The sequence below is a fragment of the Gammaproteobacteria bacterium genome (assembly GCA_009845905.1).
In the GTDB taxonomy this organism is placed as follows: Bacteria; Pseudomonadota; Gammaproteobacteria; order Steroidobacterales; family Foliamicaceae; genus Foliamicus.
In genome coordinates this window covers 84,668-142,338 of sequence record VXYS01000010.1, presented here as the reverse complement: position 1 = coordinate 142,338, position 57,671 = coordinate 84,668, and the positions used below count along the sequence as shown (strand labels likewise).

Genomic DNA, 57,671 nt, shown 5'->3' with positions numbered 1-57,671 from the left:
GGAATGGCGAAGTCGCACATCGGACAGGCGAAGCGGCTGGAGAACAGGACGTCCGCCCGCGCGCCATCGTCGATGAAGCCGACCAGGGCGACCCCGCCGGTCAGGGTCAGGGCGGTCTCGAAGGACTCGGCCAGCCGCTGGCGCAATTCCTCGCGCACCCGCAGCCGGTCCACGACCACCTCGATCGTGTGGTTGCGCCTGAGATCGAGCTCCGGCGGATCGTCCATCTCGCACACGGCTCCGTCGACGCGGGCGCGAACGAAGCCGCGCGCCACGAGATCGGCAAACAGCTTGCGGTGTTCGCCCTTGCGGTTGCGCACCACCGGCGCCATCAGGTTGATGGCCGTGCCCTCCGGGAGCCGCAGCACTTCATCGACCATTTCGCTGATGGTTTGCGCGGCCAGTTCGCGCTTGTGCACCGGACAGCGCGGCACGCCGGCGCGCGCGAACAACAGGCGCATGTAGTCGTAGATCTCCGTGACCGTCGCCACGGTCGAGCGCGGGTTGTGGGAGGCCGAGCGCTGTTCGATCGCTATAGCCGGCGAAAGTCCCTCGATGTGGTCCACGTCGGGCTTGCTCATGACGCTCAGGAACTGCCGGGCGTAGGCCGACAGGGATTCCACGTAGCGCCGCTGGCCCTCGGCGTAAATCGTGTCGAATGCGAGCGAGGACTTGCCGGATCCGGACAGCCCGGTAATCACGATCAGTCGATCGCGCGGCAGCGACAGGTCGATCCCCTTGAGGTTGTGCGTGCGCGCCGAACGGATGCGGATGTCACTCATGGCAGCCCACCAATATAACCCTGTCCGGCCGCGCGGCGAAACCCGCGGGTTGAATGGCAAAACTTGAGGCAAAGGCGACGCGTTTGACGCATTCGCGTCCGCGGCGGCATTTTTCTTCAAATGCGCGGTAAATTTCGGGCGCGTTCGCCGTTGGGTATCCGGCGAGTAATGGCACAATAGTTCAATTCCGCGCAGAGAAGTGCGGAACCATTTGGGAGAGTGAGAAATGCGCGGCGTAAACAAGGTAATACTGGTCGGCAACCTGGGGCACGATGTGGAAGTCCGCCAGATGACGAACGGAAACCCGGTGGCGAACATCCGGATCGCCACGAACGAGCGATGGACCCGGCGGGACACCGGCCAGGTCCAGGAGCATACGGAGTGGCACAACGTGGTGCTTTTCGGCCGCCGCGCCGAACTGGCGCAACAGTACCTGCAGAAGGGTTCGCGGATCTACGTGGAGGGGCGTTTGCGCACGCGCTCCTGGCAGGACCGCGAGGGACAGGAACGGCGCAGCACCGAAGTGGTGGCCGATGACATGCAGTTCCTCGACCGGCGCGGCGGCGACGGCGACTACGACCAGCGGCGCTCCCCGCAGCCGTCCGGCAACGCCCAGCGAAGCAGTATGGGAAGCACGGACGCCGGCGTGATGGACGACGAGGTCCCCTTCTGAAGGCCCACCTGCTTTTGGGATTGGGCACAACATGAGCCCTTTCATTGCTCCCTTCTTCCGGGAGTTTGTGAGCCAGGGATGGCGGAACAAAGCCCCATGGAGGGGTTCATGCGTCTCCCGGAAGAAGGGAGCAATGAAAGGGCGTGATCAATGAGCGGCAAACTCTTCATACGCACCTTCGGGTGCCAGATGAACGAGTACGACTCCGCGCGGATGGCGGACGTGCTGCGCGAGAGCCGCGGCTACACGCTCACGGATAAACCCGAGGAAGCCGACCTCGTGCTGATCAACACCTGCTCGGTCCGCGAGAAGCCCCAGGAAAAACTGTTCTCCGAGCTTGGCCGCTACAAGGCCCTCAAACGCAAGCGGCCCGAAATGAAGATCGGCGTGGGCGGCTGCGTCGCAAGCCAGGAAGGCGAGGCCATAGGCAAGCGCGCGCCCTACGTGGACATCATCTTCGGCCCGCAAACGCTGCACCGGCTTCCCGGCCTGCTTCGGCAGTCGGCCGCCGCTTCCGGGCCGGTCGTGGATATCGCTTTCCCTGCCGAGGAAAAATTCGAAGAGTTGCCGGCGCCGAAGACCGCGTCGCCCGTGGCCCATTTGTCGATCATGGAGGGCTGCAGCAAGTACTGCTCGTTTTGCGTGGTGCCGTACACGCGCGGCGAGGAGATCTCCAGGCCGGTGGCCGACGTACTGGCCGAGGCGATCCAGCTGGAGCGCCAGGGCGTGCGCGAAATCAACCTGCTGGGCCAGAACGTCAACGGCTATCGCGGAGTCGCGCCGTCGGGCGGACTCGAGGACCTCGCCGGGCTGATCCGTTACGTGTCGAAACTGAAGGGCATCGGCAGGATCCGCTTCACGACCTCCCACCCCATGGAATTCGACGGCAGGCTGATCGACGCCTACGCCCGCTTCGACAAGCTGCCTTCCTACCTGCACCTGCCGGTGCAGAGCGGCTCGGACAGCGTGCTGGCCCGCATGAAGCGCGGCTATACGGCGGACGAGTATCGGAACAAGATCGCCCGCCTGCGGCGCGCCCGGCCCGGCATCAGCGTGGCTTCCGATTTCATCGTGGGCTTCCCCGGCGAGACCGATGCGGAATTCGCGGAAACGCTGGCGCTGGTCGAGGACGTCGGGTTCGACCAGTCCTTCAGCTTCATGTACAGCCCACGCCCGGGCACGCCCGCCGAACGCATGGAAGAACAGGTGCCGCACGACGTCAAGCTCGGGCGGCTTCAGCGGCTGCAGGCATTGATCACCGGCCGGGCGCGCCGGATTTCCGCGCAAATGGTCAACACTTCACAGCGGATTCTCGTCGAGCGTCCGGCCCGCCGCGGCGAAGGACTGCTGGCGGGTCGCACAGGCAACAATCGCTGGGTAAACTTTGACGGACCGCCCTCGCTGATCGGGCGATTTGTTGACGTTGCGATTACCGAAGCATTGCCGAATTCACTGCGCGGCCGGCTGCTGCCGGAATCCCTTGCGGCCTGAGGCTTACACGCGCCCTGAATAGCCAGGCCCACACCAGGGAGGTCGTCCTCCGACCCGCGGACAATGGCGCGCTGGCGAACCTGTGCGGGGAATTCGACAGGCACCTGCGCCAGATCGAACAGGGCCTGGACGTGCGGATATCAAGCCGGGGCAACCGGTTCCGCGTGCGCGGCTCGAAGGAAGCCATCAGCGCCGGCGCCCTGGCGCTGACCGAGCTGTATCGCATGGCCGCGGAGGAATCGCTGGACGCGGCCCGCATCCAGGCTTGCCTGGCGGAATGCGCCGAAGGCGCCGGCCGCGATCCGGCGGCCAACGGCAGCGGCGCGGAAGGAGATTCGTCCGGCGGCCGGGACGGCGGCGAAGACGCGCAGCCGGTGGTGGTCACGCCCCGGATCCGCGTGCGTCCCCGCGGCGCCAATCAGCGCCGCTACGTGAAGGAGATTCGTTCGCGCGATCTGACTTTCGGTATCGGGCCCGCCGGGACCGGCAAGACCTGGCTGGCGGTGGCTTGCGCACTCGAAGCGCATAGCGCCGGACACGTGCAGCGCATCGTTCTGGTGCGACCGGCCGTGGAGGCCGGCGAGCGGCTGGGCTTCCTGCCCGGCGACCTGGCCAGCAAGGTCGATCCCTACCTGCGGCCGGTTTACGACGCGCTCTACGCGATGCTGGGGCCGGAACGGGTGGCCCGCTGGCTGGAACGCGGCGTGATCGAAGTGGCGCCGCTGGCCTATATGCGCGGCCGATCGCTCAACAGCAGCTTCGTCATACTGGATGAAGGCCAGAACACCACGCCCGAGCAAATGAAGATGTTCCTGACCCGGTTCGGCGCCGACTCGCGCGCGGTTGTCACCGGAGACATCACGCAGGTGGATCTTCCCTCCGATCGCGAGAGCGGCATGCGCCACGCGCTCAGGATACTCAAGTCCGTCCCCGGTATCGCGACCGTCTATTTCACGTCGCGCGACGTGGTCCGTCACGCCCTGGTGAAGAAGATACTCGAGGCCTACGGCGCCACGGAAAAGTCGTGATTCAGGTTGCGATCCAGGACGCCTCGGACCTTGTTCCGGAAGCGGAGTTGTCCGGCGCGGGGATACGGGAGCTGGTGCGGAGCAGCCTGACGCGCTTCACGCGCGAGGGCGCGGTGACCGTTCGGCTGGTCGAGGAAGCCGAGAGCCGCGAACTGAACCGGAGGTGGCGCGGCGTCGACCGGCCCACCAACGTGCTGGCCTTTCCGTCGGACCGCGAACTGGGAGAAATCGGCGACATCGTGATCTGCATGCCGCTTGTGCGCTCGGAATCCGGCGGTCGCGGCTCCACGCCGGCCGCGCACCTGGCCCACCTCGTTGTGCACGGATCGCTGCACCTGGCGGGGCTTGACCACCACGATCCGAAGCAGGCCCGTGCGATGGAGTCGCTCGAATCGGAACTGCTGACGCAGGCCGGATGGCCGGATCCGTGGGCGGAGGAGCGCGAGTGAGCGGCGCCCGGGAATTCCTGGGGCGGCTTGCGGGACGCGGGCGGCTCACCCGCGACGGCTTGCTGGAACTGCTGGCCGATCTGGCAGGCGTGAAAGAGATCACGCCGGGCGAGAAGGCGATGATTGAAGGCGTGCTGGAGGTCTCCCGGCGCGAAGTCCACGAAGTGATGGTGCAGCGCTCCAGTATGGTGGTCCTGCGCCTGGACGACAGCCGCGAGAAGCTCCTGTCCACGATCATCAGTTCCGGCCACTCGCGTTTCCCGGTCATCGGTGAGAACCGCGACGAGGTCGTCGGAAGTCTGCTGGCCAAGGACGTGCTGCGGGCCCTCACGGATTCGCCGGACGACAAGCTGGAGATCAGGCCATTGCTAAGGCCCGTCACGCTGATTCCCGAAACCAAGCGTCTCGACGCCCTGCTCGACGAATTTCTCCGCGGCCGCAATCATCTCGCCGTGGTCGTGGACGAGTACGGTGGCACCGCCGGGCTGTTGACGATTGAAGACGTCCTGGAGCAGATCGTGGGCGAAATCGGCGACGAGCATGATCCCGAGCAGGCGCCGGAACTGGTGCGGCAGGACGACGGCAGGATCCTGGTCAGCGCCAAGATGCGCATCGAGGACTTCGACGAGGAAATTGGTTCAGAGCTGGATACCGGCGAATTCGACACGGTGGGCGGGCTGGTCATTCATCGCCTGGGCCGATTGCCCAGGCGTGGCGACTCCGTGGAAGCCGGAGGATGGCGGTTCGAGGTCGTTTCGGCCGACCGGCGGCGAGTAAAACGGCTCCGCGTCAGCAGCACCTAGCCTGGGAGCGAGAGCATGTCCCTCGCGCCGTCCCGCCCTCGGGAGGCGGGGACGGCCTCCTTCCCGGATTCTCTTTCTAGAGCGTGTTCAGGTAGGCGATCAGGGCCCGGCGGAGTTCTTCTCCGGGAAGACCCACAAAGCTCATGCTCGTGCCGGGAACCATTTCCGCCGGCCGCTGCAGCCACAGGTCCAGGTTTTCCTCGCTCCAGACAAAATCCTGAGACCGCAATGCGTCGGAATAGACGGTACCCTCCGCGCTTGCCACCGGCCGATTGACGATGCCGGCAAGGTGCGGCCCGATCTTGTCGCCCGGATCGGCCTCCGTCGCGTGGCAGGCCTGGCAGAGAATGTAAAGCCGTTTCCCCTGCGCCAGCATTCGGGGGTCGGGAGTTGCGTCGGCCGCGGCGTCCTGTCCCGGCGGGGCATCCTGGTCGGCAAGCGACAGGGTGGCGGTTCCGCTGAGCAGGACCGCGCACAGCGCGCCTGCCGCGATAAGCCTCGTATTTCCCGGAATCTTCATGCGCGCTGAAGGATTTCGAATGCGGCCCGCTCGCCGCTTTCCAGCGCCGCCTCCATCCCGAAGTCCATTCGCCGGGTGTGTTCTCCCGCGAAGTGCAGGCGGTGGTGCGGCACGATCATTTCTATGGCGAACCTGGAAATCTGGCCCGGACCGAACAGGTGGCGGCACCCCTGAATCAGGGGGTTCTTGCGCCAGCCGTACAGGTCCACGAAGCGCATCTTGCCCTTCGTCGAAGGACGGATCCGGGCGATTTCCGATTCGATCAGGGCGAGGGCCTGGTCGTCGGGCATCTGGTCGATCCGCGCCGCGGACGGGCCGGTGAAAATCACCGAACACCGGTGCGTGTCCTCTCCGGGCAGCTTGTCCAGCACCACCACCGTCTGAATGGTTTCGTCGGTGAAGAACGACGGTTCCAGCCCGTCGTCTTCCCAGTACGGTTCCTCTATGACCCCCCAGGCGCGCGTTGTGCCGCGGTAGCCCAGCGTCAGCACCGCCTCGGCCTGGCGACCCGAAAATCCCGGCGAAATCGAAATATTGCGCAAGGTCGTGAACGGCATGGCGGAAACCACGAAATCGGCCCGGTAGCGGCTGCCGTCCAGGCAGCGGATTTCAGCGTCCGACCCGGACATGTCGATTCCCGCGACCACCTTGCCCAGCCGGACCCGGTCGCCCAGCGCGGCGGCCATCGCTTCCGGCAGTCTCGACGTGCCGCCCGCGATCGTCCGCACCGGGAAGGTTTCCTCTCCTTCCTCGCGCGTGGCCGCCAGCCCGAACGGCGTGTCCGCGGCCTGGGTCTGCGTCCTGCCGAAATTCGCGTCGAACAGGGTCCGCGTTCGCTCCTGCATCATGCCGAGGCTGGAGGTCATGCGCAGGTCCATGGGGACTGCCGCCAGCCGCAGGGCCGCCTCCGAGACGCCGTTGTTCAGGAACAGTTCGCGCATCGAGATGTCGTAGGCGGCGAATTCCGGAGATAGCCAGTCGTCGAGGTTTTGCAGTGGATTCAACCTCGACAACAGGCCCATGCCCACCATGAGCGGCGGCAGTTCGCGCTCGTAGTCGGCCATTCTGTTGACCGGCGAATCGGCCCACTCCCCGGACTTCACCCAGGTTCCCTCCACGTAATTGGACATGGGCAGCAGGCTGCGGATGTCCGGGAGAAGCTCGACGTCCAGCCGGGAGCACAGGTCGATGGCCCGCGCATACGAACGGCCCACCTCGCTGGCCCCGTATTCCGGGCGCGTCTCCACGCCGTCGGCCGTATGGGCCCGTCCGCCGATGCGGTCCGACCCTTCCAGCAGGATCACGTCGATGCCGAAATCCGAAAGCAGCAGCGCGCAGTTGAGTCCCGACAGGCCGCCTCCGATCACGACGGCCGTGGTCTTTTCGGCGGCGAATCCTGCCGCGGGCTTCAGGAACGGGTAGGAAAGAGAAAGGGCCGACAGAGAGAGCGCTCCCTTGAGGACCTGTCTTCTTCTCACACTCATTTCCGCTCCTCCAGAGGTGTCAAGCCCGGCCGGCCCTGCGGATTCTAACTGCTGCCGGAAGCGCGATTCCGAGCAAGATGCACAGGACGACCACGGGCCATTCTCCGTAACGCACGTAGGGCGTAGCGCCCTCCAGCCGCGCCACCTTCACGTCCAGGAAACCGGGTTCGTACTTGGGCAGCCGGTCGATGATTCGGCCGCGGGGGTCCACCGCCGCGGTAATGCCGGTGCCGGTCACGCGCAGCAGGTAGCGGCCGGTTTCCATCGCGCGCACGCGCGCCATGTCCAGATGCTGCTCCAGCGCTACGGTGTCGCCGAACCAGCCGTCATTGCTGACGTTGATGAGAACTTCCGCCGCCGGCGTCCATCTTCGCTGCTCCGAACCGAACGCCGCCTCGTAGCAGATGCTCACGCCGCAGACTGCCTCACCGGCCGTGAGCGGCGCCTGTCCGGCCGGCCCGGGAACGAGGTCGCTGGCGGGAAGGTTCATGCTCAGCAGCCAGTCCCTTATCGCATCGGGCACGGGGAAGAACTCCCCGAAGGGCACCAGGTGGTGCTTGTGATAGGTCCCCTGGCCGTTGCCCAGCACGATCAGCGAATTGAATCGGCCGGCGTCGGTTTCGGTGAGAATTCCAAGCGCCAGGGCGATCCGTCGGGCGCGCAACAGGCGGTCCATTTCGTCGAGATAATCGCGGACGAAATCCTGCGTCTGGGGGACCGCGACCTCCGGCCAGACGATCAGCGCGGGCTCCGGAGTGGCGCTCGGCATCGGCTGCCCGAAGCTCAGCAGTTCGTAGCGGGTAAGCGTCGGCAGGAACTCCTCTTCCAGCCACTTCCGCTCCTGGGGAATGCCGCCCTGCACGAGCCTTGCGTGCAGTTGGCCGCGCGACGGGCCATCGCTTTCCGGAAGCGAAATCTGCCCCAGCCCCGCGGCGCCGCCAAGCAGCAGGACCAGGCCCAATCCCCGGAGCATGAGGCCGGGAGCGCTGCGCCAGACAAGCAGGCATGCGCCGGCCAGCAACGCCGTCGTCAGTCCCACCAGGTACATGCCGCCCAGGGACGCCGGCATTGACGGAATCCGGCCGGCAAACACGGGGGCGGTGAGGTATCCGGCGCTCAGCCAGGGGAATCCGGTAAAAACCCAGCCCCTGAGCCATTCGGTCAGTACCAGGACGCAGGGCAGCACGACAAGCAGCGCCACCCAGGACTTTTTCGGTTGCATGCGCGCCGCCCAGTAGCCGCCCAGCGCGTACCAGCAGCCCATCACGGCCGCCAGCAGGACGACCAGCGCGACGGCCAGCGCCACCGGCCCCCCGCTGACGATGCGCACGCTGTGATAGATCCAGTAGCAGGCGGCCGAGAAGGCGCACAGGCCGAAGGCAAAGCTTCCGGCCGCGGCCGCCCTCGGACTGCCGGCGGCCCGCTCGCCCGACCACAGCGAAAGGAGCAGGGTCAGTCCCGCCATGCCGATGAACCAGCGGACCAGCGTCCACTCCGGGTAGAAACAGAACGCCGCGGCCCACAACAGTCCGGCCAGCGCGCCCGTGGGGATCGTCCTGTTCATGGCCGGCCGCGTGCTATGCTCGAAGCGCGGAGCGGGATTTCTTCCCGGGAATAAGGGGGCTTTCGCACATGTTGAAGAAAATCTGCGGCTTGTATCTCTTTGCGGTTGCCGTGCTGGTGGCCGTCCATACGGTCGTCGAGCCCTTGTACCACGCATCGGGACCCGGCCAGCCCTACAGCCCATTCTGGACCATAGTGAACCCGTTGACCGCGCTGGCCATTGTATTGGGCGCGGTGTTCAGCTACCTGCGCAAGACGGGCGTGGGGGGCGATTCGGTCACTCGTGAGTTCCTGGTGGCCAACACGCTGTTCTACGGATTCCTGTTCGTGGGAATCATGTTCTTCTGGAACTGGTTCAATCTGATGAACCCCGCCTTCACTGCCATAGGAGACGACACGGTTTCGCTGGTATGGATCGTCGTCGACGCCGGCGTGCCGTTGCTGGCGGGCGCCACCGGGATTCACTTGCTGCGGAGCGGCTCCCAGGGCGGATAGCCATGCGGGCGCCTGCGAGCGCAACGGCAATTGCGCTGCTGGTTGCATGCGCTCCTTCAAGTCAGGGGTTCGAATGGAGCGATACCGAACTGCACCTGCAGTACGGGCAGCTCGACGTTCCCTCGTTCGCCGGCGGCGGCAGGGCGAAACACCTGATCACCACCGGCCAGCACGCGCACGGCTGGAAATACGGCGACAACTTCGTCTTCATGGACATGCTGGATTCGCGGGAGTCCGGCTTCCAGGATTTCGACTTGTACGGCGAGTGGTACTCCAATTTCAGCCTGTCGAAGATTGCCGGCAGGAAAATCGGCGCAGGGCCGGTCGCGGACATCGGGCTGGTCCTCGGAATCAACTGGGCCGATGACGCCAACGTCGTCAAGTACCTTCCGGGAATCCGTTTGTCGCTGGACCTGCACGGATTCGCTTTCGCCAACCTGGATATCACCGGGTACATAGACGACAGCAGGGGCGTCGCATCGGGCGGAGCGCCGAAGGAAAGCGATTCGTTCATGGTGGACCTGAGTTTCGCGCGTCCTTTCACTCTGGGCGGGCAGAATTTCAGTCTGGAAGGCCATATCGAATACATTGGCGGCCGCAGGAACCGGTTCGGCGACAATGTCGACGGCTGGCTGCTTGCGCAGCCTCAACTACGCTGGAGGGTGACTGAACGATTATGGATGGGAATCGAATATCAATACTGGATGAACAAGCTCGGCGACGGGGAGACCGACGAGAACACGGTCCTGGCCTTGCTGGTATGGCAGTTTTAGCCGCGGCGCCGGTCCTGCTGGCGGCGCTGGCCGGTCTTTCGGCGCAGGCCGCGGAGTCCGAAGCGCCGAGGATTTTTCAGGAATGCGACGTCTGTCCCGTGATGGTCGAAGTGCCGCCGGGGGACTTCGTCATGGGTGCGGAGGGCGGCGAGGAAGGACGCCCGGACGGTCCGCCTCACCAGGTCAGCATCCCAAGAGCCTTCGCGATCGGACGGTTTGAAGTCACCAACCGGGAATTCGCCGCGTTCGTGGCCGACACCGGCTACGAAACCGAACCGCCCTGCGCGGTGCGGGTCGGCGACGAGTGGCTGCTGCATCAAGAAGCCGTCTGGACCGATCTCAAGACCGGCCAGGCATGGGAACCGGATCACCCGGTGGCCTGCGTCAACTGGCTGGACGCACGCGCCTATGTCGCGTGGCTGGCGGAGACGAGCGGCCAGTCGTACCGGCTGCCCAGCGAGGCGGAGTGGGAATATGCCGCGCGCGGCGGCGCGAGCGGCGATTTTCCCTGGGGGTCGGAGCCGGACGAGGCCTGCGGCCAGGCCAATGTGTACGACTCGAGCGCGCAAGCCATGCACGGCTACAGTTGGCAGCCCGCGCTTTGCGATGACGGTTTTCCGATGCTGGCTCCAGTCGGACGCCTGCAACCGAACGGGTTCGGCCTGCACGACGTGGCCGGCAATCTCTGGGAATGGGTGGAGGACTGCTACGTGGCGCCGTATCCGGCCGACATTCCCACGGACGGAAGCGCATACGGCCCGCCGCCCGGCCAGTGCGATCGGCGCAGCGTTCGCGGCGGCAGCTGGACTTCGCGGATCAGCCGCCAGCGGCTTGCGTTCCGCGGCCGCGATCCCGAGGACCTGCGCTACTCGATCTTCGGCTTCCGCGTCGCTCGCTCCCTCGACTGACCCTTGGGGGCGCCTTTCCGCTACCCCTTCGTGCCGGGAGACGCATAAATCCATCCATGGAGCTTGGCGGCGACTCCTGTCGCCGACACTCCCGGCACGAAGGGGTAGCGGAAAGGCGGATCGAGTAGTGAGGCGGGCGCGCTAGAATGCGCGGCATGAATCGATATACGACAGCAATGGCCGTGCTGATCGGCCTCACGTTCGCAGCGTCGCCCGCGGCCGCCCAGGATGCGCAACCCGAATCATTCCGCGATTGCGAGCAATGTCCGGACATGGTCGTGGTCCCGGGCGGCAGCTTTGTCATGGGAAGCGAGGAAGCCGTGAGCGAGCGCCCGATGGGCCCGCCGCACGAAGTGACCATTCCCCGGCCGTTCGCACTGGGCAAGTTCGAAATCACCAACCGGCAATACCGCGAGTTCGTGGAGGCGACCGGCTACGAGATGTCGATAGGTTGCCGCGGCAACATCGACAACGAGTGGAAGGACGACCCCGAAGCGCATTGGACCAATTTGCGGCTGGGGCAGGAGTCCGACCCCGAGCATCCGGTGGCCTGCGTGAGCTGGCTGGATGCCCGCGCCTATCTCGAATGGTTGTCGGAAATCAGCGGGCAGGACTATCGGTTGCCCAGCGAAGCGGAGTGGGAGTACGCGGCGCGCGCCGGCGCCGGTGACTGGTACTACTGGGGCGAAGATCCCGACCAGGGCTGCAATCACGCCAACATGTATGACACGAGCGCGCACGCCGTTCATAGCTTCATCTGGCCCTGGATCGACTGCGACGACGGCCATACGACCCTGGCGCCGGTCGGCAGCTTCCAGCCGAACCCATTCGGTCTGCATGACATGGTCGGCAATCTCTGGGAATGGGTAGAGGACTGTTATGAAGTGCTGTATCCGGAGGACACGCCCACGGACGGCTCGGCCTATACACTCCCGCCGGGCCAGTGCGACAACCGCAGCGTTCGCGGCGGCAGCTGGCTCACCAACCCCGACTGGCAGCGCACCACGTTTCGCGGTCGCGATCCCGAAGAGGTGCGCTACAGTTTCTTCGGCTTCCGCGTCGCCCGCTCCCTGACGGAATAGCGCTTTGCGCCTTTTGTTCGCTGTGTTCGGCCTGGCGGCCGGGGCGATTGCTGCGGACGGCGTTCCGGAGGCGCCTTTTCGCGATTGCGACGGATGTCCGGAGATGATCGTGGTGCCGGGCGGCGGTTTCGTGATGGGAGCGCCCGGCGGCGAGGAGGGCCGTCCGGAGGGACCGCCGCGCGAGGTGCGCGTGGAACGCGATTTTGCGCTGGGCAGGTACGAAGTAACGAATGCCCAGTTCGAAGCCTTCGTCTCCGCGACCGGATACCAGGTCGAGAAAGGCTGTCGCGGCAAATTCGACGGCGAGTGGGAGAACCATCCGGAGTCGAACTGGACCGACCTGATGCTGGGACAGGAATCCCGGCCGGATCATCCCGTGACCTGCGTCAGTTGGCTGGATGCGCGCGCCTACGTGGATTGGCTTGCGGAGAAGAGCGGCCAGCCGTACCGCCTGCCCACCGAAGCGGAGTGGGAATACGCGGCAAGGGCGGGCGCCGTGGGCGACTTCACATGGGGCGAGGACACCGAAGCGGCCTGCGCTTATGCCAATGTGTATGACTCAAGCGCGGATCCCGTACACGATTTCGGCTGGCGGGCGGCCGAATGCGACGACGGATTCCCAACGCTTGCTCCAGTCGGCATGTTCAAGCCGAACGCTTTTGGCCTGTACGACGTCGCCGGCAACGTCTGGGAGTGGGTGGAGGACTGCTACGTCGAGCCCTATACGGCGGAGTTGCCGACCGACGGCTCGGCCCTTGAAGTTCCGCCGGGTCAGTGCGAACGGCGAAGCGTGCGCGGCGGCAGCTGGATTACGCGCCCGGACCGCCAGCGCCTCACCTTCCGGGGCCGCGACCCGGAGGACATCCACTACACCTTCTTCGGCCTGCGCGTCGCCCGCTCCCTGCCCGATTAGTGGCGAGATTTCCTTTACCGTCCCTTGCCCTTCCTGGAGACGCATGACTGCTTGCAGCTTGACCCGTCAGTGCAAGCATCCATCCATGGAGCTTGGTTCCGCCATCCCTGGCTCACACACTCCCGGAAGGGCAAGGGACGGTAAAGGAAATCGTCTGGACGAATTCAGGCGGCTTCGGAGTAGCCGAGGACGGCTTTGGTTTCGAGGAATTCCTCCAGGCCTTCGGGGCCGGACTCGCGGCCGTTGCCGGACTGCTTGTAGCCTCCGAACGGCGCGCTGGCGTCGCCCGACTGGCCGTTGAGACAGACCTGGCCGGCGCGCAGTTGCGCGGCGACGCCCCTGGCCTGTTCGAGGTCGTCCCCCCACACGTAAGCGGCCAGCCCGTATTCAGTGTCGTTGGCGATCGCAATCGCCTCGTCCAGGTTGTCGTAGGGAATAACGCACAAAACCGGCCCGAAAATCTCCTTGCGCGCGATCGTCATGTCGTTGCTCACGTTGCCGAACACCGTCGGCTTGACGAAATAGCCCTTTTCGAGGCCATCGGGCCTGCCCGGACCGCCGGTCGCCAGCGTGGCGCCTTCCTCGATGCCCCTGCGGATGAGTCCCTGCACCTTTTCGAACTGCGCCTCGCTGACCAGGGGCCCCATCGTCGTGTTCTCCGACCCGGGGTCGCCGATTCGCGCCCGGGCGGCGGAGGCCACCGAGATTTCCACGGCCTTGTCGTGCAGCTCGGCCGGGACCAGTAAACGCGTCGGCGCATTGCACGACTGTCCGGTGTTCATGCAGACGTTGCGCATGCCGTTGATCACGCCCTGTTCCAGCGAGGCCTCGTCCAGGATGAGGTTGGGCGACTTGCCGCCCAGTTCCTGGCTGACCCGCTTGACCGTTCCGGCGGCGGTGGCGGCCACCGCGATCCCTCCCCGGGTGGAACCGGTGAACGAGACCATGTCGATACCGGGATGCCCGGCGATGGCCTGACCGACACCGGGGCCGTCGCCGTTGACCAGGTTGAAGACGCCGGCGGGCACGCCCGCGGCTTCGATGACTTCGGCGAATACCATGCCGCTGAACGGTGCGATTTCGCTGGGCTTCAGCACCATCGTGCAGCCGGCCGCCAGCGCCGGCAGGACCTTCAGTCCGATCTGGTTGATCGGCCAGTTCCAGGGCGTAATGAATCCGCACACGCCGATCGGCTCGCGCCGGATCAGGGTGCCGCCGCGCTGTTCCTCGAACTCGAAGTTCTCCAGCAACCGCCGCACGGTCTTGGCGATGACCACACCCATGGCGGCCTGCGCCCGGGTGGACAGGCGTTTCGGCGCGCCCATCTCAGCCGTGATCGCGTCCGCCATGTCGTTGTAGCGGGCCTTGTAGGCGGCGATGAACGCGTCGATCAGGTCAAGGCGTTCCTGCCTGCCGGTGCGCGAGTAGCCGCCGAAAGCCTCGCGCGCCGCCGCCACGGCCCGGTCGACGTCCGCGGCGCCGCCCAGCGAAATAATCCCGGCGGGTTTCTCGGTGGCCGGATTGATCACGTCCAGTTCCCGCGGCTCGGCCGGATCGACCCACTCGCCGCCGATGAAAAACTTGCGGTACTCGTATTCGGCCATTGCTGCCGCTCTCCTTCGTTGATGGGAACAGGTTGGCGAGGATACACCCTCCCGGCGTCGCGTGACACGACAATCGGCGCCCCGTGCTATCCTGCCGCGCTACGCTCTGACTCGAGGCGCCCAAATAATGCAAACCAGGCTTGGCCGATTGACCCGGGTCGAGGGCACCGTTCCGCTTTCGCTGCGCGCGGGCTGGGGCATCGGCGCCCTGGGCGTGGCGCTGCTCTTCAATACCTACGCCACGATCCTCCTCTTTTACCTGACGCGGGTTGCCGGGGTCGCGGTCCTTACGGCCGGGACGCTCCTGATGATCGCCAAGGCGTACGATTTCGTGACCGACCTGCCGATGGGCATCATCAGCGACCGGACCAGGAGCCGCTTCGGTCGCCGCCGGCCCTGGCTGCTGGTGGGCGCCTTCGTGTGCGGCGGGGCATTCGTGATGCTGTTCAGCACCCCCGCCGAGTGGGCGGATTTCGAGAAGGCGGCTTATGTGCTGGCGGGACTGATCGTGTTCAACACCGGCTATACGCTGTTCAACGTTCCGCATATCGCGATGCCGGCGGAAATGTCCACCAACTACGATGAACGTACGGCCATCATGTCATTTCGCGCCGTGGCCATCATGATAGGAACCTTCACCGTGATCGGAGTCGGGCCTGCGCTGGCTGCGCAGTTCGGAGGCGGCAACGAAGGCTACGAACTGGTGGGCTGGCTGTTCGGCGTCCTGGCGCTGGTGGCGATGATTGCCTGTTTCTTCGGAACGGCCGGTGCGCGCGCAACCGAGCACGTACAGCCCCGGGAGAGCCCATGGGGGCAGATCCGCACGGCCGCGTCCAACGTGCACTTCCTGAAACTGGCGGCCTTCAAGCTGCTGACCCTGCTGGCCACCGGCGTGGCGGCGGGGAGCGTCCTGTTCTTTATCGTGGACATCCTGGGGCATTCCCAGGACGTCATGCTCTGGTACGCGCTCGGCGGCAACCTGATCATGCCGCTATTGGCGGCTCCGCTGTTCTGGGTGCCGTTCTCGCGCAAGGTGGGCAAACACCGCGCCCTGATGCTTGCTACGTTCGGCTTCATGGTGGGAGCGCTCTGGTGGTGGTTCGTCCCCACGGACGAACCCGTATGGCTGCTGTTCGTGAGGGCCCTGATTCTTTCGTTCTTCGGTATGGGCAAGTTGCTGCTGGGCATGTCGCTGCTGCCCGACGTGCAGGAATACGATTACCTGAAGACCGGCCTGCGGCGCGAGGGCGTGTTCGCCGGCGCATACAACATGGTGGAGAAGTTCGCGTTCATGGGGGCCCCCGTGGTCATCGGCGTAATTCTCGGGATGCTGGGTTACCAGTCCACCGTTGACGCCGAAGCGATTCAGCAGGATCCGGGTGCGCTCACCGGAATCCGTATCTCCATTGCCCTGGTTCCGTCGGTCTGCAACCTGATTGCCGGCATCATCCTGTTGCGCTGGACCCTGACCCGGGAATACCTGGACGAACTGCGCGCCGGGCACGAATCCGCGTAGCCCGGGAGCGAGGGCGTCCCGCCCTCGAAATAGCTGTCACGAACGAGGGCGAGACGCCCTCGCCCCCAGGCTACGCGGCCTGGTCGCTCTTTGCTGCGTCCGCGGATGTCGCGGGCACCAGCGGGATGGGGTCGACCACCCAGCCCTTTTTCACGCGGCGGCCGGGGCTGGGGATGGCGAAAGCGGTATGCCGGTCGGCCTTGCGGACCTTTTCCGTGTCGATGAGCCAGCCGCGCGCTTCCCATTCCGCGAGCCATTGGCGGTAGCGGCCTACCGCGTAGTCCGACGGCATGAGCATGTCTTTGGCGCTGGTTCGCGGCGCCAACTTCGGATGCAGGAGAAGAAGGATGTCCCGATCCTGGAACGCGACGTACTCATTGCGCTTCATGATGGTTTCGTCGTGCGCTTCGTCCTGCATGAAGTTGCGCATCGTGACCATGTACAAGCCCGTAAGAACCTCGTCGATGGGCACGCGGTACAGGTACTGATAGATCTTCATGACCGGCGAGGGATTGATATGCGTCCACACGGAAGCGGGCCCGTGATGGCCCGTGCCTACGGTGATGGTGCTGTTCCCGGTCACTCTTGAGGATTCGCGCATCCGCTTCTCCGGCAGCGGCGGCGCGTACACCTCGTTGTAGAAACCCGTGCCCCAGTCCGTTTCCCGAATGTCCAGATCGCTGACCTTGTAGTTCTCGTCCTCTCCCTTCATGCCGTGGGTGTCGTGGACGAATTCGTTGTGCGCCGGGTCGATGCCGTTTTCCACGGCGCGCCTGTATTCGACTTCCCATTCGAAGTACTGAAGCGTGGGCTGCCAGCCTTCCTGGCCCCACTCGGGGATTTCAAGGAGCGGCGGCCGTTCGGATTCGTCGAGGTCCCCCAGGAAACAGAAGACCAGGCCGTAGCGTTCCATGACCGGATACGAGTCCACCCGCGCACGTCCGGGCGGCTTGGCCTTCATGCCGATGGACGGCACGCGCACGCATTGCCCCTCGCCATTGAAGCGCCAGCCGTGGTACGGACATTGCACGCAACTGTCGGCCACCAGGCCTTCGGCGAGCGAGCCGCCCCGGTGGCAGCAGGTATTGCTGAGGCAGTGGGCCTGTCCGTCGTCGTCGCGCCACAGCACGAAGTCCTGGCCGAGCATCCGCCTCTTCAGCGGCGCTCCTTCCAGCTTCCCGGACTCGACCGCGGGATACCAGAAGTTGATGAACATGGGTCAGGCGGCCTGGTCGGTCTCCACGGCCCGCGCCGGCGTGGCCGGCATCAGCGGGATGGGATCGATCACCCAGCCTTTCTTCCTGCGCCGTTCCGGGCTTGGTATTGCGAACGCCGTATGGCGTTCCTGCTCGCGAACCTTGTCCAGATCGATGCGCCAGCCGCGGGCTTCCCATTCCTTCAGCCATTCCCGGTAGCGCCCGATGGGGTAGTCCGAGGGAGTGAAAAGTTCCTTGGTATTCACCCGCGGCGTGATCTTCGGGTGGAGTTCATACAGCACGTCCCGGTCCTGTGTTGCCACGTACTGGTTCCGCTCCATCATGGTTTCGTCGTAGATGTCTTCCAGCATGAAGTTGCGCATGTTGATCAGGAACAGCCGCGTGTTGTCCTCGTCGACCGGCGCTTCGTACAGGTACTGGTAAATGTGCATGACCGGAGTGGGATTGATGAAGGTCCACACGGAGGCCGGTCCGTGGTGGCCGGTGCCCGCTCTTATGATGCGGTTCTTGGTCTCCCCGGAAGCCTCGCGCATTTTCTTTTCGGCCAGGGGCGGCGCGAAGACCTCGTTGAAGAACCCCGTGCCCCAGTCGGTTTCGCGCATGTCCAGCTCGTGGACCTTGTAGTTCTCGTCCATGCCCTTCATGCCATGGGTGGGGTGCACGAACTCGTTGTGGGCCGGGTCGATGCCGTTTTCGATTGATCGCTTGTAGTTGAAGTTCCATTCGAATGACTGGATGGTGGACGACCAGCCTTCCTGGCCCCACTCCTTGATCTCGAGCAGCGGCGGCCGTTCCGATTCGTCGAGGTCGCCGAGGAAACAGAAAACCAGGCCGTAGCGTTCCATGACCGGGTAGGAGTCCACCCGCGCCCGCCCGGGCGGCTTGGCCTTCATGCCGATGGACGGCACGCGCACGCACTGCCCGTCCCCGTTGAATCGCCAGCCGTGGTACGGACATTGCACGCAACTGTCTTCCACCACGCCGTCGCCAAGCGAACCGCCGCGGTGGCAGCAGGTGTTGCTGAGGCAATGGGCCTGACCTTCCTCGTCGCGCCACAGCACGAAGTCCTGACCCAGCATGCGTTGCTTGAGCGGCTTGTCCTTGAGTTTCTCCGACTCGACCGCCGGATACCAGAAGTTGATGAACATGATTGTGCTCCTGGATTACAGAGCAATTAGTTTATACCGGAACCTGCCACGCGTCGTAGCGGAAAAGGCCCAGCGATTCCTCGTTCCGGTTATTGCGTTCGGCGAAGCGTTCCGTGTCCGGGGCAAAGAACCGGTGAATGATTTCCCCGGACTCCAGCATCACCAGCGTGGTGCGCTCCACGCGGGCGGCCTCGTAGCGTCGGAACGCTTCGGAAACACTGCCGGAATCCGCCATGCACCGCGCCAGCACGACCCCGTCCTCGATCGCCATGACTGCGCCCATCCCCATGAAGGGCAGGGTGGGATGGGCGGCGTCTCCAAGCAGTGAAACACGCCCTGAGCTCCAGGACTTCAGGGGACGCCGCGAAAACAGGCCCCACTTGTAGCAGAGTTCCGGCGGTGTGGCTCCGATGATCGACTGCACCAGGCCGTGAAATTCCGAAAACTCCTCCAGCACTTCCTTCACGGTCGATCGTTGCGACCAGCTCTCCACCTGCCAGTCGTCCCTTTCCACGAATGCGACGTAGTTGACCGTCTCGCCTCCGCGGATCAGGTAGCGCACGAAGAGGTGGCCCGGTCCGATGTATGTGCCGGAGGGTGGATCCACCGCATCGGCCGGCACCTTGGCGGCGGGGGCCAGGCCGCGCCAGGCGACGTAACCGGTGAAATTCGGCGATTCCTGCCCGCGCATCTGCGAACGCACCGGCGACTTCACGCCGTCGCAGCCCACCAGGACCCGTCCGGAGGCGCTGTTGCCGTTGGCGAACCAGGCGGTGACCCCGTTCTCGTCCTGGGTATAGCGCTGGAATTCGTGGCCGAGGACAATGCACTCGGGATCGTTCGCCCGCACGGCGTCACCCAGCATGTCGTGCAGGTCGGCCCTGTGGATCTGGTAATAGGGTGCGCCGTACTGCCGGGTCGTCAGGTCACCGCGTTCGCGGCGAACCAGCACCTGACCCGTCTGATAGTGATGCACGGCCTGGTATGAGGGCGGGTCGGCCAGCTCCGCCAGCTCGCTCTCCAGACCCAGGCCCATCAGCGCTTTCGAACCGTTCGGGCTGAGCGTAAGTCCGGCCCCCACCTCGCCCAGTTCCGGCGCCTGCTCGTACACCCTCACGGCAATGCCGGCGCGCTGCAGGGCGAGCGCGCAGGTAAGGCCGCCGATGCCGGCCCCGATCAACATGACGGGCTGATTGCTCATCCGCCGGAATTGTATGCGCGCGCCGATGCGTTTCGGAGCGCATCGGTCGCTTTCCCGAGGGATACAATGCGCGCTCTGATGTACTGCGGGAACTATCCATGCGCAACGCCACAATCGCCGCGGGCCTGCTGGCCTCTTTTGTACTGATGTCCGCCGTACAGGCGCAGACAGTGCTCGTTACCGGTTCCAACCGCGGTATTGGACTGGAATTCGCCAAGCAGTACGCGGATCGGGGATGGACCGTCATCGCCACCCACCGCCGCGACACGACCCCCGATACCCTGGCGGCGCTCGAGGAGCAGTACCCCGCCGTTCGCGCGGAAAAGCTGGACGTGACCGACCACTCCAGCATCGACGCGCTGGCGGAGAAGCTGGCCGGCATGCCGATCGACGTGCTCATCAATAACGCCGGCATAACGGGCGATTTCACCAAGCCGCGGCCCCAGACGCTGGGGACGCTGGACTATGACATGGCGGTCCACTTCTTCCGCACCAATGCGCTGGGCGCGCTCAAGGTCAGCGAGGCTTTCATGGACAACGTGGAGGCCAGCGACCAGAAGAAGATCGTTGCCGTCAGTTCGCTGGCCGGTTCCTTTGAGGGCGATTCCGGCGGAAAAGGCGGAATCTACTGGTATCGCTCGAGCAAGGCCGCGCTGAACATGATGATGGTGGGGGTCGCCGCCGACTCGAAACGCAAGGGCGTAACCGTCGCGTTGCTGTCGCCCGGCACCGTCAAGGTGGAAAAAGTGGCCGAGATGGTCGATCGGATGGGACTCAAGGGTTTTCTCGAGCCGCCCGAGAGCATTGCCGGCATGATCGACGTGATCGAGAACCTGACGCCGGAGGATTCCGGCACGTTCATCCGCTACAACGGCGAACCGCAGCCCTTCTGATTTTCTGTCGGCGGCTAGAGGAAGGTTACGCCGCCGTCCACCATCAGGGTCTGGCCGGTTGTCATGCGGCTTAAGTCGCTGGCCAGCCACAAAACGGCGCCGACCACGTCCGAACTGTCCAGCGGCCGTCGGATCGCCTGCTGCGAGGTCGTTGCGCCGATGGCCTTGTCATACTTGTCGCCGAAGAATTCCGCGGACGCCTGGGTTGAAACGATATTGGGCGCGACTGCATTGACGCGCACGTTGTAGCGTCCCATTTCCCGCGCCAGGCCGCGCGTCAGGCCAATCACCGCGGCCTTCGAAGTGGTGTAGTGAATGACGTTGGCCATTCCGTAGGTCGCGGCCAGCGAGGCGATGTTGATGATGGATCCACCATCCCCGGATCTCATGTGTTGGGCCGCCGCCCGACTGGCCAGCCACACGCCCTTCACGTTCACCGCCATCGTCGCGTCCCACAGCTCTTCCTCCACTTCGTCGAATCGCGTGAGTTCCAGGTTGCCCCACCAGCCGGCGTTGTTCACCAGCACGTCGATCCGGCCGTAGGCCTCGGCGGTGCGGGCGGCCATGGCCTCCAGATCGGAAAGCGAGGTCACGTCCACTTTCGCGGTCAGGACCTCCGCGCCCTGTTCGCGCGCCAGCGCCTCGCTTTCGTCGCAGTCCTTCAGATCGCACAGCATCAGGCGTGCGCCCAGGCGGGCGAACTCCACCGCGTAGGCCTGTCCCAGCCCGCCGGCCGCGCCCGTAATGACTACCGACCGATCGTCAAATCGCATCCGGTTACCCTCAATTTGCGCAAGGAGGCGTGATGCTACCGTAACCAGGCATTGGTGTCACAATATCCGCTCATGTATTCCCTGATCATTGCGTTTTTTCTGCTGGCGCTGACTTTTTCCTTCTTCTGCTCGTTGTGGGAGGCGGTGCTGCTCAGCGTTACGCCGAGTCATGCGCGCCTGCAGTCTCAGCAGGGTACGCGCGTCGGGCGGTATCTTGAAGATTTCAAGGCCAATATCGACCGTCCCCTGGCGGCGATACTGACGCTGAACACCATTGCCCACACGGTCGGCGCCATCGGTGTGGGCGCACAGGCAGCGGTAATCTGGGAGCAGGCGAATCCGTGGATAACGAGGGTTGCGGTGCCTGCGATCATGACGATCGCGATACTGATCCTCTCGGAGATCGTGCCCAAGACGATCGGCGCGCTGTACTGGCAGCGGCTCGTGGCTTTCACCGTGCACTCGCTGCGCCTGTTGACGACGGTGCTGGCTCCGTTCGTGTGGTTGAGCCAGTACATCACCCGGGGTTTGAGGCGCGACACGACCCAGCCGATACTGACGCGGACCGACTTTCTCGCGATGGCGGAACTGGGCACGCAGGAGGGCGTGCTCGAAGCCGGGGAAAGCGAAATGATCGGCCACCTGATCCGCTTTCAGGCGATTCAGTCGCGGGACGTGATGACTCCGCGCACGGTCGTTACCGTGGCATCGCAAAACGAGCCCATCGCCGACTACTACACGAAGGCCAGAAGCCATTCCTTTTCCCGGATTCCCGTGCACGACGAATCCAAGGACCACATCACCGGCTACGTGATGAAAGACGACCTGTTCGCCGCAATGGTGGAGGGGCGAGGACACCAGCCCATGGCCGCCTTGCGTCGCGAAATTGTCGCGGTGGACGAGTCGTTCGCCATTACCGACCTGTTCGAAGAACTGCGAAAGCGCCAGGAGCACCTGGCCGTGGTGCTGGACGAATTCGGAGGCATGGCGGGAATCGTGACCATGGAAGACGTTATTGAAACGCTGCTCGGTCTGGAAATCGTCGATGAGACCGACTCGGCGGTGGATATGCGCGAACTGGCGCGGCGTCACCGGGTCCGGCGCGCGAATGCCCTGGGCTTGCTGGATGCGCCCGCGGCCTCTTCCGATGGTGCGTCCGTGAACGAATCGGGCTTGAGGGGCTAAGCCATGTCCGGGCCGACCCGGGGAATGCCCTGGCATTTTCCCCGGGCCTTGCCTTCCGCCACGCTGATGCTGCTTCGGCAGTCTCGCGCCGGCCTGGAGGTTCTGCTGCTCCGCCGAATCACTCGCGCTGCTTTCGGCGGGGCGTGGGTGTTCCCCGGCGGCGTGCTCGACGAGCAGGACGGGGATGTGCAACTGCACCGCCGCTGCCTGGGCCTCGACGACAGTCGTGCCAGTCGTATGCTTGGCCTTCCCCGAAATGGTCTGGACTACTGGGTGGCGGCCATTCGCGAAACTTTTGAGGAGACGGGCGTGCTTGCCGCGGTGAACGGCTGCGGGCAAGGTCCTCGCGGCACGCTTGCGGACCGTCGAGCGCTTCTGGAGGGCAGGATCAGGTTTGCGGAACTCTGCCGCCGCCGGAACTGGAGACTCCCGGTCAGGCGCTTGCACTACGTGTCGCATTGGATAACCCCAAGCGCCGCGCCGAGGCGCTTCTCGACGCGGTTTTTCCTGGCGGAATCATCGCCCGGTATTCGAGTGCACGCGGACGGCAGGGAGATACTGCAAGCTCGCTGGTTTGAGCCGGGTCAGGCGCTGGAGCGGAAAATTCCATTGGCTCATCCGACCCGGCATTGCCTGCGAATCCTGAGCGAGATGGGAAGCGTGTCCAGGGCGAAGAAATGGGCTGCCTCGATGGCTCGCAAGCCGGTGCCCGTCACCCGGCCCGAGGTGCGGCGAATTGATGGAGAACTGATGTCCTGTCTGCCGACCGGCGAAGTGCTGGGGCCGTTCAGGATGAAGGATTACCCGGCGCCCTGATGCCGGCCGATGCCATCAAGCCCGGGGAACTGGTGGACCTTGCGCCCTCGATCCGCCGCCTGACCGCGTTCAATGCCGGAACCATGACCGGACCCGGCACCAACACCTGGGTACTCGGGGAAAAAGAGATTGCGGTGCTGGATCCGGGACCCGCCTCACCCCGGCACGTCGAGAACATCGTGGACCAGGCCCCGGGAGCGGTGCGCTGGATTCTGGTCACGCATACCCACCCTGACCATTCGCCGGGCGCCACGCTCCTGGCCAAGCTCACCGGCGCGTCGCTGATTGGTCCGCCGCCGCCGCCGGGCGACCGTCAGGATTCGAGCTTTCGTCCCGAAGCGGAGCCGAAAGACGGTCAGGAATTCGATTTCGCCGGATTTGTTCTTCGGGCCGTACACACGCCCGGCCATGCATCCAACCACTTCTGCTGGTGGCACGCGCCGCTGGGCGTATTGTTCACCGGTGATCACATCATGCAGGGCTCGACCGTGGTCATTGCGCCTCCCGACGGCGACATGAGCGCCTACATGGCCTCGCTCGGCCGTCTGCTCGACCTGCCCATCCGCGCCATTGCACCCGGCCATGGCCACTGGATCGATCGTCCCGGTCGGGAAATCAGGGGCCTGATGGCGCATCGCGAAAGGCGCGAGGAAAAGGTGGTCTCGGCAATGGCTGCGTTGGGTCCCGCTGCGCTTGAGGCTATCCTTCCCCGGGTGTACGACGACGTGCCCGACCGCCTGCATCCGGTGGCGGCCTTGTCTCTCGAGGCCCACCTTCTGAAGCTTGAACGGGAAGACCGTGCCATGCGCGACGGAAACTCCTGGCGGCTTGCGGACGGCGCGGCGCGATGAGCGGGACCATCATCCGGCCGGCCCACCCCGCGGACACTCCGACGATCGTCCGGTTCAACATCGCGCTGGCCGAGGAATCCGAGGGCTTGCGCCTCGATCCGCAGACGGTCGAGGCCGGCGTGCGCCGGATGTTCTCCGACCCTGCGCTGGGGCGCTACTTCATGGCCGTTTCCTCCACCGGGGAACGGCTGGGACAGCTGATGCTCACGACCGAATGGAGCGATTGGCGGAACTGCATGATCTGGTGGCTGCAAAGCGTGTATACGGCGCCGGAACACCGGGGCAGCGGCGTGTTCCGAGCGCTCTGCGAACACGTCCTCGGAGAAGCCGGCGAGGCGGAGTGCCGGGTGCGCCTGTACGTGGAGCGCGACAACAGCCGCGCGATCGCGGCCTACCGGGCCCTGGGGTTCGACCACTGCGGGTACGACGTCATGGAACACGGCGCATGACGCTGCGCCTTCCCGAATGGCGCCGCCTCGTGACCGTGGTCAGAGGCGTGGCCGGGTTCAAGGCCGTTTGGCTGTGCACCGTGCTGGGCGCCGCGGCCGGCAACGTCTGGCTCGGGCCGCTGGCGCTGCTGGCCTTTGCCGGAATGCAGGTGCTTTTTTCGCGGAACCGGCGAAGGGAGCTGCTGGTGCTGGCAAGCGGACTCGCAATGGGCCTGGTCATGGAGACCGTCGTCGTGCGGGCGGGCTGGGTCAGCTATGCGCCCGGCTGGCCTGATTCGGTCCTTGCGCCGGCCTGGATACTGGCCTTGTGGGGCGCGTTTTCGCTGATGAGTATCGACGGCCTGGCGTGGCTGCGCGGCAGACGCGTGCTGGCTGCCGTCCTGGGCGCCACCGGGGCGCCATTTGCGTATTTCTCGGGAATCGTCCTCGGCGCCGGATCGGCAGCCGGGGTGGCCTTCTATCTGACCGTGGGTTTGTTCTATGCGGCGGCCACGCCGCTGCTGGTGGAATTGGGAGGTGTTCTGGAGGGCGGCGGGGCCGCCCCCGGGGGGAGGAAGATTCCGGGGGCGACCTGACCCTGTTCCTGGGATTGGGGGGAGGTCTCTTGGGAGGGGAGAACCAGGAACAGGGCGCCGCTGTTTGTGAAAGGTGGTCTAGCTGCCCAGGATGGACGAGAAAGCGGCCAAGGGGGCTACGAACGCGACCGCAAACAATACGGCCTCACCGATGACGCCAAGACTGCCGACGCCATTTCTTGAAATCAGTGTCATATCTCTTGCTCCTTTGCATCTCTTCTTGATGCACTGCACAAGATAAGGGTCAGGGAGCTTTTTTCTTCTCGCCACGGTAACGATTCGTAACATTTTGTAACGCGGATTGAATTTCCCCCGAAATCGCCGAATCCGCCCATAAAATCTGCACGCAATGCCATCCCGCATCTTCCTGATCGACGACGACGCAAAGCTCGCCATGCTTCTGCGGGCCTATTTCAGTCGTTTCGATCTCGAGCTCGAGTCCGCGCTGGAAGGCGATACCGGGCTCAGGAAGATGGCTGCCTTCGAACCGGACCTGGTGATTCTCGACGTCATGCTGCCGGGGCGCGACGGCTTCGAGTTGTGCCGCGAGATCCGCAAGACCAGCAGCGTGCCGATCATCATGCTCACCGCGCGCGGCGACGTGACCGACCGTGTGGTGGGTCTGGAGGTCGGGGCCGACGATTACGTGCCCAAGCCGTTCGAGCCGCGCGAACTGGTCGCCCGGATCCAGACCATCCTGCGGCGCGTCCAGCGTTCGTCCACCATTTCGGGGGTGGTGGAACACGGTCCCCTGCGGCTTGACTTCGATCGCCGCGAGGCGCACCTGAACGACGACCTGCTCGATCTCACGGCGATGGAGTTCAACCTGCTGCAACTGCTTGCCGGCGAGCCCGGACGCGTCTACACCCGCGACGAAATACTCTCGGAACTGCGCGGCATCGAACCGAACATATTTTCGCGCTCGGTGGACATCAATATCAGCCGGCTGCGCCAGAAACTGGACGATGATCCATCCAATCCCCGCTTCATCCGCACGATACGCGGCGCGGGCTACGTCTTCCTGAAAGGACAGGGCGAAAGCAGTCGCGATCCCGGGAGCGATGACGTCCCGCCCTCAAACACCACGATCGTTCTATGAATAACCGATTCCTCCGCGCCCTGAAATGGCTGGCGCGCAAGCCGGTGAACGCCTGGCGCTCACTTCCCGTTCGCCTGGTCCTGATCTTCTTCGCAAGTTTTTTCGTCATTACGGCGGCCACGGCGGCCCTCTTCTCGATTTTCCCGCCCCAGGGGAATCCGGAGAATATGACCGTCGTGCGTGTCCTTGGTTACCCCACGATAGCGGTGGTTTTCGTCGGCTGCTACCTGGCTGTGCGGCGGCTTTTCTATCCATTGGAAGACATCCGGCAGGGCACGCGCCGGATCGGAGAAGGGCAACTCGAATACCGGATCCCGATCCGCCGTCAGGACGAGCTCGGCAGGCTGACGCAACGCATCAACCGCATGGCGGACCAGGTGAAGGGGATGCTCGACGGCCAGCGCGAGTTGCTGCTGGCCATGAGCCACGAGTTGCGCACGCCGCTGACCCGCGCCCGGCTGGCGCTGGAGTTCATCCACGACAAGGACGTGCGCTCGCACCTGGAGTACGACCTGTCCAGCATGGAACGCATGATCACGGAATTGCTGGAGGGCGAACGCCTGAACACGCAGGGCGGGCGGATGTCACGCTCGCGGGTCAATCTGAACAAGTTGATGGCCGAAGTCCTGCGCGGCGATTTCCCCAACGACCGCCACCGCGTGTCGCTGAGCGTGCCGCCGTCTCCGGCACACCTGAGCGTGAACGCCGCCCGCCTGAGAATGCTGGTCCGCAACCTGGTGGAGAATGCCTTGCGCTACAACCCCCGGGACGGGATGCCGGTTGAGCTCAGCCTGCGCATGGAGGACGGCGCGGCAGTCATTCGCGTGCAGGACCACGGTCCCGGAATCGAACCCGAGCACCTGGAGCGGGTTACCGGCGCCTTCTACAGGGCGGACCCGTCCCGCGGCGCGGGAACCGGGCGCCATGGCCTTGGCCTCTACCTGTGCCGCCTGATCGCCGAGGCGCACGGCGGCGAGGTGGAAGTGGCCAGCCCTCCCGGAAGCGGCGCCTGCATCACCGCCCGCATTCCCGGCGAACCCCCGGACTGACCCTGGGAGAGAGGGCGTCCCGCCCTCCGGGAAGACGGGACGTCTTCCCTCCCGGCAATGGCGCCCGTCCTCCGCGAAGGCGAGACGCCTTCGCCTCCAGGAAGGGAATACCGATTTTGCATTGCCGAATGCCGGTTTTGCATCGCCGCCCACTTGTGCATAATTGACCAGCTGTCGGCCGGGTTGACCGACAGGGAGGACATCCAATGAGATTCAGACTTGCCGTAATTTGCGTCCTGGCTGCGGGCGTGATCGTCGCCCCGCGTCCTGCGGTTACGCAGGAAGCCATGCTCGAGGAAATCATCGTGACCGCCCGCAAGCGCGAGGAGTCCGTGCAGGACATCCCGATCGCGGTCAGCGCCTTCACCGCAAACGACATCCGCGAACTGGGCATCAGATCCGTTAACGAAATCGCGCTCTACACCCCGGGCTTCTCGTTCCAGTCCGGTTTCGGGCGCAGCTCCAACCAGGACCGGCCGGCCATGCGCGGACAAACCACGATCATCAATGGCATTGCCAACGTGAAGGCGGTGTCCACCTTTGTGGACGGCATCTATGTGGGCGGCAAGGTTTCGTCCGTCGATTTCGCCAACATCGAGCGCGTCGAAATCATCAAGGGCCCGCAATCCGCGCAATACGGGCGGGGCACCTACGCCGGCGCCATCAACTACGTCACCCGGCGGCCTTCGGAAGAGCTGGAAGGCGAAATCACGGTGGGCGGCGGCGAACACGAGTCCTATGAGGTGCAGGGCTGGATCAGCGGCCCTCTGGTTGAGGATACCGCCTGGTTCCGGATTGGGGCGGGCTACGACCAGTACGGCGGCGAGCACGTCAACACGCTCACCGGGGATGAAGTCAACGAGCAAAAGACCACCAACATATCCGGCAAGCTGTACTTCACGCCCAACGAGCGGTTCGAGGCCACGTTGGCGCTGTCCTACCAGAAGGTGGACGACAGCCACCCGGCCCTTGCCCTGCAAGCCCGCGAGCACAATAACTGCTGCTTTCGCGGCGAGTCTTCCGGAAGCGCGAACATTACCGGCGTGACCGGCCCGAGGGCGCGCGAGTACTACATTGGCGAAGCCCTGCGCAATCTGCCGGTGGCCCTGAATACCGCGGAGCTTGATTCCGACAGCGGCGCGGGCAACCGCATGGATCGGATTACCGCTTCGCTGACCATGCACTACGACCTGGCCAACGATTGGCGAGTGTCCAGCCTCACCGGCCTGATCGACGACGAGTCCGAAACGGGCCTTGACGGAACCTACGGCGGCTACGATTTCGGAGTTGCCTTCGTGAACGGCCTGCCGCCTTTCCTGCGTCCTATCCTGGGCAGAGGGTTCGCTTGCGCCGCGGGGTTCTGCGGCCAGTTCAATCGCATACTTGGCAACGACCAGTCCGACTTCTCCCAGGAGCTCCGGCTTTCGTCTCCGTCGGACCGCGAATTCCGGGCCACCATCGGCCTGTACTACTATCGTGGCGAGCAACACGAAAGCCGCGACGACAAGGTGATGACCGACGTGGCCGCGGCGCTGAGCGACCGGTACGGCTGGGGCCTGGTGGCCAGGGCAGTGTCGCCCAACTCCACCATCGACTATGACGACGTCACCAACACGGCCGTTTTCGCTGCCCTCGAATGGGATCTGAGCGACAAGTGGACCGCCACGGCGGAGGCGCGCGCCGCCACCGATGAAATAACGCTTTCCGTTTATGAACCCGGCGGGACGCCGCTTCGCGGCCGGTTCGAATCCGAGTTCGATTCCGTCAATCCAAGATTCACGCTGAGCTACAAGGCGAACGAGAACGCGAATCTGTATCTGAATATCGCCAAGGGTTCCAAGCCCGGCGACTTCAACACCCAGGTACCGATCGGCGTGGACGGCAACCCCGATGAATCCTTCCGCGCGGTGGAGGAAGAAGTGGCCTGGAACTACGAAGCGGGCTACAAGACGGTGCTGATGGACGGCAGGACGGCGCTCAATGTGGCCGCCTATCTGACTGAAGTGACCGACCAGCAGTTCACGACCGTGATCGAGACGCCCACCGGGGGCAGCGCGTCGCTGCTCGACAATGTGGGCGAGACCCGCGTTGCCGGCCTGGAGGTCGATCTTCAGACGGCGCTGACCGACAAACTGGTCGTGAATGTCGGCTATGCCTGGACCAACGCGGAGATTCAGGAATACGTCAATATCGATCAGGCGGACCTTAACGGCGCCAACGGCTCGCGCAGCGACCTGAACCGCCTTGGCTCGGTGGCCGGCAAGAGAGTGCCGCGGATACCCGAGCACATGGCCTCCCTGGTGGCGCGCTACAGCGGCGACGTCATGGCGAGTGGCTTTGCCTGGTTTTTCACCGGTGACGTTGTTTACGAAGGCTCGCGCTTTTCGCAAATCCACAATCTGATCGAAACCGGTGCGCTCACCCGGGTTGGCTTGCGATTGGGTGTTCGCCGCGACAACCTGGAAATCGCCCTGTGGGGCAAGAACCTGTTCGATGACGACACTCCGCTCGACATCCTGCGCTACATCGACCGGCGCTCCGGCGGTTTGCGCCCCCACGCCAGCATCCCCGGCTATGTCCCCGGCGAACTGGGCAATCCGTCCAGCACACCGCGCGGCTTCGCCATCACGCTGCCCCGCGGTCGCCAGGTCGGCGTAACGCTTACCTACGGCTTCTGATCCTGCTCCCGAGGGAGGGCGTGTCCCTCGCGGCGTCCCGCCGCCCTCCCTCGCAGTACCGGGAAGCGGGCGCATGTCCTGCGCGGCATGTCCGCCAACGGCATGCAGTTAAGGCGTCTTGCCCTCCTTCCCGCTCATGTTCCTGTATGCTTGGCCAAACAAGCTGAAATATACGGTGAGCTGGTCAACAAGCGGGGGCTTTGAATGAAACTGGCGAACAAGCGGTATTACCCGCCGGGCAGGTACCCGGAAGGCTGGTATCTCGTGGAGATCGCCAGGAACCTGCCCAAAGGCGGTCTTCTCCAGAAAGAATGGATGGGCCGGCAGATCGTGACCTGGCGCGACAACGACGGAGAGATTTGCGTGTCCGAGGCCTACTGCCCGCATCTGGGCGGGCACCTGGGGCCGGACGGCGGCGGCTGCGTCAGAAACGGGCGGCTGGTCTGCCCCTTCCACGGCTTCGAATATGATGCCACCGGCAGGTGCGTGGCCACGCCGGATGCCCCGCCGCCCAGAACCGCGCGGCTCAATGTTTACGAGACACGCGAGCTCAACGGCCTCATTCTCGCCTGGTGGAGCCCGGTGGGGCGCGGTCCGCAGTGGGAGCTCCCCGAGTGGCCGGACAGGGAATGGCACCGCCTCCATTACGGAAGCGTGCAGTTGCGCGGCCACCCGCAGGAAACCTCGGAGAACTCCGTGGACATCGCCCATTTCCGCTACGTGCATGGCTACGCGGCGGTCAAGCAGGTCGGAGACGTGCAGGTGGACGGCGCCTGCCTGCGCAACAGCTTCGTTTTCCGGCGCAACGTGAAGCTGCTTGGCGTGCCGGTTCTGACCGACGTTGTTGCAACGACTCACGTCTGGGGTTTCGGCTATTCGTTCGTCGAGTTTCATGAGCGCGTCAGCGGATTGAAACTGCGCCAGTGGATCCTGTCCACGCCCATTGACGACACCTACATCAAGCTCGTGGTCGCCCTGCAGATCCGGCGCTGGGAATCCGGGCAGAAATGGCTGGCGACATTACTGCTTCGCTGTCTTCCCGCGAACTGGCTGACCCGGTTCTTCGTATCTCGGGTCAAGCACGATGTGCGCCAGGACGTCGCCATCTGGGAAAACAAGCGCTACCAGCCGCTGCCGATCCTGAGCCGCTCGGACGGCGAGATCATGACCTACCGGAAATACTGCGAGCAGTTCTATCCGGATGCCGAAGAGAGCCGCGCGCGTGTGCGCAGCCTCAAGCCTGCCCCGATTCATGCCGCGCGCGGCGCCAAGTTCGGCGCCTGATCCCTCTCGGCGGCATAACACCACCCCCAGGGAATCCCGCACGCCATGCTGGCGAAATTGTCCACGTCGCTGAAGAGCGCCTACCGCGGCTGGTCCGTTGCCAATCGCGTCGAATCGTTTGAAGGCTGGCTCGACCGGCGGGAAGAAGGGGGCTCCAACGACCGCAAATATGACCACGCCGAGACGGTCAACGACTACTACTCGCTGTGCAGCGAGTTCATGCAGTTCGGGTGGAACGAATCGCTGCACTTCGCCCCCTTGAGGCCGGGCGAAAGCCTTGACGACTCGATCCTTCGGCATCAGCGGCTGATGATCGGCAAGCTCCGGCTGACGGAGGGAATGACGGTCATCGACGTGGGCTGCGGGGTCGGGGGGCCAATGCGCCGGGTCGCGCGCGAGTCCGGCGCCCGCGTGGTCTGCCTCAACAACAACGAGCAGCAACTGGAAAAGGCGAAGCGAAGGAACGTTGAGGCAGGTCTTGATCACATGGCCGACTACGCCCACTGCAGCTTCATGGACATGAGCAGGTTCGAGCCCGACTCATTCGACGCGGGCTACGCGATCGAGTCCACCTGCCACGCGCCGGACAAGAAGGGCGCTTTTGCCGAGATCTTCCGCGTGTTGAAGCCCGGGGCGTTTTTCTGGGGGCAGGAAATGTGCATGACGAAAGAGTTCGACTCGAACAGCTCCCGCCACCGGGCCATCAGGCGCGAACTGATGCACGGGATCGCATTGAATGAGATCGCAACCTTCGCGGAGGTCGATCAGGCACTGGAGGCGGTCGGGTTCGAAGTGATCGAGGGGATGGACAGGGCGATGCAGGAAGATCCATACACCCCCTGGTATCAGCCGATGGAGGGAAACACCGGCACATTCCGGAATCTCCTGCGCAGGACGCCTGCGGGTCGAAAGGCAATGATCGGCATGGTGAAGCTCACGGAGGGTTTCGGACTCTTCCCGAAGGGTTCCAACACCGTGATCCGGCTCATGGACCGGACCGCGGACGCTTATGTTGCAGGCGGCAAGACCGGGATATTCACGCCGCTTTACTGTTTTCTGGCGCGCAAACCGGCGTGAAGCCGCGCGGCGGCGGGAGGGCTATGTTGCGGTGTCGCGCTGGACTCTGACCTGCTGGCCGGGACTGACGAATTCCTGGCCCACCGTGATCAACGTGACTTCGGCCGGCAATCCGGAGACCCACAGCCCGTCCGGGTCTTCCCGGACCACGTCGATCGGGTAGAAGAGAACCCGCTGATCGTCGTCAACCGCCCGCACGCCCATTTCTCCGTTGGCGTCCAGAACCACGTAGGACATTCCCACCTTGTGCGCCGGCTGGGCATGCAGCGAGACTTCGACCTCCGCGCTCAACCCCGAGGAAATCGAAAAGTCCGGGTTTGGGACCGTCACTTCGATGGGATAGGTGCGTGACTGGTCCGCCGACTGCTTGCCGATAAAGGTAAGCGATCCGCGGGCCGTATTGCCGGTGGCCATCGTGATCCGCACCTCGGCGCCCAGGTCCAGTTGCGGATACTGCTGTTCCGTGACGGCGGCCTCCACGTAGATCGGATCGAGATCGAGAATGGTGGCGCAGGGGCTGCCCATCTGCAGGTAGTCGCCCACCTCCGCATGAGTTTCTTCCACGAACCCGGCGAACGGAGCAACCACGGCGGTATTGTCAAGTTCCAGTTCGCTGGCCAGGAGCTGGCGGCGCGCGGAACTCAACTGGGCCTTGGCACGGGCCACCGCGATCTCCTGCTGAAGGCCCCGTTCGCGCAGGGTCTTCATGCCTTCGTACTCCAGCGTCGCCAGCTCGACCGCGTCGCCGGCCTCGCGAACGCGCAGTTCGCGATCATTGACCTCCACCTGGCAAAGCACATCGCCTGCCGACACCTGCGCGCCGATATCGATCGGCCGGTCGTCCACGCGGCCGGACGTTTCGGCGCGCACCGTCACCGCGTGCCGGGTTCGCGTGCGGCCGCGCAACGTGAGCGTCCTGGATTGCTCCGACGCACGGCTGGTTCGTACCCGCACGACGATTTCGTCCCGCGCTTCCGCGCGCGAAGCGACCGACGCCTGCCCATCGTCGTCGTCGCCTCCCAGGATTCCGGACAGCAGCCATACGGCGCAAACTGCAAGGACCAGCCCGGCCCACAATGGTTTGCGCAGGGATTCCCTGATTTTCATTTATGCAGATTCCGTGTAAACCGTGGCCCGCGGGTCAGAAGTCGTGACGCCTCTTGTCAATGGTAAATCGAAACTTGCTGTTCGGGGCGCTGGTGGGAAACGGATTGAATCTCATCTCGTAGTCCGACGGAACGACGCTGATGTCGAAATAGTAGGCGATGAGGAGCAGGTTGATCGTCATTTGCAGTTCCACCCATTTCGACCCCAGGCAATGATGCGTCCCCAGCCCGAACGGCACGTAGGCTCCCGCGCGCTTGTGCTCATCCCGGGGCGGCGCGTACCGGTCGATATCGAATCTGGTGGGATCGGGAAAAGTCTCTTCCAGGTGGTGCGCGGCGGTGTGCGCGAACACCACGCGCGTGTCCTTCGGTATGTTGTAGCCCTGCACCACGCAGTGATTCATCGTGGTGCGAAGCTGCATCGGAATGACCGGGTACAGTCGCTGGGACTCCAGGAACACCCGGTGGGCGACGTCGATTGTGGATCTCGTGAAATCGTCCTTGCCCGGGTCGCCGTTGGCGAACAGCGCCTCGGCTTCCTTCTGAACCCGGCGGTAGATTTCGGGATGGCTGGCCATGCCGTACACGGCAAAGCTCAGCCCGCTGCCGAGGTAAATGCTGGCGATGAAACCCGCGACCAGCATGAAGCTCAGATCGGTCTCCGGGAAATACTGCGGATCGCTGGCGTGCAGGCTCAGAATATGATCGACCAGGTCCTTGGGTTTGCCTTTGCGCTGCGCCGGCGTGTGCGCATTCAATACCCGGTTGAGCATCTCGAAAATGCGCTTCCTCTTCCTGGCCATGCCTGGCGTCTGCATCATGAATTTCGGCAAGGCTTTCTGCACATGCGTGACCAGCGAGCGGTGTTCGTAGCTGAGGAGATCGTCGATATGGTCCGACGCGTCCACGCCCACCATGAGCTGCGACACCTGAACGCTCATCAACTCCTGGCATGCGGCGGCGCCTGGCATCGGTTTGCCCGGGACCCATTTCTCCAGTGACGCACGGCAGAATTTATATACTTCGTCCAGCCTGGCCTCCAGCGTCGCGCGGGAATAACCGGCTCGCAGGGACTTCCTCATGCGGTAATGCTCTGTGCCGTCCATGCCGGGCAAGGTCCGCGACGCACCGTACAGTTGCTCGAAGTCGGCCATGTGGTCTCGCGTGCGGAAATAGGTCCGGCCGTTGCGGTTGATCCATGCGTTGGTGTCCGGTCCGGCAAGCACGACAACGCCCTTTTCCGAGAAGGGCTTCTTGATCCTGAAGACCGGACCGTATTCCCTGTACAGATCCGTCAGGATCCTTGAAAGATTGCCCCGCCTCAGGTTTCGATTCGGAATCAGCTTCAGCAGGTTGGCGACCGGAATCGGCCGTGTGCGCCCTACGGGCTGCTGTACCGGGCGTCCCTGACTCTCCCTGACAGCCGCGCCGATGGCGCGTCCCACCAGGTCCATCCTGCAGAGCAGATCGATGCGCTCGCGGGATTCCTCGTACTCTTCTTCGGTGAGCAGCAGCGGCAGGGCGTCGCATGCGGCAATCAGGCTGATGAGGATCACATCCCGGGGATCGGGAATCTCTTCGTCCAGGATTGCGCGAAGAACTCGCGTCTTGACCTGCAGCTTCGTCGATCCGTCGTCCGCGGAGTACGTTCCGGTGCGCGATACCTGGCGGCTGAGCGACCAGAACCCGCCCGAGTCGTGATCCAGAATGTTCTTCTCGACCAGCCGGTCGAGAATGATGTCCATCGCGTCGTCCGATCGTTGCGCGGTCTTCTCGATCCAGTACTGGGCGTTGTGCACCGGAGGGGGCGCCGAGGCGATTTCTTCCAGCACCGGATCCAGCAAGGGGTCGCCTGTTTCCTTCGCATCCAGAAGCGTCAGCGTCTCCGTATCGGTGTCGATACGGAATTCGAGCGACAGGTCCGCGAGCACCGAGCCCGCGATCACGCAGGACAGGTTCCAGGCGCCGACGGGTTCAAAATAGCCGCTGTCTTCGTTCAGAAGAACCAGCGCCAACTCTTCGGCTAATCTCACAACTACCCCCGCAGTCGAATCAGTTGCCCATAAGACACGGGTCAATCATACGCCGGGAGAGCGGTTCGCGTAACTGTCCCCGCCGCGAAGCCGCACCGGCTTCGGCGCCCTGTTGCGCAGTCCGGTCAGAACACCCGAGAACATCCCCTTGAGCCGGCTCGGCAGCACCAGCAGCGCCGGCGTCAGGATCAGCGTCAGGATCGTGGCGAAGGTCAGTCCGGACACCACGGCCTGGGCTAGAGGCACCCAGTAACCCGAAAGCTCGCCTCCCGATACCCACTTGCGGTTGATGAAATCCACCGATTGGTGGCTGGCCAGGGGCAGCAGTCCGATCACGGTGGTGACGGTGGTCAGCAGCACCGGCCGCAACCGCTGCAATCCGGTCAGCACGATGAGTTCGGCGATGTCCCGGTCGGGGAATTCCCTGCGCCCCACGTTGTAGGTGTCGATCAGCACAATGTTGTTGTTCACGACAATGCCCGCCAGCGACACCACGCCCACCCCGCTCAATATCGCGCTGAACGGCTGGTTGGTGATGACAAGCCCCAGAAACACCCCGGCCGTGGACAGCACGATCGCCAGCATGATCAGGAAGCTCTGGTAAATGTTGTTGAACTGCGTGACCAGCAACGCGAACATGAGCAGCAATGCAAAGGAAAAGGCCTTGGAAAGAAAGTCGATCGACTCCTCCTGCTCCTCGGTCGTGCCGCGGAAGCGGACGTCCACCTCCGAATCGAAGGTCTGGCTGTCCAGCCAGGATTGAATCTCGCGGATCTTGGCGTCGGGCAGCACGCCGGGCGCCACGCCGGCCCGGATCATGTGGATGTCTTCCTGGTCGGCCCGCTGGATAGTGTCCAGCCGGGGCGTCGCGCGCCGCGTGACGAAATTCGACAATGGGACCGGCCCGTTGCGGGTGACGATCCTCAGGTCGTCGAGTTCGTTGACGCCGCGGTCTTCGGTCGGGTAGCGGATCCTGATGTCCAGCGCGTCGTCCGCGTCGTCGGGACGGTACTCGCCCAGCTTGGCGCCGTTCGTCACCAGTTGCGTGGCCAGCCCCACGGTCGAGACATCGGCGCCGTAGAGGCCCGCCACGGCCCTGTCCACTTCCAGCTGCCATTCGATGCCGGGCACGGGAAGCGTGTCCTCGATGTCCCTCAGTCCCTCGACCTCGTTGACGATGTACTCGCGCACCCTTTCGACCACGGGAACAAGACGCTCACGCTCGTTGGAAGAGAACTGCAGCGCGATCGGTTTGCCGGCGGTGATCTGGCTCTCGAACGGCCGCACCTCGATGATCACGCCGCCGAACCTCTGCGTGCGCCGGCGGACTTCCTCCAGGACTTCCATGCCGGTCGTGTCGCGCTGGCTGCTCTCGACCATCTCGACGAACATGGCGCCGATGCGGTCTGCGCTCGAACCGCCCTGGTACTGCATCCGCTGCCCCTGGGCCTGGCCCGCGCCGGTCGTGGTGAACATGTTCAGGTTCTTGATGCCCGGGACCTCCAGGACCGCTGCCTCCACCTCGGCAACCAGCCGGTAGGCTTCCTCCACGTCCAGGTTGCCCCGTGCGCGCACGAACACCTGGGCGTAGGTGGGGTCGTTCTCGTTGAAGAAAAGCACGCCCAGATCGCGCGAGCCATGCACCGTGAATATGCCCAGGACCAGCGCGATCACGATGGTGACGGTGGCCAGGGGACGGCGCACGGCCAGCGACAGCAGGCGGCCGTAACCGCTCGCGAAACGCCCCAGCCGCGCCCAGTCCAGTTCCCACATGCTGTCCGCGCCCGCCTGCGGCGCGGCAATCCCGCGGCTGCGGCGCCGGAACGTCGTGCCTAGGACCGGAGCGAATATCAACGCATAGAGCAGCGCTCCGATCAGCACCCAGAGCAGGGTAATGGGAAGGTACCCCATGAAGGCGCCGGCCACGCCGGGCCAGAACATCAGCGGCACGAAGGCCGCCAGAGTGGTCGCGGTGGAGGCCAGCACGGGCAGGAACATTCGCTTGGCGGCCGCCCCGTATGCCTCGAGTTCGGTTTCGCCTTCCGTGATTCGCCGTTCGGCATCCTCGGTGACCACGATGGCGCCGTCGATCAGCATGCCCAGCCCCAGCAGCATGCCGAACATGACCATGAAGTTGAACGAGTGGCCGAACAGCCACAGGAAGATCAGCGCGAAAAGGAAGGAGACCGGGATGGCGCCGGCCACCAGCAGGCTGCTCCTCAGGCCCATGGCCGGGAATATCACGAGCATGACCAGCACCAGCGCGGTCACGATGTTCCCCTGCAGCTCGACGATCTGCTTGGCGGCGAACTGCGACGTGTCCTGGGAATAGAACATGTTGACGCCCACGGGCAGTCGATCGCGGAAACCGTCCGCCACTTCACGGACCGCGGTGGCCGTTTCGATGCTGTTTGCGCCGGAGCGCCGGTAGACGAACACAGATATGGAACGCTCGCCGTTGGCATGGGAGTAGCTGGCCCGGTCCTTGAACGTGCGCCTCACCGAAGCCACGTCACTCAGGGTCACGACCGTGTCGCCTTCGATGCGCACCGGAATGTCGAGCAGGTCGTCGGTGGATTCGATGACGCTGGGCACCTTTACCGAGACGCTCCCCTGGGCGGAATCCATCGCGCCCGCCGCAATCAGCCGGTTGTTGCGCGTGAGCGCCCCGTACAGCTCCTCCACGGACATCTGGTACGTCGCGAGCTGCTCCGGCCGGATGAGGATTTCCATGAACTCCTCGCGGTGTCCCTGCAGTGCCGCCAGCTGCACCTGGCCTACCATTTCGATCCGGTCGCGAAGGCGGCGCGCTGCGGCGTAGAGCGTTTCCTCCGGGGTGTTCCGGCCTACCAGGTTGATCTGCAGCACGGGGTAGTCGGTGGTCGCGGTTTCCTCGACAATCGGCTCCTCCGTCGTGGACGGGAACTCGGGCTTGGCCCGGTTCACGGCCTCGCGCACGTCGCTCAGCGCTACGTCGAGGTCGATTCCCGTCTGGAACTCCACCCCCACCATGGCCATGTTCTCGGCGCCCGTGCCGGTGATTTCCCGGACGCCTTCCACGGCCTTGAGTTCGATTTCCAGCGGCAGGATCAGCAGCCGCCTGGCATCTTCCGGAGAGATGCCCTCGTGAACGACCGTGATCACGTAGAACGGGATTTCGATGCGGGGTTCGCTCTCCACCGGGATCGAAACGCGCGCGACGATCCCGAAAATCACGATGCCGATCATCGCCAGCAGCGTGGACCGCCGACGTTCAAGCGATAAATCGATGATCCGGTCTTTCATGCGAAATGGCGCCGCCACCCCCGCTGACTTCGCGTTTGAGTTGGAGTATAACGAAAAGGCTCAAATCCATTGCTCCGGCTGTTGAATGAAATTGATTCCCTATCGCGAGGCATCCGCCGCCGTGGCCGCGGCCTGTACGCCGTGGCGGGACGAACCGGTTCCCGCCCGCCAGGCCCTTGGCGCGGTGGCGTCCCGGCCCGCCATCGGCGCTATCGCCTCGCCGGCGTTCAGCAACGCCGCCATGGACGGCTTCGCCATATGCGCCGACGACACGGTTGGCGCCGCGGGGGATTCCCCGGTGGAGCTTCCCGTTGCCGGCGAGCTGAAGGTCGGTGCGTACGCACAGGCCGGTAAACCCGGCTCCGGGTGCGCCTTTCGGGTCGCCACGGGCGCTCTGACGCCGCCCCCGCTGGACACGGTCGTGCCATTGGAGCAGGCGATGGTGGTCGAGCGGCGCGGCGCGACTGTTTTGCGTTTTTCCGGGCCTGTCGAGAAGGGACGCAACCTGCGCATTGAAGGCGAGGAGTATCCGGCCGGCGCCGCTTTCGATTTCACCGGCGAGCGCCTTCACGCCGGGCATGTCGCGCTCTTGTCCGCCGCCGGAATCGGCGAATTGCACGTGCGCAGGCCGCCTCCGCTGGGCCTGCTGACGACGGGCGACGAAGTGCGCCCTCCCGGCGCCGCGCTTGCTCCCGGCGAGATAGCCAACGTCAATGCGTCGTGGCTTGCCGCCTGGTGCGCGGAACGGGGAATATCCGTGACGACAGCGCGTCATGTTGCGGATGATCCCGAAAAACTGGCGCGGGAATTTCAACAGGCGCGGGAGTCCGGCGCCCGGGTCCTGGTCTCGAGTGGGTCCGCTTCGGCGGGGAGGCACGATGTCCTGCGGGGAGCGCTGCGGGAACTGGGAGCCCGGATCGTTTTTCACGGCGTCGCCATGCGGCCCGGCAAGCCGGCCCTGTTGGCGCTGCTGGACGACGGGACCCCGGTATTCGGTCTTCCCGGCAATCCGCTGGCCACCGCCGCGGGCATGCGTTTCCTGGTCTGGCCCGGCATTCGCGCAATCCTGGCGATGGATGCCGAACAACCCCTGCGCATGCCGCTCGCGCATCCCTGCGACCTGCGCGAAGGCCACACACACTTCCTGCTGGCCCGCCGCGAAAGCGAAACGGGAGCGCTGAAGCTGGTGCACCCCCAACGCCCCGGCCAGGCCGGCGCTCTCGCGGCCGCCGATTGCTGGCTCCGCCTCGACGGCGGCCGTTCGGTCGCAGGCGCGCTGGTCGACAGCTACTCCCTCTAACGCAGGATGCTGCCACGATAGCCCCTTTGTGTGCCTCCCTCTTGCGGGAGTGTTGAAGCCAGGGATGGCGAAACCAAGCCAGGGATGGCGCCTCCCGAAAGAGGGAGGCACACAAAGAGGCGGGATCGAAGTGTGGTGTTATGCGGCGCGGGCGGCGGCGCGGAAGTGCTTGAGGCCGAAAAACAGGAAGAGGCCGGCTAAGGGCGAAGCGATTGCGCCGACCAGCGCGATCGAGCTGCCCACGGCCTCGTTGTAGCCGAATACGCTGTCGATAACGAGGCCCACCAGAGTGGGACCGGCGATTGCCGACAGGATATTCAGCGCCAGCATCCAGACCGCCGAGACCGTGGCGCGCAGCTGGTTGGGCGTCACCAGTTGCAGCGCCGCCGGTCCGCTGGCCACCGCGAAGCATCCGAAGAACGCGTAGGGACAGAACAGCACCATCGTCCAGAACGGGCTGTCGAGCTGCGTCGTGACAAGGCACAGCGGAGTCAGCGCCGCCGCCGCGATGATGCCCACCCACAGCGGGGCGTCGACGCGCCCGCGCCTTCTCAGGAAATCGGTGAACCAGCCGCCGGCAAACACCGCCGCCGGCGAGCAGAGCAGGAGAATCCATCCCAGGTACTGGCCGGCCTCGGATGCGGTGTACCCGAGGTTGCGGATCAGGTGCGTCGGTCCCCACAGCAGCAGGTTGGCGATCGGCGCGGACAGGATGGCGAAGCCGAAAAAGTGCGCCAGGAACATACGCCACCGCTTCGAGAAGAACTCGATCACGACCGGCCAGGGGATTTTCTGTTCCACGCCCTCCATCAGGCCCTGGCGCGGGGGCTCGCGCATCGTGAGCGCGAGCAGCGCCACCAGCACGCCGGGCAGGCCCACGATGATGAACGCAAGCTGCCAGGGCTTGAACTGCGCCAACAGGTCGGCGAGCCCCGCGGGGAGGCGCTCGAAAGGGATCGCCGCGACCAGCTCGATGACCTGTGCGCCCACCAGGAACGCGACGCCCGCACCGATGAAGGCGGCGCACTGGAACACGCCCAGCGCCGTGCCGATCCGGTCCTTCGGAAAGAAGTCGCTGATGAGCGAGTAGGCGCAGGGCGACAGCGTGGCTTCTCCGACGCCCACGCCAACCCGCGCCAGCGCCAGGTGCCAGAAGTTGCGCGCCAGTCCGCAGGCGGCCGTCATCAGGCTCCAGAGGAATATTCCCGCGGCCACGATCAGCCGCCGGCTGCTGCGGTCCGCCAGCCGCCCGATCGGCAGGCCCATCAGCGCGTAAAAGACCGCGAAATAAAGTCCTCCCAGCAGGCCGATGGCGAAGTTGTCGATTTGCAGGTCCCGCATGATGGGCGGAACCAGAAGCGAGAGGATCAGCCGGTCCAGGAACGAAAAGATGAAGGCGATCATCAGCACGCCGACGGCGTACCAGGCCACCAGCGGGCTCGGCCTTTGCGGCGCGTTGTTCATACGGATATCAGGGCTTTTCGATATCCACGTCGGTGAGCGGGTCGCCGGTGGGCACGCCCAGCAGCAGCTTGCCCGTGGGCATCATTCCGGTGTCCCAGTTGAGGCCGCCATGGGTCGAGATCGTGCGCATGTCGCGGTAATGGCGCTGGACGGCGTTGTTGCCGGTCTGCCCGGTCACGCCCATCATGTTGGCCACCCGGGTGATGGCGCTCAGGCAGAGCTTGGCCGCCATGGCCGGTTCCCGGCGGATGCGCAGGCGATCGATACCGCGAATCCGCTTGCCCGAACTGCCGGCCTCGTGCAGGAACTGCATCAGGTTGTCGGTGATCAGGTCGGCTACCCGCAGTTCCTCGAAGGATTCCGCGACCCGGATCTGCACGGGGACCTGCTCGACGATGCTCTCGCCGAACATCTGTCCCGTGCGTTCCCGGGTCTGTTCCAGGTAGTGTTCCAGGCCGCCGCGGGTAGCCCCCAGCATCGGCCCGCACAGCAGCGTATAGAAAAGCTGTCCGAGTTCGGTGCGATAGATATAGCTCTCGTGCAGCTTCGCTCCCGGGGGTTCCTTGCCGGCCAGCTCCTCCGATCGCACGGTCCGGTACTCCGGCACGAAACGGTCCTTGACCAGTATGTCCTTGCTTCCGGTGCCCTTCAGCCCCTCCGCATGCCAGGTGTCGACGATCTCATAATCTTCCGGCAACAGGTGCGCCATGCGGTATCTCAACCTGCCCTCGGAAGTGCGATTCTTGATGTTGTAGCGCCCCCCCACGACGGCGCAGTTCGCGTGGTCCACGCCGCTGGCGAAACGCCACTGGCCGTTCAGCACGAAGCCGCCGTCCACCGGCTCCATCGTTCCGCCGCCGGCAAAGGCGGTCGCGATGATCGCATCGGGCCTGTCCGGCCAGAATTCCTCCTGCGCACGCACCGGAAAGCGCCCGAGTATCCAGGTGTGGGACATCACCACGGACGACACCCATGACGTGGAACCGCAGCCGCGACCGAGTTCGCGGGACACGTCCACGTGCGCGCCCCAGTCCATCTCGAATCCGCCGTAGCGCCGGGGCGTGAAAATCTTGTGGATTCCGGCCGCCTTCAGATCGGCCACGGTTTCGTCGGGCAGCGTACGAAGCTCGTCGGTAGCCTGGGCGCGCTCGCGGAGTACCGGCACCAGCTTGCGTGCCTCAAGTACCAGTTCCTCGCGTGTCGGAATGTAGCTGGGTTGCGCCGCGGTCGCGCTCGTGCTCTTGGTTTGCGCCACTGTGAAGACTCCCTTGGAAACTCCCGTCAAATGCCGCCGGCCGTATGCTCCCGGCCCGGCGGAATGGGCAAGTTTAGCCTCAAACTGCCGGGATGACCCTACGCTGGCTTGGCTTACAATGCGCTCAGGGAGGATTGCGCATGAAACGACTTCGCAGAATGACGGTGCGGGCAGGATCCGCCGCGCCGTTGCCGGTCATGGTTCTGGGGCTGCTGTTCAGCCTGCCTGCCGCTGCCGCCGCCGAACAGGAGGCGCAGGCCGCGGACGGCGTTCCGCCGACCGTCGTTATTACCGGCTCGAATCGCGGAATCGGACTGGCGTTCGCGGAATGGTATGCGGAGCAGGGCTGGAACGTTGTCGCCACCTGCCGGAGTCCGGACCGGGCCGACGACCTGAACGCCCTGGCCGCCGAATACGCCAACCTGAGCGTCGAGCAGCTGGATGTGACCCGGGAGGACCATATAAGCGCCCTCGCCGATCGCCATGCGGGCCAGCCCATCGACCTGCTGATCAACAATGCGGCAGTTCTTGGTCCCCTGCCCGAACAAAGCCTGGGCGGACTGGACTACGACCGGTTCGAGCAGACCATGGCCGTGAACGTCTACGCTCCGCTACGCCTGTCGGAGGCGCTCGCGGACAATGTCGCCGCCGCCGGAGGGAAAATCGTCGCGATTACCAGCGGCGTCGCTTCGCTGACGCTGATGGGCCGTATGCGGGGCTTGTATTTTTATCGCATGAGCAAGTCGGCGCTGAACATGGGCTGGCGGGCCTTGCGCACCGACCTGCAGCCGCGTGGCGTTGCCGTGCTGCTGATTTCGCCCGGCATGGTCGATACCCGGCTGCTGAGGGAATCCGGCTACACCGGAGAGGCGCTCACGACGGAAGAAAGCGCGGCCGGGATGGCGGAAATCATCGCCGACGCTACACTTGAAGATCCCGGACTGCCGATCAATGTCGACGGTCGGGTTCTACCCTGGTAGGAGAGAACCAATGAACAAGACCACAATTACCCTGTTTGCCTGCGCAGCCCTTACGGCGTCGTCGCTGGCGGTGGCCGAACCGAGCGGCGATGCGCAGTTCGCCGGCGCCAGCAGCGGGCTGGAAGGCCGCGAGCATGAACTGGGCCTGGCGATCGGCGTTGTGCTGAAGACCATGCACGAGGACGAGTCCTATGTGCATGAACTCAACGACGCGCTGGTCAAGGCGCTGCTGTCGCAAATGCAGTTCGCCAAGGACCGCGGCATGATCGACGACCTGATCGCGCACGAGGTCAAAACGCTGCAGCCGCTGTTGAAGCGCATCCGCTCGCACTACGAGCGCACCGGCGACCTCGAGATGGTGATGGTCGGAATGGTCGATCGCACTTCCTGCCATTACCAGTTGATCTTCGAGACCGAGAGCAAGCCCGGTTATCGTGCCTGGCAGTCGCCCTGGTCGCGCGTGCTCACGCAGACCCGGCGGCTTGGCCAGCACGACATGACCGAAGCGGAAGTCCACGACATCTGGGTGCGGCAACGCCTGCAGGCCTATGCCAACGTGATCGGAGTGGGCCTTGAAGTATCCGAGCTCGGTGACGACGGCCGCGTCTGGGTGCGCGCCGTCGAGCGCGACGCGGGCGCCGCCGGCCAGTAACCGCCTGGGAAAGAGGGCGAGAGGCCCTCGCTCCCAAGGTGCCCTCTAGCGACCGCTGAAGCCGCGGGAAACCGCCAGGTAAAGTGCGTTCTCGGGCCGCGCCCCGGCGCGATGCCCGGGGCTGAAGGAGCGCCAGGCTTCAATCCGGACCCGCCAGTCCGTTTCCCCGGCGACGTTCGAAGGCAGCATCGTTTCGTAGCCCAGCGTCAGGTCGATCTGCCGGCCGCTCGGCGCCGCGCCGATCCATGCCGTTTCCCGCAGCACGTCACCCGCGCGCGTCCTGCCGGTCGGATAATCCAGTTCAAGGCCCCCCGACTCGTTCCTCAGCGGTTGCGACGCCATGAGCCAGACCCGCTCGCGTTTGCCGGGGCCTTTGCGGTCCCAGTGAACTCCCGTGCTGAACGCGCTGCTCAACACGCCCCGCGTTTCCCGAAACAGCCCCCGGCCGGCCTCGCCCGATGTATGGCCCGCCTGCGCCACGGCGACAAGCCTGAACCCCATCGCGATGTCCCGCTCCACCAGGAATCGCGAAAACCAGGTGCGGCCCGCGAAACGCCCGTAGGCTCCTTCCGCGCCCGCTCCCAGCAGCCGCTCCGACTCACTTAGCAGACCGAATTCCGCGAAGAGTCTTTGGGCGCCTCCACCGAGGTCCAGGTTCAGGAAAGCGCCCTGCGCCCGTCCGGGCGCCGCCAGCCGCTCGCCGCGCGCAACCCCCGGATTCTGAAGGAAGAATCCGCTGCGAAGCGTTCCCCGATCGCCCAGCCTGAGCAGATCGCGCGCCACGCCGACCCCCGGTGTTCCCAGCGCCACCCAGGCGTTCCGCAATTGCGCGGGCGGGTTCCAGGCCTGCCGTGCGTTCTCCCGGTTGTAGAGCGCGCGGGCTAGCCCCCGGGCCGACGAAACCGTCCAGTCGCCCGACAGCGCGGCCGCTACCGGGCCGTTTTTCGAGGCCCTATCGACGAAACGGGCGAACCGCCGATCGGCCCTGTAGGCGTCATCCAGCGGCCAATGCGCATTGAAGCTCTCCATCGGAATGAAGAACGGGGCATTCATGCTGTCGAACACCGCCAGTTCGCGTCCGGCGAACGCGTTTTGCAAAGCGTCGCCCCAGGCCGGGCCAGCCGCGATCGCCGTGCGTTGTACGGCGACCACCGGTCCGTCCAGGCTGTGGCCAAGCGAAGCGCTCGTCATTCCAAGGGGCCGCGTGGCCTTCTCGACGTCCAGCAGCCCCTGGCCGTAGGTATTGCGGTCCGCGTAAATCTCGGACTTGTTCGCCGCCGCGAACAGCCGGCTCACCATCTCGGTGGAACCCAGTTGCCCGCGGAAGGCCTGCTCCATCAGCGCCAGCGCACCCGCTACCTGGGGCGCGGCGAACGATGTTCCCGATCCGTTCCCATAGTTGTCGGCACTGCCGGCAGCCGGCACGTATATCCCCGAACCCGGCGCGGCGATGCAGTAATCCGCCGCGACTCCGCAGCGGTTGGAGTAACCCGCAATCTCGCCGTCCCGGCCGGTGGCTACGACTGAAATGAAATGTCCTCTCAACTCCGCGAAGTAGTGGGGCGTAGCGGCGGTCAGACCCGGCGAGGAAGCGTCGGCCAGGTTCCCTTGGGCATCGCGCCTGCCGTTGGAGTTGCCCGCCGCCCATACCAGAATGATCTTTTCCGAGTTCGGCGTGCCGGCTTGTATCAGGCTGTCCACGGTACGGCCGAAGGCGGCCCGGTACTGAGCGGCCGTGTAGTCGGTAACGACGCCCTCGTAGCCGAAACTGTGATTGACGATTCGCGTAGCGCTGCCGATTCTCCGGTACAGGCCCTGACCTTGCTCGTCAATGCTGCGGAACGAATCCGGGTTGCTCAGATCCACGGGACGGTATGCGGGCGGCGCAGTGCCCAACTGGATTCCGAGCGCCAGCAGTTCCGCGTCGTAAGCGACACCATGCATGCGACCGCCGGTACTGGCTGCGACGATGATGCCGCCCACGGCGGTCCCGTGCGTGCCGGTATCGCGAATCGGGCTGAAGGAGCAGATTCCGCCGTTGCAGGTCCGAGAAGCTACCCCGGAACTGGGGTGGAGCTTTCCGGCGATTGCGCTGTGGTTGGGATCGACACCCGAGTCGATGATTCCGACGGTTACGCCGGCGCCGGTATAGCCACGGGCATAGGCGTAGTCGGCCCCGATTGCTGAAAGACTCCACTGGCTGGCAAACTCCGGTGAGCCCGAGATCGCCATGCGCTCCGACTCCTGCGCTGCGGTCAGCCCCGGGTCGTCGGGAAAGCTGGTGGGGTCGGGACGATCGGGTTGCTGGGGAGCGGCCGGGGGAGGCGGGGGAGTCTGGTTTCCGCCGCTGCTGCCGCAGGCGGAAACCAGAAGCGTTGAAAGCACGAGGAGGGCTGCTCTATATGTATTTGTCATCTTCTACATCCGTTGAACTACCCCAATCACCCCGGCTTATCATTCCGTTTCCCAGTATAGCAATCAGACCATAACCGCCGGCTGTCGACCGCGCGGCAGGAAAAAGGAGAAATATTTGTCATGCAAGCATTCACCACGAAGCGTTTGGCGCTGACCCTGGGTCTGATCTGTTTGTCTGCAGCGGCGACGGCCGACGAGGCGCCCGCAGCCTACAAGACGGCGTGGGGGCCGCACGGCGTGCACGTCATCGAGAACCACGTGCTGCCTGCCGAGCCCGGACAGCGCAGCCTGCGCGCGCGAATCGCCTACCCCGACGCAGAGGGCCCGTTTCCGCTGGTGGTGTATTCGCACGGTTTCGGTTGCTATCGCGAGAGTTATGCGGGGTTGACCGATCACTGGGCCTCGCACGGCTACGCGGTGGTGTTGCCGGAGCATCCCGACTGCCCGACCTCGGAAGGCCGGCTGAGCCCCGAAGATGCCCGCAACCTCCTGTATATCCGTATATCCGACGTGGGGCGTGTATTGGATGCGCTTTTTGCGCCCGGCCAGGACATTCCCGGGCTGACAGGCCGGATCGACTATGGCCGCAAGGCGATTGCCGGCCACTCCTTCGGCGGAATGATCGCCCAGGTCATCTGGGGACAGCCGCTAAAGGACCTGCACAGTACGGAGAGCGTCAGTTACTCCCTCGGTTTCGATGCCGCCATCGTCATGAGCGGCGTCGGCGAGATGCCGCAGATGGCCGACGGCTCCTTTGACCGGGTGCCGGGTCCGGTGCTCGTAACGGGCGGCACGCTGGACTTAGGAAATATCGGCGGACCGACGATCTATCCTTGGGAGTGGCGGATGTCGGCGTTCGGCCTGACTCCGCCGGGCGACAAGTATTCCGTGGTGCTGGAGGCAGGCGATCACTACCTCGGCGGTCTGATCTGCAGGGACGACCGCGGCGGGCCGGACAATCGCGGCGGCGCCCACGACACGGGGGGCATGGAGATCCTGGCCGGCGTCACCACGGCCTTCCTGGACGCGTGGCTGAACAACGATTCAGACGCAAAGCGGTTCTTCGAGGAATTCGAGGCCAGCGCCGGCATCACCGCCGGCCGCGCCCGCTTCGCCCAGAAATAACCCTCCCGTCAGGTTTGGCCGAGGGCGACGCTGTCGCGCCAGGCTTCGATCATGCTGGTGCGTAGCAGGAAGGCGCGGGCCTTTTCGGGATCGGCGGCGATGCGCATGAACTCCGCCTGGCGCTTGCGCTGCGCGTCCGGATCCAGCGACTCCATCCGCTCCTTGTTCTCTATCGTCTGCTTCTGAACGAACTCGCCGGCGATCGTCCGCCGCTGGTGGTCGTAGACATCCAGCAGATCTTCGCTCGCGTCTTCTTGCAGGATCGCCACCAGTTTCTCCGCGAGCACGATCGAGTCGTGTATGCCGCCGTTCATCCCCATGCCGCCCAGCGGATTGTTGATGTGGGCGGCGTCGCCCGCGATCAGCAGGTTGCCCTGCCGGTAGGTTTCGGCAACCCGCTGGTGCACCCAGTACAGCGTGCGGTGCACCACTTCGTACGGCTCGTCCCGGGGGACTATCGCGTTCAGCCGGTCCTCCGCATAATCCGGCGCCAGGAACCTTTCGTCCGGCTCGCCGGGCACGGTGGGGAGAAGCACCCGCCACAGGTCCACGGTCCTCAGCAGCACGCACCATTCGTCGGGATCGGCCACGTAGTTCACGTTGCTCAACTGCGGCATGTGGGCGGCGAAGTCGAACGGCGTGCTCAGGACCAGGAATTTCTCCGGATAGGTGAATCCTTCGTAGCGCACCGTCATGCTCTTGCGCACGCAACTGTTGGCGCCGTCGGCCCCGATCAGGTAGCGGCCCGTGTACAGCTCCTCCTGTTCGCCGGTGAAGCACAGCATCCGGACGCCGTCGCCGTCCTGCCTCGCGCCGATCACTTCCCGTCCGAACAGGACCTGGGCGTTAGGGTAGTCCCGGAGCATTTCGCAGACGACCTGCGTGAGCTTGTATTGCTCGCATTGCAGGCGGTAGGGATGCCCTGTGTCGCCGGACAGCAGTCCCAGGTCGAAAATCGCCGCCTCGCCCGTCGTCCGGTCGCGGTACTGGTAGTCGCGCGTGATCAGCCCCAGAGGGATCAGACGACGGGTGAGGTCCAGGTCCTCCAGCAGGTCTAGCGTGGGCGGGTGGAAGGTCGAAGCCCGCAGTTCCAGCGGCAGCGTGTCGCAACCCTCGACCATGATGACGGAGACGCCGGCGCGCGCCAGCGCCAGGGCCGCCGTGCAGCCCACCGGGCCGGCCCCGGCAATCAGTACTTCGGCGTGTCGCTCGGGCATGGCGCGCGTATCTTACCCGCTTCCGTTTCCCGCGTTGCGGGCATAATGCCCGGTGTTTTTCGCCGGGTCCCGGTCTATGTTCATTATTTTCGCACTTGTGCTGCTGGGCGCGATGGGCTTCAGCATCGTGCTGCCGTCCATCATGTTCGTGGCCGAGGATTTCGGCGGCGGCGAGGCCATGGCCGGATGGATCGTCGCCAGCTATGCGATCGGACAGCTCATAGCGACGCCGATCTGGGGTCGGCTGAGCGACCGCTACGGCCGCAAGCTGATTCTGGCCCTTTGCGCGGCCAGCACGATGATTGCTTTCCTTGGCCTGGCTTTCGCCTACGACGCCCTGACGCTGTTCGTCTCCCGTCTCGTGGGCGGTCTGGCGGGCGGACTGTTTTCCGTCAGCCAGGCTTGGGTGGCCGACACCACTACGCCCAGGAACCGGGCCAAGGGAATGGGAATCATGGGGGCCGGAATCAGCCTGGGCTTCATCCTCGGACCATTCGTCGGCGGAATCCTGGGAGGCGAGACGGCGGACACCGCCACCCTGCTGCAGCCTGGACTCCTGGGCGCGGCGCTGGCGGGGCTGCTGCTGGTGGTCATCCTCCTGTTCATGCGCGAAAGCCTGCCGCCGGAGAAGCGCGTGGCTTCCCAGCCCCTGGGCGCCGAGTTACGGCAATGGGGCGAGGTGGGTTCGCGCCCCGTGGTCAAGCGGCTTCTGGTTCTGGGGCTACTCTGGATGACGGCGGCCGGCATGTTCGAAGTGATGATGCCTCTGTGGGTCGGGGATACGCTGGGCTGGGGGCCGCGACACGTGGGCGTCCAGTTTCTTTTCCTCGGGCTCTGGGTCGCCGTGATCCAGGGCCTGATTGCAGGCAGGCTCTCGATCCGGTTCGGCGAAGTGCCGGTCATCGCCGCCGGCATCGTGCTCTATGCAGTGGGAATGTTGCTGCTCGCCTGGTTCGGCGCCCTGGCGGGGCCGGAGTGGCTGCGGATCGGCACCGGTGTGCTGGCGGACTTTACCGGTCAACCCTGGCTGGTGCTGGGCCTGGGCCTGCTGGCCAGCGGCAGCGCGCTGCTGGTGCCCAATATTTCCAGCCTGGTTTCCAAATACGCGTCGGTGACCGAACGGGGCACCGTGCTGGGCCTGTTCCAGTCTTCCAACTGGCTGGGCAGGACCATATCGCCTCCCATCGGAGGCATGCTGTTCCAGTCCGAGGGCGCCAACGCGCCGCTGTTCGGTTCGGTTGTAATACTGGTTCCCTGCCTGATGGGACTGCTTGTATGGTTTGGCGGCTCGCGGGCGCAGCCGCCTAAGGAGGTCGAAGCATGAGTGATGGCAACGTAACGATTACCCGACACTTCGTCAGCATCCGCGGGAGGTACGGCGAGCGCCAGGTGCACTACCGGCGCGCGGGCGACGGACCGTCGCTGGTGCTGCTGCACCAGTCGCCGCAGTCGTCGCTTGAATACGTGCCGCTGATGAAGGAGTGGGGCCGGCATTTCACCGTGATTGCGCCGGACACGCCCGGCTACGGAGCATCGGACCCACCTGAGGGAGATGACCTGACGATGGCCGACTTCGCCGACTGTGTGGCGGAATTCATCCGTGCTCTCGGCATCACGAAGACGGGCCTGTACGGCTTCCATACCGGCGCCGCGATGTCGGCCGAGACGGCGGCCCGGCATCCGGACCTCGTGACAGCGGTGGCGGTCAACGGTTACGGCGCCTTCAACGAAGAGGAACAGGCGGAACTGCTGGCCAACTACCTGCCGGCCTTCGTTCCCGCCTGGGACGGTTCCCATCTCACCTGGCTGTGGAGCCGCCTGCGCCAGCAACTGATGTTCTTCCCGTGGTACGACCTGCGCGCCGCCTCCCGGATGTCATACGACCTGCCGTCCGCCGACCATCTGCAGAACGAGGTGCTGGAATTCCTGCGCGCCGGCGACAACTACCGCAAGGCCTACGGCTGCGCGTTCTCGCACGACGGTGCGGAAGCCGTGGTGGAACTCAAGGTGCCGGGTCTGATTACCTGCTGGGTCGGCGACGTCCTGGCGTCCCAGCTCGAACGCATACCGCCGCCGCCCGACGGGGTCGAGGTGTATTCGAGCCCGACTCCTCAAGCGGCGCGTGACAATTGCTTCGAGCTGCTGGCCGCCCATCCCGCTCCGGTCCCGCCGGCCTCGCCGCCGGCGCAGGCGCTTCAAGGACGCCTGTGGAGCGAGATGGTCTCGATTCCCGGCGGCCAGGTTCGCGTTTTTCGCAACACCGACGCCGACGGCACGACGGTGGTCGTGCAGCATGATGCGGCCGGTTCCGGACGTACGGTGCAGGGACTGGCCGAGTCCCTGATCGGATCTCATCCGGTGCTCGCGGTGGAACTGCCGGGGCACGCCGATTCGGACAACACCATCGGCGAGGGCGACGTGAGCGTTGCCGACTACCGAGACGCATTGGCGCAGGTTCTGGACGCGCTGGGCCTGGAGCAGGTGAACGGCTACGGCGTCTGGGGCGGCGGTTCGGTGCTGCTCGATCTGGCCATCGAAAATCCCGGCCGGGTAGGGCGGCTGGTCATCACCGGCCTGATCGACCACACGCCGGAGGAGCAGGCCGATCTGCTGGCGAACTACACGCCGGAAATCGTTCCCCAATGGCACGGCGGACACCTTCTTGAGGCGTGGCACATGATGCGCGACCAAGGCATCTACTTCCCCTGGTACGCGCGCACAGCGGAGTCGATGCTGAAAGGCGAACCGTACCTGGATCCGGACATGGTGCACCGCCGCGTGGTCGAGGTGCTGCGGGCGCCGGTCATGTGGCGCAAGGCGTACCACGCGCACTTCAGGTATCGCACCGGACAGCGCCTGGCGGATGCGGAGATTCCGGTTCTGCTGGCCACGGCCAAGTGGGATGTCGCCCGCGACTTGAGCGAGCGCCTCGCCGGCCAGCACGCGCATTGCGACTCTCAACTGTTGCCCGACAACCCGGCGCAATGGGGCGAGGCGGTCACGCCATTCCTGAAAGGAGCCGCAACATGAGCAGAGAATCGACCATTCAGCCCTTCAGCCCGGGCGACGTGTTCGTCGGCGCCACGCTTCTCAACGATCCGGAGGACGATCACGCCGGACCGGGACGCATCATCCAGTACGACGCCGGCCTGAACGAAAAGGGCGTGCTCTGGATCGACGACAGCACCCACCTGGTGGGCGGCCTGAAATTCGATCCGGGCGGGGTCCTCTGGGCCTTTGACAGCAACGCCCACCTGGTGATCCGGGTGGGGTCCGACGGACAACGGTTGCCGCACGTGGAATTCGCCAAACGCTCGTTCTCCAACGTGAACTTCGGCCCGGAGGGGCAGATTTACCTGGCCGAACACATGGTCGGTTCGGAGATCCGCTATCCGCTCAAGACCGTTCTCGCGCGGATGCCGGGAACCGACAGCCTGGGCGACGGCCACGTATTCGAATATGCGGCCGACGGCCGGCTGGTCGCGGAACACGCCACCGAAACGACCGGCGGCATGGGCGGGTTCCTCGGGGTCACGCATTCCACGCTGGCGCCGGACGGCAGGACGCTGGTGTACGTGTCGGAGACCGGCAAGCGGATCATGCGCTTCGACCTCGAGGCTTCCGGGCAGTTGCCCGACGTGCTGAATCTGCCGGAGGAAGACCGCGCTGCGATGTGTTTCGCGGTGGGATACGCACACGACGGCGCGCTGCTTCACATGCGCGGGAACGCCGTGGAAGTCCTGAGCGAACAGGGTCAGCGGCTGCGGGAACTGCCCATGCCCGGATTCGGCTGGGCGTCGATGTGCGTATCGGCGGACGGCGAGCATGTGCTCGGCGGCAATTTCTTTACCGGCGAATGCGTGCGGATGAGCCTGGAATCGGGCGAGATCACGGCCAGTGCAAACGTGGGCGTCGAGCGCTCCCTGGCCGGAATCGCCGAATTCGCCGGCGACTGACCGCCGCCGCGCCGGCCGCGCAGGAGTAGGTCATGAGCATGATGGACCGGCATGTCGCGGTTGCCGGCGGCGGAAGGGGGATTGGCGAGGCCCTGTGCCGGTCGTTTATCCGCCAGGGCGCGAAATTGCTCGTGATCGACAAGCTGGACGCAAGGAGCCTGGAGTTCGGCTTCCGGCCCCTCGAAGAAGCGGACGCCGGGCAGTTGCGCTACCGCCAGTGCGACGTGACCCGCAGCGACCAGGTCCGGGAATTCGCCGTGGAGTCGCAGGACTTCTTTGGCGGACAGATCGACGTGTTCGTCAATTGCGTGGGCATCAACATGCGCAGGTCCCTGCTCGAACTGGAAGAGGAGGACTGGGACCGGGTCATGGACACCAACGTGAAGGGCTCCTTCCTGCTGGCTTCGGCGGTCTCGCCGATGATGAAATCCGGCGGCGCGATGGTGTTTCTGTCCAGCGCCACCGCCCTGCAGCCGGGCAGGGTTGAAGCCGCCTACGCCCTGAGCAAGATAACGCTGAACCGCCTGACCACGCTGCTGGCCGCGGAGGTCGCCGAGCGCGGGATCCGGCTGAACGCCGTCTGCCCGGGCCCCATCATGTCCGACCGGGTGATGGACGAGCGCCTGATCGACCCCATTACTTCCGAGCACCGCACCGCAGAGGAGGTCAGGGAAGAAATCCTGTCCGAAATGCCGCTGGCGCGTTTCCACCAGACCATACCGCCGGTCGAGTCCGTCGTCGACGCCGTCAACTTCCTGATCAGCGACGAGGCCCGCTTCATCACCGGCGCCGTCCTGCCGGTGGACGCCGGCAAATCACTGTCGGGAATCTGAGAGCTTCGATCCGCCGTCAGAAAGCCCAGGAAAGCTGAACCGTTACGAAATTGGCGCCTTCGCCGCTTCCGCCTTTGCCTGCCGCGTAGTCGCTGTCCCGCCCCCATTCCACGGCAAGCGTGAACGGGTCGGAGAGTTGCAGGGAAACTATGGCAATCAGGCGCCGGGCGGGCAGTTCCAGCGCGAGCGCTTCCCGGGTCGCCTGGTAGCCGAGCGCCGCAGTGGCGTTCTTGCCGCCTGCCACGAAGTCGTAGGCTGCTTCCAGCAGCCAGCTTGCCGGCTGGGCTCCGCGCCCGGCAAACTCCATTTCCCGGACGGCGTAGGAATCGAGCGCGCCCACGTATTCCGCGATCAGCGTGGTGGCGCCGTAGCGCAGGGCGGCATGCGCCGACAGGCCGGCGATCCGGTCGGCAGGTCCTTCATTTGCGGTCGTGTCCGCAAGCACGCCCAGCACGTTCGCGGAATAGCTCAAATCGCTGGTGAGCGCCAGGTTCAGGGCCAGGCCGGTTTCCTCGCGCTCGGACGAAAAGGAAACGGCCGCTCCATAGCCGGCGACGCCGCTGTCCGACTCGAGATCGTCGTTCTTGCCGAAACCGAACAGGGTCGTCGTTAGCCCGCCGGAACTCCACCCGAGGCTGACGGCAATCTCATTGGTCTCGCCGAGCTCAAGCGTCAGCGGCTCCGAAAACATGCGCGTGTCGAAAACGCCGAATGGCAGAAACTGCCGGCCTGCGGAAACAGACCACGGCCCTTCCGGGGGGCCGAAGCGGAGGGTTGCGGTCTCCAGGAAGGTCGCTTCGCTGCCGGGCACATTCTCCCTGTCGCCCAGGTCCGTGTGCTCGTAGAGGAAACCGGCCTCCACCGCAGCCCAGTCGGTGACCGCCGCCGCCAGGCCCAAACCGACCTCCGATATGCCGGTATTGCTATATCCGTCCTCGTTTTCCGGACGCCTATGCACCGAGTCCAGGTCGACATGACCCCCGATTTCCAGCCAATCCCCGCCGGCCCGTTCGGACGTGCCGCCCGATGCGCCCGCGCCCTGCGCGGCGCCATGACACAGCAGCAAACCAAGACAGGCCAGGACAGGGTGCTTCAACTTCGTCGCCTCCGCGTAAAGCGCGGTACCGTACCACGCCCGCTGCGCGCGGGTGAATCAAGGGCGAATGTTCAACTCGCACTCGACCGAAGTCCTCGTTCGGAACCGGCGGGGCAGGGGATAAAATTCGCGCTCCGATTGGGAGCTTGCCGGGAGAATGGCGGATGGCGATACGCATGCGGGACGTGGAATACAGCCACGGGGACAAGGTTTTCGAGGCGCGAATGTACTGGGACGACGCGCGCGGGCCCGCGCCGGCCGTGGCGGTGGCGCATGCCTGGAGCGGGCGCGCCGAGCACGAATGCGAGGCGGCGGAGCAGCTGGCGGGCGAAGGCTACGTCGGGATTGCGCTGGACGTGTACGGCAAGGGCGTTCTCGGCCAGAGCGTGGAGGAGAACATGGCGCTGATGAACCCGCTGATCGAGGACCGGGCGCTTCTGCAGGCACGCCTTCTGGCCGGACTGGAATGCACCGCGGCGCAGCCGGAAGTCGACGGCGGGAACATGGCCGCGATCGGCTATTGCTTCGGCGGCCTTTGCGTGCTGGACCTGGCGCGGGTCGGCGCCCCGGTGAAGGGCGTCGTAAGCCTGCACGGGCTGTTCAACCCGCCGGGGAACACCGGTGGAAACGCCATAAGTTCCAAGGTGCTGGTGCTGCACGGCTGGGCCGACCCGATGGTTCCGCCGGACACGGTGGTCGGACTGGCCACGGAAATGACGGAAGCGGGCGCGGACTGGCAAATCCACGCCTACGGCCATGCGCTGCACGGTTTCACGCACGACGCGCCCGCGCTGGCCGACGGCATCGGCTACAGCGAGTCGGCGGACCGGCGGTCGTGGCAGTCGGTGCTGAACTTCATGGCGGAACTGTTTGGTTGAGGGCGGAACGCCCGCGTTCCCATGGCTTCGTATTCGACCAACGAGTTCAAGAACGGGCTCAAGGTGATGCTGGGCGACGAGCCCTGCGCGATTCTCGGGACCGAGTTCGTGAAGCCCGGCAAGGGCCAGGCGTTCACCCGCGTCAAGCTTCGTTACCTCCGCACCGGCCGCGTGATCGAGCGGAACTTCCGTTCCGGAGAATCGATTCCCGCGGCCGATGTGGTCGACCGGGAAATGGAGTATCTGTACAGCACCGGGGACGAGTGGGTATTCATGGACGCGGAGACGTACGAGCAGTACGAAGCGAACGAAGCGGCCATGGGCGGCTGCGAACGCTGGCTGGTGGATCAGAGCCGCTGCCGGGTCACGCTGTTCAACGGCGCGCCGTTGACGGTCACGCCGCCGAATTTCGTCGAGTTGAAGGTCACGCAGTCCGATCCCGGAATGAAGGGCGACACCGCCACGGGGGGCGTCAAGCCGGCGACCCTGGAGACCGGCGCCGTCGTGCGCGTACCGCTGTTCGTGGAAGAAGGCGCGGTCATCAAGGTGGACACGCGCACCGGGGAATACATCGGCCGCGCCTGACCGCCCGTGGCGGGATTCGGGTCAGACTTCCAGGGGCAACCGTTGCCCCAGCACCTGGCCGCAGCGGACTTCTTCCACGGGTTGGCGCTCCGGCAGCCAGGCAAGCAGGTCCCGCGTGGCCACCAGCACTACCGTGGAGCCGAGATTGAAATGTGCGAGGTAGTCGCCGCGTTCGCACTTCGCGCCGCGCGGGCCGGGAAACCTCCAGCGGGTGGGCACCGGCGGAATGTTCGCGTCGGTGCGGATATCAAACGCGGTGCTGATGGAGCCGACGTTGAGCGCGCCGACCATGACCACGCAGAACTTGCCCCCGCCGGTGTCGAAATGCAGCGCCGCGCGCTCGTTGGTCGCCAGCACCGCGGGCGCCGAATCAATGATTGCGGGATTGACCGACAGCCGTCTTCCGGGCAGGTACACGACTTCGCGCAACTGGCCTTCAAGAGGCATGCGCACCCTGTGATAATCCGATGGCCGCAGGTAGATGACCGCCAGATGTCCGTCCTCGTAAGGAGCGGCGCAACGCGCGCCGCCCAGCAACTCCTCGATGGAATACCCGGTTCCCTTTGCCTGCAGGTGTGACGTGCCGTTGATCTCCCCGATCCGCGTCAACAATCCGTCGGCGGGACTGACCACGCATTCCTCGCCGTTTTCCGGAACTCGGGCGCCTTCCTTGAGTTCGCGCGAGAAGAACTCGGCGAGGCTGGCGTATCCCTGGGGGACGGGCCTGGCGGCCTCCTCCCGGTCGATGGAGAAGAGCCAGGCGAAAGCGCGAATCAGCACTCCCCCCGGGCCCCTGAATCGCGAAACGCGCGCCGCCAGCCGGCTGAGCGTCAGCAGCGGCAGAATGAAGTGCAGGCGTACAAGCAGTCGGGCTAGCAAAGTCCGTCGCCTCAAGCGCGATTGCCGATTGTAGCCTTGGCGAGTCGATACCCCTTGAAGATTTCGTTGTCCTGCGATGCGCTTTTGTGACCTTGTCGAAGAGTTGGGCGCCCCCCCGGCGGGGGGGGGGGGGCGGGTGGGGGGGGGGGGGGGGCGCGCCGGGGGGGGGGGGCCCGGGGGGGCGGGGGTGGTTTTGGGGGGGGGGGGGGGGGGGCCGCGCACCCCCCGGGGGC

50 protein-coding genes and 1 pseudogene (2 of these 51 running past the window's edge) are annotated in these 57,671 nt (G+C 65.0%); 33 read left to right on the top strand and 18 right to left on the bottom strand.

Going from position 1 to position 57,671, the window contains the following annotated elements; translation table 11 throughout:
* Positions 1–782, bottom strand: partial view of an excinuclease ABC subunit UvrA gene (gene uvrA, locus F4036_11395; GenBank protein ID MYK38344.1) — the 5' end (the start) only. 2,074 nt of this gene lie to the left of the window's left edge; the window shows 782 of its 2,856 coding nt (coding positions 1–782); the start codon lies at positions 780–782; its stop codon lies beyond the left edge, outside the window.
* A 226-nt stretch (positions 783–1,008) separates the two neighbouring features.
* On the opposite strand from uvrA, the gene F4036_11390 reads away from it, so the two are divergent.
* The 5 genes from F4036_11390 to F4036_11370 all read left to right on the top strand — a co-directional run bounded on the left by F4036_11390 (position 1,009) and on the right by F4036_11370 (position 5,226).
* Positions 1,009–1,455 carry a single-stranded DNA-binding protein gene (locus tag F4036_11390; GenBank protein ID MYK38343.1) on the top strand — a complete coding sequence of 149 codons (447 nt, stop codon included), beginning with the start codon at positions 1,009–1,011 and terminating at the stop codon, positions 1,453–1,455.
* A gap of 150 nt (positions 1,456–1,605) precedes the next feature.
* Entirely contained in the window at positions 1,606–2,946 is a 1,341-nt protein-coding gene (miaB, locus tag F4036_11385) for a tRNA (N6-isopentenyl adenosine(37)-C2)-methylthiotransferase MiaB (protein ID MYK38342.1), read from the top strand.
* Positions 2,943–3,974, top strand: coding sequence for a PhoH family protein (locus F4036_11380; GenBank protein MYK38341.1), 1,032 nt, complete (start codon positions 2,943–2,945; stop codon positions 3,972–3,974). The genes miaB and F4036_11380 overlap by 4 nt, the downstream gene beginning before the upstream one ends.
* Positions 3,971–4,423 carry an rRNA maturation RNase YbeY gene (ybeY, locus tag F4036_11375; protein ID MYK38340.1) on the top strand — a complete coding sequence of 151 codons (453 nt, stop codon included), beginning with the start codon at positions 3,971–3,973 and terminating at the stop codon, positions 4,421–4,423. Before F4036_11380 ends, ybeY begins: the two co-directional genes overlap by 4 nt.
* A gap of 119 nt (positions 4,424–4,542) precedes the next feature.
* Positions 4,543–5,226, top strand: coding sequence for a CBS domain-containing protein (locus F4036_11370; GenBank protein MYK38339.1), 684 nt, complete (start codon positions 4,543–4,545; stop codon positions 5,224–5,226).
* A 76-nt stretch (positions 5,227–5,302) separates the two neighbouring features.
* Here the strand turns inward: F4036_11370 and F4036_11365 are convergent, their stop codons facing one another.
* Genes F4036_11365 through lnt form a run of 3 tightly spaced genes read right to left on the bottom strand, consistent with a single transcriptional unit; the run spans position 5,303 to position 8,977 of the window.
* Positions 5,303–5,746: a c-type cytochrome gene (locus tag F4036_11365; protein ID MYK38338.1), complete on the bottom strand. Its 444-nt coding sequence runs from the start codon at positions 5,744–5,746 to the stop codon at positions 5,303–5,305.
* Positions 5,743–7,230 carry an FAD-dependent oxidoreductase gene (locus F4036_11360; GenBank protein ID MYK38337.1) on the bottom strand — a complete coding sequence of 496 codons (1,488 nt, stop codon included), beginning with the start codon at positions 7,228–7,230 and terminating at the stop codon, positions 5,743–5,745. The genes F4036_11365 and F4036_11360 overlap by 4 nt, the downstream gene beginning before the upstream one ends.
* A 19-nt stretch (positions 7,231–7,249) precedes the next feature.
* Entirely contained in the window at positions 7,250–8,977 is a 1,728-nt protein-coding gene (gene lnt / locus F4036_11355; GenBank protein MYK38336.1) for an apolipoprotein N-acyltransferase, read from the bottom strand.
* An 11-nt stretch (positions 8,978–8,988) separates the two neighbouring features.
* Between lnt and F4036_11350 the strand changes: the two genes are divergently transcribed.
* The 5 genes from F4036_11350 (at position 8,989) to F4036_11330 (ending at position 12,964) form a co-directional block, all read left to right on the top strand.
* The gene (locus tag F4036_11350) at positions 8,989–9,288 is read left to right on the top strand and encodes a hypothetical protein (protein MYK38335.1); all 300 of its coding nucleotides are present in this window, start codon (positions 8,989–8,991) and stop codon (positions 9,286–9,288) included.
* Positions 9,289–9,290: 2 nt separating this feature from the next.
* On the top strand, positions 9,291–10,061 hold the full coding sequence (locus F4036_11345) for a nucleoside-binding protein (protein MYK38334.1): 771 nt from the start codon (positions 9,291–9,293) through the stop codon (positions 10,059–10,061).
* Positions 9,965–10,969, top strand: a complete 1,005-nt coding sequence (locus F4036_11340; GenBank protein MYK38333.1) for a formylglycine-generating enzyme family protein — start codon at positions 9,965–9,967, stop codon at positions 10,967–10,969. The genes F4036_11345 and F4036_11340 overlap by 97 nt, the downstream gene beginning before the upstream one ends.
* Before the next feature lie 146 nt (positions 10,970–11,115).
* Complete coding sequence (locus tag F4036_11335) at positions 11,116–12,051, top strand: formylglycine-generating enzyme family protein (GenBank protein ID MYK38332.1); 936 nt, start codon at positions 11,116–11,118, stop codon at positions 12,049–12,051.
* Positions 12,052–12,055: 4 nt separating this feature from the next.
* Positions 12,056–12,964 carry a formylglycine-generating enzyme family protein gene (locus tag F4036_11330; GenBank protein ID MYK38331.1) on the top strand — a complete coding sequence of 303 codons (909 nt, stop codon included), beginning with the start codon at positions 12,056–12,058 and terminating at the stop codon, positions 12,962–12,964.
* A 164-nt stretch (positions 12,965–13,128) separates the two neighbouring features.
* Here F4036_11330 and F4036_11325 read toward each other — a convergent pair whose 3' ends face one another.
* On the bottom strand, positions 13,129–14,568 hold the full coding sequence (locus tag F4036_11325; protein MYK38330.1) for an aldehyde dehydrogenase family protein: 1,440 nt from the start codon (positions 14,566–14,568) through the stop codon (positions 13,129–13,131).
* Positions 14,569–14,695: 127 nt separating this feature from the next.
* Here F4036_11325 and F4036_11320 point away from each other — a divergent pair, with 127 nt between their 5' ends.
* The gene (locus tag F4036_11320; protein MYK38329.1) at positions 14,696–16,084 is read left to right on the top strand and encodes an MFS transporter; all 1,389 of its coding nucleotides are present in this window, start codon (positions 14,696–14,698) and stop codon (positions 16,082–16,084) included.
* A 70-nt stretch (positions 16,085–16,154) separates the two neighbouring features.
* On the opposite strand, the gene F4036_11315 is transcribed toward F4036_11320, so the two are convergent.
* From F4036_11315 to F4036_11305, 3 genes are read right to left on the bottom strand one after another with little or no spacing between them, the layout of a single operon-like run.
* Positions 16,155–17,300, bottom strand: coding sequence for an aromatic ring-hydroxylating dioxygenase subunit alpha (locus tag F4036_11315; GenBank protein ID MYK38328.1), 1,146 nt, complete (start codon positions 17,298–17,300; stop codon positions 16,155–16,157).
* 3 nt (positions 17,301–17,303) lie between these two features.
* The gene (locus F4036_11310) at positions 17,304–18,449 is read right to left on the bottom strand and encodes an aromatic ring-hydroxylating dioxygenase subunit alpha (protein ID MYK38327.1); all 1,146 of its coding nucleotides are present in this window, start codon (positions 18,447–18,449) and stop codon (positions 17,304–17,306) included.
* A gap of 31 nt (positions 18,450–18,480) precedes the next feature.
* Positions 18,481–19,650 (bottom strand): NAD(P)-binding protein, encoded by a 1,170-nt coding sequence (locus tag F4036_11305; GenBank protein MYK38326.1) that lies wholly within the window; start codon positions 19,648–19,650, stop codon positions 18,481–18,483.
* Positions 19,651–19,748: 98 nt separating this feature from the next.
* Between F4036_11305 and F4036_11300 the strand changes: the two genes are divergently transcribed.
* Positions 19,749–20,543 carry an SDR family oxidoreductase gene (locus F4036_11300; protein MYK38325.1) on the top strand — a complete coding sequence of 265 codons (795 nt, stop codon included), beginning with the start codon at positions 19,749–19,751 and terminating at the stop codon, positions 20,541–20,543.
* Positions 20,544–20,557: 14 nt separating this feature from the next.
* Here the strand turns inward: F4036_11300 and F4036_11295 are convergent, their stop codons facing one another.
* Positions 20,558–21,316: an SDR family oxidoreductase gene (locus F4036_11295; protein MYK38324.1), complete on the bottom strand. Its 759-nt coding sequence runs from the start codon at positions 21,314–21,316 to the stop codon at positions 20,558–20,560.
* Positions 21,317–21,388: 72 nt separating this feature from the next.
* Here F4036_11295 and F4036_11290 point away from each other — a divergent pair, with 72 nt between their 5' ends.
* The 10 genes from F4036_11290 (at position 21,389) to F4036_11245 (ending at position 32,379) form a co-directional block, all read left to right on the top strand.
* Positions 21,389–22,501 (top strand): HlyC/CorC family transporter, encoded by a 1,113-nt coding sequence (locus F4036_11290; protein ID MYK38323.1) that lies wholly within the window; start codon positions 21,389–21,391, stop codon positions 22,499–22,501.
* Between the two features lie 3 nt (positions 22,502–22,504).
* On the top strand, positions 22,505–23,317 hold the full coding sequence (locus F4036_11285; protein MYK38322.1) for an NUDIX domain-containing protein: 813 nt from the start codon (positions 22,505–22,507) through the stop codon (positions 23,315–23,317).
* Positions 23,317–24,168: an MBL fold metallo-hydrolase gene (locus tag F4036_11280; protein MYK38321.1), complete on the top strand. Its 852-nt coding sequence runs from the start codon at positions 23,317–23,319 to the stop codon at positions 24,166–24,168. The genes F4036_11285 and F4036_11280 overlap by 1 nt, the downstream gene beginning before the upstream one ends.
* A complete protein-coding gene (locus tag F4036_11275) occupies positions 24,165–24,617 on the top strand; it encodes a GNAT family N-acetyltransferase (protein MYK38320.1) in 453 nt (150 codons plus the stop codon). Before F4036_11280 ends, F4036_11275 begins: the two co-directional genes overlap by 4 nt.
* A complete protein-coding gene (locus F4036_11270) occupies positions 24,614–25,192 on the top strand; it encodes a DUF2878 domain-containing protein (GenBank protein ID MYK38319.1) in 579 nt (192 codons plus the stop codon). The genes F4036_11275 and F4036_11270 overlap by 4 nt, the downstream gene beginning before the upstream one ends.
* A gap of 349 nt (positions 25,193–25,541) precedes the next feature.
* A complete protein-coding gene (locus F4036_11265; protein MYK38318.1) occupies positions 25,542–26,291 on the top strand; it encodes a response regulator transcription factor in 750 nt (249 codons plus the stop codon).
* The gene (locus tag F4036_11260) at positions 26,288–27,340 is read left to right on the top strand and encodes a HAMP domain-containing histidine kinase (GenBank protein ID MYK38317.1); all 1,053 of its coding nucleotides are present in this window, start codon (positions 26,288–26,290) and stop codon (positions 27,338–27,340) included. Before F4036_11265 ends, F4036_11260 begins: the two co-directional genes overlap by 4 nt.
* Before the next feature lie 206 nt (positions 27,341–27,546).
* A complete protein-coding gene (locus F4036_11255; GenBank protein MYK38316.1) occupies positions 27,547–30,018 on the top strand; it encodes a TonB-dependent receptor in 2,472 nt (823 codons plus the stop codon).
* A 204-nt stretch (positions 30,019–30,222) separates the two neighbouring features.
* Positions 30,223–31,302: a Rieske 2Fe-2S domain-containing protein gene (locus tag F4036_11250; GenBank protein MYK38315.1), complete on the top strand. Its 1,080-nt coding sequence runs from the start codon at positions 30,223–30,225 to the stop codon at positions 31,300–31,302.
* Between the two features lie 45 nt (positions 31,303–31,347).
* The gene (locus tag F4036_11245) at positions 31,348–32,379 is read left to right on the top strand and encodes a methyltransferase domain-containing protein (GenBank protein ID MYK38314.1); all 1,032 of its coding nucleotides are present in this window, start codon (positions 31,348–31,350) and stop codon (positions 32,377–32,379) included.
* Between the two features lie 21 nt (positions 32,380–32,400).
* Here F4036_11245 and F4036_11240 read toward each other — a convergent pair whose 3' ends face one another.
* Genes F4036_11240 through F4036_11230 form a run of 3 tightly spaced genes read right to left on the bottom strand, consistent with a single transcriptional unit; the run spans position 32,401 to position 38,803 of the window.
* A complete protein-coding gene (locus F4036_11240) occupies positions 32,401–33,486 on the bottom strand; it encodes an efflux RND transporter periplasmic adaptor subunit (protein MYK38313.1) in 1,086 nt (361 codons plus the stop codon).
* Between the two features lie 34 nt (positions 33,487–33,520).
* The gene (locus F4036_11235; protein ID MYK38312.1) at positions 33,521–35,563 is read right to left on the bottom strand and encodes a cytochrome P450; all 2,043 of its coding nucleotides are present in this window, start codon (positions 35,561–35,563) and stop codon (positions 33,521–33,523) included.
* Positions 35,564–38,803: an efflux RND transporter permease subunit gene (locus tag F4036_11230; GenBank protein MYK38311.1), complete on the bottom strand. Its 3,240-nt coding sequence runs from the start codon at positions 38,801–38,803 to the stop codon at positions 35,564–35,566.
* An 85-nt stretch (positions 38,804–38,888) separates the two neighbouring features.
* On the opposite strand from F4036_11230, the gene F4036_11225 reads away from it, so the two are divergent.
* Entirely contained in the window at positions 38,889–40,103 is a 1,215-nt protein-coding gene (locus tag F4036_11225; protein ID MYK38310.1) for a molybdopterin molybdotransferase MoeA, read from the top strand.
* Between the two features lie 138 nt (positions 40,104–40,241).
* Here the strand turns inward: F4036_11225 and F4036_11220 are convergent, their stop codons facing one another.
* Complete coding sequence (locus F4036_11220; GenBank protein MYK38309.1) at positions 40,242–41,567, bottom strand: MFS transporter; 1,326 nt, start codon at positions 41,565–41,567, stop codon at positions 40,242–40,244.
* A gap of 7 nt (positions 41,568–41,574) precedes the next feature.
* Positions 41,575–42,822: a hypothetical protein gene (locus F4036_11215; protein ID MYK38308.1), complete on the bottom strand. Its 1,248-nt coding sequence runs from the start codon at positions 42,820–42,822 to the stop codon at positions 41,575–41,577.
* A 92-nt stretch (positions 42,823–42,914) separates the two neighbouring features.
* Between F4036_11215 and F4036_11210 the strand changes: the two genes are divergently transcribed.
* Positions 42,915–43,802, top strand: a complete 888-nt coding sequence (locus F4036_11210; GenBank protein MYK38307.1) for an SDR family oxidoreductase — start codon at positions 42,915–42,917, stop codon at positions 43,800–43,802.
* Between the two features lie 10 nt (positions 43,803–43,812).
* Complete coding sequence (locus tag F4036_11205) at positions 43,813–44,454, top strand: hypothetical protein (GenBank protein ID MYK38306.1); 642 nt, start codon at positions 43,813–43,815, stop codon at positions 44,452–44,454.
* Positions 44,455–44,499: 45 nt separating this feature from the next.
* Here the strand turns inward: F4036_11205 and F4036_11200 are convergent, their stop codons facing one another.
* Positions 44,500–46,869, bottom strand: a complete 2,370-nt coding sequence (locus F4036_11200) for a S8 family serine peptidase (GenBank protein MYK38305.1) — start codon at positions 46,867–46,869, stop codon at positions 44,500–44,502.
* A 120-nt stretch (positions 46,870–46,989) separates the two neighbouring features.
* Here F4036_11200 and F4036_11195 point away from each other — a divergent pair, with 120 nt between their 5' ends.
* Positions 46,990–47,994: a hypothetical protein gene (locus F4036_11195; GenBank protein ID MYK38304.1), complete on the top strand. Its 1,005-nt coding sequence runs from the start codon at positions 46,990–46,992 to the stop codon at positions 47,992–47,994.
* Positions 47,995–48,002: 8 nt separating this feature from the next.
* Here F4036_11195 and F4036_11190 read toward each other — a convergent pair whose 3' ends face one another.
* Positions 48,003–49,211, bottom strand: coding sequence for an FAD-dependent monooxygenase (locus F4036_11190; GenBank protein MYK38303.1), 1,209 nt, complete (start codon positions 49,209–49,211; stop codon positions 48,003–48,005).
* A 76-nt stretch (positions 49,212–49,287) separates the two neighbouring features.
* Here F4036_11190 and F4036_11185 point away from each other — a divergent pair, with 76 nt between their 5' ends.
* The 4 genes from F4036_11185 to F4036_11170 are packed head-to-tail and all read left to right on the top strand — an operon-like array spanning position 49,288 to position 54,000.
* Complete coding sequence (locus F4036_11185) at positions 49,288–50,535, top strand: MFS transporter (protein MYK38302.1); 1,248 nt, start codon at positions 49,288–49,290, stop codon at positions 50,533–50,535.
* Positions 50,532–52,241 (top strand): alpha/beta fold hydrolase, encoded by a 1,710-nt coding sequence (locus F4036_11180; protein ID MYK38301.1) that lies wholly within the window; start codon positions 50,532–50,534, stop codon positions 52,239–52,241. The genes F4036_11185 and F4036_11180 overlap by 4 nt, the downstream gene beginning before the upstream one ends.
* On the top strand, positions 52,238–53,167 hold the full coding sequence (locus tag F4036_11175; GenBank protein ID MYK38300.1) for a hypothetical protein: 930 nt from the start codon (positions 52,238–52,240) through the stop codon (positions 53,165–53,167). Before F4036_11180 ends, F4036_11175 begins: the two co-directional genes overlap by 4 nt.
* Positions 53,168–53,199: 32 nt before the next feature.
* A complete protein-coding gene (locus tag F4036_11170; GenBank protein MYK38299.1) occupies positions 53,200–54,000 on the top strand; it encodes an SDR family oxidoreductase in 801 nt (266 codons plus the stop codon).
* A gap of 16 nt (positions 54,001–54,016) precedes the next feature.
* Here the strand turns inward: F4036_11170 and F4036_11165 are convergent, their stop codons facing one another.
* Positions 54,017–55,096, bottom strand: coding sequence for an LbtU family siderophore porin (locus F4036_11165; GenBank protein MYK38298.1), 1,080 nt, complete (start codon positions 55,094–55,096; stop codon positions 54,017–54,019).
* 164 nt (positions 55,097–55,260) lie between these two features.
* On the opposite strand from F4036_11165, the gene F4036_11160 reads away from it, so the two are divergent.
* The gene (locus F4036_11160; GenBank protein MYK38297.1) at positions 55,261–55,974 is read left to right on the top strand and encodes a dienelactone hydrolase family protein; all 714 of its coding nucleotides are present in this window, start codon (positions 55,261–55,263) and stop codon (positions 55,972–55,974) included.
* Positions 55,975–55,995: 21 nt separating this feature from the next.
* Complete coding sequence (gene efp / locus F4036_11155; protein ID MYK38296.1) at positions 55,996–56,559, top strand: elongation factor P; 564 nt, start codon at positions 55,996–55,998, stop codon at positions 56,557–56,559.
* 21 nt (positions 56,560–56,580) lie between these two features.
* Here the strand turns inward: efp and psd are convergent, their stop codons facing one another.
* Positions 56,581–57,660 (bottom strand): phosphatidylserine decarboxylase, encoded by a 1,080-nt coding sequence (gene psd, locus F4036_11150; GenBank protein ID MYK38295.1) that lies wholly within the window; start codon positions 57,658–57,660, stop codon positions 56,581–56,583.
* Between psd and prmB the strand changes: the two are divergent.
* A pseudogene (gene prmB / locus F4036_11145) lies at positions 57,632–57,671 on the top strand (50S ribosomal protein L3 N(5)-glutamine methyltransferase) (it continues 908 nt past the right edge of the window). The gene psd and the pseudogene prmB overlap by 29 nt on opposite strands.

Bases quoted from the DNA above. Each gene is read 5' to 3' on its own strand.
- F4036_11340 (MYK38333.1), top strand. From the start codon at position 9,965: ATGGATGGGAATCGAATATCAATACTGGATGAACAAGCTCGGCGACGG.
- efp (MYK38296.1), top strand. From the start codon at position 55,996: ATGGCTTCGTATTCGACCAACGAGTTCAAGAACGGGCTCAAGGTGATG.
- F4036_11325 (MYK38330.1), bottom strand. From the start codon at position 14,568: ATGGCCGAATACGAGTACCGCAAGTTTTTCATCGGCGGCGAGTGGGTC.
- F4036_11310 (MYK38327.1), bottom strand. From the start codon at position 18,449: ATGTTCATCAACTTCTGGTATCCGGCGGTCGAGTCGGAGAAACTCAAG.
- F4036_11225 (MYK38310.1), top strand. From the start codon at position 38,889: ATGAAATTGATTCCCTATCGCGAGGCATCCGCCGCCGTGGCCGCGGCC.
- F4036_11180 (MYK38301.1), top strand. From the start codon at position 50,532: ATGAGTGATGGCAACGTAACGATTACCCGACACTTCGTCAGCATCCGC.
- F4036_11220 (MYK38309.1), bottom strand. From the start codon at position 41,567: ATGAACAACGCGCCGCAAAGGCCGAGCCCGCTGGTGGCCTGGTACGCC.
- F4036_11360 (MYK38337.1), bottom strand. From the start codon at position 7,230: ATGAGTGTGAGAAGAAGACAGGTCCTCAAGGGAGCGCTCTCTCTGTCG.
- F4036_11230 (MYK38311.1), bottom strand. From the start codon at position 38,803: ATGAAAGACCGGATCATCGATTTATCGCTTGAACGTCGGCGGTCCACG.
- F4036_11390 (MYK38343.1), top strand. From the start codon at position 1,009: ATGCGCGGCGTAAACAAGGTAATACTGGTCGGCAACCTGGGGCACGAT.
- F4036_11175 (MYK38300.1), top strand. From the start codon at position 52,238: ATGAGCAGAGAATCGACCATTCAGCCCTTCAGCCCGGGCGACGTGTTC.
- F4036_11205 (MYK38306.1), top strand. From the start codon at position 43,813: ATGAACAAGACCACAATTACCCTGTTTGCCTGCGCAGCCCTTACGGCG.
- F4036_11245 (MYK38314.1), top strand. From the start codon at position 31,348: ATGCTGGCGAAATTGTCCACGTCGCTGAAGAGCGCCTACCGCGGCTGG.
- F4036_11170 (MYK38299.1), top strand. From the start codon at position 53,200: ATGAGCATGATGGACCGGCATGTCGCGGTTGCCGGCGGCGGAAGGGGG.
- F4036_11320 (MYK38329.1), top strand. From the start codon at position 14,696: ATGCAAACCAGGCTTGGCCGATTGACCCGGGTCGAGGGCACCGTTCCG.
- F4036_11305 (MYK38326.1), bottom strand. From the start codon at position 19,650: ATGAGCAATCAGCCCGTCATGTTGATCGGGGCCGGCATCGGCGGCCTT.
- F4036_11275 (MYK38320.1), top strand. From the start codon at position 24,165: ATGAGCGGGACCATCATCCGGCCGGCCCACCCCGCGGACACTCCGACG.
- F4036_11335 (MYK38332.1), top strand. From the start codon at position 11,116: ATGCGCGGCATGAATCGATATACGACAGCAATGGCCGTGCTGATCGGC.
- F4036_11260 (MYK38317.1), top strand. From the start codon at position 26,288: ATGAATAACCGATTCCTCCGCGCCCTGAAATGGCTGGCGCGCAAGCCG.
- lnt (MYK38336.1), bottom strand. From the start codon at position 8,977: ATGGGCTGTAGGGCTGGCCGGGTCCCGATGCGTGGTACAAGGGCTCGA.
- F4036_11370 (MYK38339.1), top strand. From the start codon at position 4,543: ATGATTGAAGGCGTGCTGGAGGTCTCCCGGCGCGAAGTCCACGAAGTG.
- F4036_11255 (MYK38316.1), top strand. From the start codon at position 27,547: ATGAGATTCAGACTTGCCGTAATTTGCGTCCTGGCTGCGGGCGTGATC.
- F4036_11185 (MYK38302.1), top strand. From the start codon at position 49,288: ATGTTCATTATTTTCGCACTTGTGCTGCTGGGCGCGATGGGCTTCAGC.
- F4036_11160 (MYK38297.1), top strand. From the start codon at position 55,261: ATGGCGATACGCATGCGGGACGTGGAATACAGCCACGGGGACAAGGTT.
- F4036_11200 (MYK38305.1), bottom strand. From the start codon at position 46,869: ATGACAAATACATATAGAGCAGCCCTCCTCGTGCTTTCAACGCTTCTG.
- F4036_11290 (MYK38323.1), top strand. From the start codon at position 21,389: ATGTATTCCCTGATCATTGCGTTTTTTCTGCTGGCGCTGACTTTTTCC.
- F4036_11250 (MYK38315.1), top strand. From the start codon at position 30,223: ATGAAACTGGCGAACAAGCGGTATTACCCGCCGGGCAGGTACCCGGAA.
- F4036_11240 (MYK38313.1), bottom strand. From the start codon at position 33,486: ATGAAAATCAGGGAATCCCTGCGCAAACCATTGTGGGCCGGGCTGGTC.
- F4036_11210 (MYK38307.1), top strand. From the start codon at position 42,915: ATGACCCTACGCTGGCTTGGCTTACAATGCGCTCAGGGAGGATTGCGC.
- F4036_11300 (MYK38325.1), top strand. From the start codon at position 19,749: ATGCGCAACGCCACAATCGCCGCGGGCCTGCTGGCCTCTTTTGTACTG.
- F4036_11285 (MYK38322.1), top strand. From the start codon at position 22,505: ATGTCCGGGCCGACCCGGGGAATGCCCTGGCATTTTCCCCGGGCCTTG.
- F4036_11195 (MYK38304.1), top strand. From the start codon at position 46,990: ATGCAAGCATTCACCACGAAGCGTTTGGCGCTGACCCTGGGTCTGATC.
- F4036_11280 (MYK38321.1), top strand. From the start codon at position 23,317: ATGCCGGCCGATGCCATCAAGCCCGGGGAACTGGTGGACCTTGCGCCC.
- F4036_11295 (MYK38324.1), bottom strand. From the start codon at position 21,316: ATGCGATTTGACGATCGGTCGGTAGTCATTACGGGCGCGGCCGGCGGG.
- F4036_11345 (MYK38334.1), top strand. From the start codon at position 9,291: ATGCGGGCGCCTGCGAGCGCAACGGCAATTGCGCTGCTGGTTGCATGC.
- F4036_11270 (MYK38319.1), top strand. From the start codon at position 24,614: ATGACGCTGCGCCTTCCCGAATGGCGCCGCCTCGTGACCGTGGTCAGA.
- F4036_11190 (MYK38303.1), bottom strand. From the start codon at position 49,211: ATGCCCGAGCGACACGCCGAAGTACTGATTGCCGGGGCCGGCCCGGTG.
- miaB (MYK38342.1), top strand. From the start codon at position 1,606: ATGAGCGGCAAACTCTTCATACGCACCTTCGGGTGCCAGATGAACGAG.
- F4036_11365 (MYK38338.1), bottom strand. From the start codon at position 5,746: ATGAAGATTCCGGGAAATACGAGGCTTATCGCGGCAGGCGCGCTGTGC.
- F4036_11315 (MYK38328.1), bottom strand. From the start codon at position 17,300: ATGTTCATCAACTTCTGGTATCCCGCGGTCGAGTCCGGGAAGCTGGAA.
- F4036_11265 (MYK38318.1), top strand. From the start codon at position 25,542: ATGCCATCCCGCATCTTCCTGATCGACGACGACGCAAAGCTCGCCATG.